Raw genomic sequence first — 42,696 nt, forward strand, 5'->3', positions numbered from 1 at the left:
GCCTGAGGCCCAGGGCGACGCCTTCCTGGATGCGCTGCAGCTCGCGGGCGGCTTCTTCCGGAGTATGGGCGTCGGCATAGCGGCCGGTATGCAGTTCGATGGCCGGAGCCCCCACACGATGCGAGGCCTCGATCTGTCGCGGGTCGGCGTCGATGAACAGCGAAACCTCGCTGCCCACCTTGGCCAGGCGCTCCACCGCGGCCTTGATGCGTGCTTCCTGGCCGGCGACGTCGAGGCCACCTTCGGTGGTCAGCTCCTGACGGGTTTCGGGTACCAGGCAGACATGCTCGGGGCGGATTTCCTCGGCGAAGGCCATCATTTCCTCGGTCACGCCCATCTCGAAGTTCATGCGGGTCTGCAGCACTTCCCTGAGCACGCGTACGTCACGCTCCTGGATGTGCCGGCGGTCCTCGCGCAGGTGCACGGTGATGCCATCGGCACCGGCTTCCTCGGCGTCCAGGGCCGCCTTGACCGGGTCCGGGTAACGGGTGCCGCGGGCCTGGCGGAGGGTGGCGACGTGGTCGATGTTCACGCCGAGAAGTACGCGGTTGGCTTCAGTCACGGGGAGGTTCCTTGATCGTCATGAATAGCTCGCGGCTGACCAGTGGCCGGCCGCCCAGGTGAGGTGCCAGAGCCTGGCGCATCAGGCGCTTGGCCGCGCCGAGTGCGCCCGGGGCGCTCCAGTCGGCTTCGGCCAGGGCGAGGAGTTCGCGGCCCTGGAACAGGCCGGGCTGCAACTGCGCCACCGGCTCCAGTCCGGCATCCGGCTGCAGGCGGTAGATGCCGTCAGGGGCGATGGGCTGCCCGGCCAGGTCCGTATCCAGGGCGAAACCATAGCCCAGCTCGTCCAGCAGACGCCATTCGAATGCGCGCAGCAGCGGTTCCAGCGGACGGTTGGCGGCAAGGGCCTGGAGGGTTGCGGCGTAATGCTCGAAGAGCGCGGGCTGCGGGTCTTCGGCCGGCAGCAGGCGAATCAGCAGTTCATTGAGGTAGAGGCCGCTGAACAGCGCCTCGCCGGCAAGCAGGTTGGGGATGCCAGCACTCTCCAGCCGGCCAACGTTCTTCAGCTCGCCACGGCCGCGAAACTCCGCTTCCAGCGGCAGGAACGGCCGCGCCAGGGTACCGGCCTTGCCACGGGCACCACGCAGCACCGCACGCAGGCGCCCTTCGGGGGTGAAGAAGTCGACCAGCGCGCTGCTTTCCCGATAGGCCCTGCTGTGCAGGACGAACGTCGGCAGCGCCGCGCTGATCATCGAGAGGCTCAGAGGTCGTTGTAGCCCAGGGAACGCAGGGCACGCTCGTCGTCGGACCAGCCGCCCTTCACTTTCACCCAGAGGTTGAGCATGACCTTGGAGTCGAACATGGTTTCCATGTCCTTGCGGGCGTCCTGGCCGATGCGTTTGATGCGCTCGCCGCCGTCGCCGATGATGATCTTCTTCTGACCATCGCGCTCAACCAGGATCAGGGCGTGGATGTGCAGGACATGGCCTTCCTGCTTGAACTCTTCGATTTCGACGGTGATCTGGTAGGGCAGCTCGGCGCCCAGCTGGCGCATGATCTTCTCGCGCACCAGTTCGGCGGCGAGGAAACGGCTGCTACGGTCGGTGATCTGGTCTTCCGGGAAGAAGTGATCGCCTTCCGGCAGGCGCTCGGCCACCAGGCGCTCCAGGGTGTCGAGATTGTGACCCTGGAGGGCGGAAATCGGGACCAGCTCGGCGTTCGGCAGCTGTTCCTGGAGCCAGGACAGGTGCGGGATCAGGTCGCCCTTCTCGTCCATGCGATCGGTCTTGTTCACCGCGAGCAGCACCGGGCCCTGCACGTACTGCACGCGCTCCAGAACCAGTTGGTCCTCTTCGGTCCAGCGGTCACGGTCGACCACGAAGACGACCACGTCCACGTCCTTCAACGCCGCCGAGGCGCTGCGGTTCATGTAGCGGTTGAGTGCCTTGTCGCTCTTCTTGTGCAGACCGGGGGTGTCGACGTAGATCGCCTGGACATTGCCCTCGGTCTTGATGCCGAGCATGTTGTGGCGGGTGGTCTGCGGCTTGCGCGAGGTGATTGCCAGCTTCTGCCCGAGGATGTGGTTGAGCAGCGTGGACTTGCCCACATTGGGGCGGCCGACGATGGCAACGTAGCCGCAGCGGGGGGTATCGATATCAGTCATTGCCATTCTCCACACCAAGGGCGACCAGGGCGGCGGCGGCGGCCACCTGTTCAGCGATCCGGCGGCTGGCGCCCTGACCCTGGGTCTTGTCATTCAGCAGGGTGACCTGGCACTCGACGAAGAACGTCCGGCAGTGCGGTTCACCCTGGATATCCACCACTTCATAGCGTGGCAGTTCACAGGCCCGGGATTGCAGGAACTCCTGCAGGCGGGTCTTGGGGTCCTTGTTGGTATCCACCAGGGTCAGGCCTTCGAGCTCGTTGGCCAGCCAGGCGAGGACGCGCTCGCGCGCGGCCTCCATGCCGGAATCCAGGTAGATCGCGCCGATCAGCGCTTCCAGTGCGTCGGCGAGGATCGACTCGCGGCGGAAACCGCCGCTCTTCAGCTCGCCCGATCCCAGGCGCAAGTATTCGCCCAGTTCGAAGCCACGGGCCAGCAAGGCCAGGGTTTCGCCCTTCACCAGCCGCGCACGCAGCCGCGACAACTGCCCCTCGCGCGCCTGCGGGAAGCGTGCGAACAGGGCCTCGCCGGCGACGAAGTTCAGAATGGCATCGCCGAGGAACTCGAGGCGCTCGTTGTTGCGCCCCGCATAGCTGCGGTGGGTCAGGGCCAGAGTCATCAGACTCTGGTCCTTGAAGGTATAGCCGAGCTTACGCTCGAGACGGCTGAGGGATACGCTCACTGGACTCGCACACGGAATTCTTTGTCGAAGCGCACCACCAGATCGAGGTTCTCGACCAGGGGCTCGCGTTTTTCATACTTGAGGTGGGCCTGGAACTCGTTGTTTTCCAGGGTCACCTTCAGCGCCTTGTCCAGGTCCAGGTCACGGATGCCGTTGACCTGCATGCCCTTGGATACATGGCTGTAGAAGTCGGGAATGGTCCTGATTTCCAGGGCCTTTTCGGTTTCCACCGAACTGATGATCTTCTCCATGGAGAAGAAATCGAGGTAATGCGGGATCACCTTGAAGGCGGTGCTGGCCAGGAAAGCCACTACGGCCAGGACCAGCAGCCAGCCCAGAACCGACATACCCTTCTGCTTACGCGCGAACGTCATGATCGACCTCAATGTCTGTGTTTTTATGGAGGCCGGTTGGCCCGCAAGCAAGACTATATAGCGACTGCGGCGCTGTCATGAACAACGCCGCAAAACCGCGATGGCGAGGGGGCTGTTAGTGAATCAGGCCCACTCGGGAGAAGTTCGGCACGTTGCGCAGCTTGGGATCGGGCCAGCTCATCCACACGGCGAACGCCTTGCCGACGATGTTGCGATCCGGAACCATGCCCAGCAGATCTTTCGGGATACGGGGATCGTTCCAGTAGCGGCTGTCGTTGGAGTTGTCGCGGTTGTCGCCCATCATGAAGTAATGCCCCTGGGGCACCACCCACTCGCGGCCCGGCTCCATGCGGTAGCGCTTCATTTCCTTGCGGATCAGGTGCTCGGCTTCGCCCAGCTTTTCCTGGTAGAGCATGGCGCTGCCCAGGGTACCCGGCTCTTCACCCAGCATCTTTTCAGCCACTGGCTGACCATTGATGGTCAGGTGCTTGTCGCTGCTGTAGGCGATGCGATCGCCCGGCAGGCCGATCACCCGCTTGATGTAGTTGATGTTCGGGTCGCTGGGGTAGCGGAACACCATGACATCGCCACGCTGCGGGTCACCCACCTCGATCACCTTGTTGTCCAGCACCGGCAGGCGGATGCCATAGGCGAACTTGTTGACCAGGATGAAATCGCCCACTTCCAGGGTCGGCTTCATGGAGCCGGACGGGATCTGGAAAGGTTCGACCAGGAACGAACGCAGTATCAGCACGATGGCCAGCACGGGGAAGAAGGACTTCCCGTACTCCACCAGCAGCGGTTCCTTGTTCAGCCTGTCGAGCACGTCCGGGTCGGGCTCGCTGACTTGCCCCTCGTAGGTGGCAATCGCGGAGCGCCGGCGCGGCGCCAGCAGAACCAGGTCGATAAGCGCGAGTACGCCGCAGACTGCCACGGCGATAACCAACAACAGCGGGAAATTGATCGACATAGACCCTAGCTATCCACTTTGAGCACAGCGAGGAAGGCTTCCTGCGGGATTTCCACGCTGCCGACCTGCTTCATCCGTTTCTTACCGGCCTTCTGCTTCTCCAGCAGTTTCTTCTTACGGCTGACGTCACCGCCGTAGCACTTGGCCAGAACGTTCTTCCTGAGCGCTTTTACAGTAGTACGTGCAACGATCTGTCCACCGATCGCCGCCTGGATCGCCACGTCGAACATCTGACGCGGAATCAGTTCTTTCATCTTCTCGGTCAACGCGCGGCCTTTGTAGTGGGCCTGGTCGCGGTGCACGATAAGTGCCAGGGCATCGACCTTCTCGCCGTTGATCAGTACGTCCAGCTTCACCAGATTAGCCGGTTCGAAGCGATCGAAGCTGTAGTCCAGCGACGCATAGCCGCGACTTACCGACTTCAGACGGTCGAAGAAGTCCAGCACCACCTCGTTCATCGGCAGGTCGTAGCAAACCTGAACCTGCGAGCTGAGGAATTGCATGTCGCGCTGGACGCCACGCTTCTCGATGCACAGGGTGATGACGTTGCCGAGGTGCTCCTGGGGAACCAGGATGTTGGCGCGCACGATGGGCTCGCGCATTTCGTCGATGGACGAGAGGTCGGGCAGTTTGGACGGGTTGTCGACGTAGATGGTCTCGCCGTTCTTCTGCACGATTTCGAAGACTACGGTCGGCGCGGTGGTGATCAGGTCCAGGTCGTATTCGCGCTCCAGGCGCTCCTGGATGATCTCCATGTGCAGCATGCCGAGGAAGCCGATACGGAAACCGAAGCCCAGGGCCTCGGAGCTTTCCGGCTCGTATTGCAGCGCAGCGTCGTTCAGGGTCAGTTTCTGCAGGGCTTCGCGGAAGTCCTCGAAATCGTCGGAGCTGACCGGGAACAGGCCGGCGTAAACCTGCGGCTTGATGCGCTGGAAGCCCGGCAGTACGTCCACATCGGGCGTATTGGACAGGGTCAGGGTATCGCCCACCGGGGCGCCGTGAATGTCCTTGATACCGGCAATGATGAAACCCACTTCGCCGGCCTTGAGGTCGGGCATATCGGTGTGTTTCGGGGTGAATACGCCGACGCTGTCCACCTGGTGGACCTTGCCGGTGGACTTCACCAGAATCTTGTCGCCCTTCTTCACCCGGCCGTGCTTGACCCGCACCAGCGAGACCACGCCCAGGTAGTTGTCGAACCAGGAGTCGATGATCAGGGCCTGCAGCGGTGCGTCGATCTCGCCTTCCGGAGCCGGGATGACTTCCACCAGGCGCTCCAGCACGTCGATCACGCCCATGCCGCTCTTGGCGCTGCAGGGAACGGCGTCGGTGGCATCGATGCCGATGATGTGCTCGATCTCTTCCTTCACCCGCTCCGGTTCGGCCTGGGGCAGGTCCATCTTGTTCAGCACCGGCATGACCTCGAGGCCTTGCTCGATGGCGGTGTAGCAGTTGGCCACGGACTGGGCTTCCACGCCCTGACCGGCGTCCACCACCAGCAGCGCGCCTTCACAGGCCGCCAGGGAACGGCTGACCTCGTAGGTGAAGTCCACGTGGCCGGGGGTGTCGATGAAATTCAGCTGGTAGGTCTTACCGCTCTGCGACTTGTAGTGCAGGGTAACGCTGTGGGCCTTGATGGTGATGCCGCGCTCGCGTTCAAGATCCATGGAGTCCAGTACCTGGGCCTCCATCTCGCGGTCGGACAGGCCGCCGCACATCTGAATGAAGCGGTCTGCCAGGGTCGACTTGCCATGGTCGATGTGGGCGATGATGGAGAAATTGCGGATATGACTCAGGTCACTCACGGATGGACACTCGAAAAAGCCGCGAGCAGGCTGCTCGCCGAAAAATAGCGGGGGAGTTTACCTGATCGGCGACCAACCCGTCACGCCCATGCGGCGGAAGGCAGAAACGAAAAAGGGCGGCCATTGGCCGCCCTTTCGCACCGCAACCGCTTTATTCGGCCAGCTTGAAGGTAATGAAGCTGGCGCGCCCCTGACGCAGCACGCGCATGGATACCGAACGGTTCTTCGGCAGGTCCTTGGCGATTTGCGTGAAGGCCTTGGCGGACGGAATCGCCTGGTTGTTCAGGTGAGTGATCACATCACCCGGACGCAGGCCCATCATGGCAGCCGGGCCGTCCTGGACGTCCTTGATCACCACGCCACCCTGGATGTCCAGGGCCTTCTTCTGCTCGTCGGTCAGCTCGACCACGCTCACGCCCAGGCGATTGCTGCTGCGCTCGACGCCATCGCCGGTCGCGGCGGCCATTTCGTCGCCGTCTTCCGGCAGCGCGCCGATAGCCATGTCGAGGGTCTTGCGGCTGCCGCCACGCACGACTTCCAGCTTGATCTTGCTACCCGGTTTGAGGTTGCCCACCAGGTGCGGCAGGTCAGCGGACACCACGATCGGCTGGCCGTTCATGCTGAGGATGACGTCACCCACCTGCAGACCGCCCTTGGCAGCGGGACCACCTTCCTGGACCTGAGCCACCAGCGCACCAGCCGGCTTGTCCAGACCGAAGGATTCAGCAAGGTCCTTGTTCACTTCCTGGATGACCACGCCCAGCCAGCCGCGGCTGACCTTGCCTTCGGACTTGAGCTGGTCGGCCACGCTCATGGCGACGTCGATCGGGATGGCGAAGGACAGGCCCATGAAGCCGCCGGAGCGAGTGAAGATCTGCGAGTTGATGCCCACTACTTCGCCGTCCAGGTTGAACAGCGGGCCACCGGAGTTACCCGGGTTGATGGCCACGTCGGTCTGGATGAACGGTACGTAGTTCTCGTTGGGCAGGCTGCGACCCTTGGCGCTGACGATACCGGCGGTCACCGAATGGTCGAAACCGAAGGGCGAACCGATGGCCAGCACCCAGCTACCCACCTTGAGTTCGTCGGACTTGCCGATTTTCACAATCGGCAGGTCCTTGCCCTGGACCTTCAGCAGCGCCACGTCGGTACGCGGGTCGGCGCCGATCAACTTGGCTTCCAGCTCGCTGCGGTCGGACAGGCGCACGATGATCTCGTCGGCGTCGGCCACCACGTGGTTGTTGGTCAGGACGTAGCCGTCCTGGGAAATGATGAAGCCGGAACCGAGGGACTGCGCCTCGCGCTGGCGGCCGCCCTGCGGGTTGCGCGGCGCTTGCGGCATGTTGCGCTCGAAGAATTCGCGCAGCATAGGTGGCAGGCCTTCCAGGTCAGGCATCGCCTGGGCACCGGCAGCACCGCGCTGGGGCAGCTTCTGCCGGGTACTGATGTTGACCACCGCCGGGGACGCCTCTTCGACCAGGGGCGTGAAGTCCGGCAGCTCGGCACGAGCCACGAGGGTTTGACCGAGCAGCAGCAAGGCTGCCACGGCGGTCATGCAGGATTTGAGGTTAAGCATCGACATACAGCTCCCGTCGCATAACGAGTGGTATGAACTCGCTGGACCGCCCGGCCCTGCGAGCAAAACACAACACAAAAGCAAAAAGAGCCCGGGGCGTCAGCCCAAGGCTCGGTGGAACATCGTGAAAAAGACAGGCCGGGAGCAGAGGCTCCCGCGCCATGAACAGAATACGGGTCCTGTAGCAAGGATCATTGTGTCGCGGAGGCCTCCGCTGCCGCTGCCCGCATGGACAGTGCAACCCGTTCGGCCGTTCCCAGCGGGATTTCCCCGACCACGGTCACCATCACGTCGCCATCGGCCGTGCTGACCCGCTTGGACACCATCACAGTCGGCCCCAGCTGACTGCGCGCGTCTTCGACTACGGCGCCATGCAGTGGCTCGAGGAACACCGAGAAGCGCGCCAGTCCGTCGCTATAAAGCAGGCTGGATACCGGATCGGACGACACCGGGCTACGGCGTTCCTGGGCGCTGGTCAGGCTGAAGCCCGGCGGCAGCCAGTCGGAGCGCCAGTGGGACGCTTTCTCGGACTGCGCCTCAGCGGTACGCACCGCCTTGCACGCCGAACCGGGCTGAAGGTCGGCATCCGCCGGAGCAGTTGCCGTATCAATGCGGGTGAACTGGAAGCGTTCCAGCAGCTGCCCCTTGTCGCTCAGCAACAAGGACTTGAGCGGCAGGCCGGTGTCCCGATCCAGATGCAGCTCGAAGCCATAGCGGTGCTGGTCACGCGGGGTCAGGGTCAGGACCACCGCGGCGTGCCCGGCGACCCGGGACTCGCCAGCGAGGCGCAGGTCATACCATTCGGACAGCTGCTTGGCGTCGAGCGCCCGGGCTGGCCAGACCTGGCCGTCGGCCATCTGATCGGAGAGGGAGCCACTCACGCACTGGGTGCGCCCGTTGACGCGCACCACTTCCTGAGCCGGCCCATCGAGCTGCAGCAGACGCTCGCGCACCTCCCCACCCTGCTGGACCTGATGCCAGACTTCATGGGTGGAGAAACTCCCATTTCGTTCGTAGACGAAAGTTCCCTGGAAACTCTGGCGCTGCTCCGCATCAGCGAGGCGCTGCAGCCAGTCCTGAGCGTCGGCGGCATGGGCTGATTGAGTCAGCCAGCCGCCAAGCAAGATGAATACCGGAAGTGCGCGCATGTTCCTCCTCAGCGGCTCTCCAGACTGGCAGCGCGGGCGTATGGCAGAGCACTGTCGCTACCGCTCATCGCAGCCTGCTGCGCATGTTGCCGCAGGTACGCTGGCAGACGCTTCTCGTGCCAACCGGAAGACGACTGGGTCGCACCGATGGGCTGTTGCGCCTGTTGACCATCCTCACTATAGCCAGCCAGCACGGCACCTTGCTGGGCCTGCGGCATGACCATGGCGGGCTGGCTGGCCTGCTGCTGGGCGAGCTGCTGGGTGCCCACGACTTCGTCCTGGTTGTACATGCGTACACCGGCCAGTACGGCGAGGGTCACCGAAGCGGCTACAGCCAGACGCCCCAGGTTGCGCCACGGAGCACGAACCACCTGGGCAGGCGGTGCGGCTTCCTCGGCCAGCGCGGCCGAGACTGCGGCAGCGATGTCCAGGCGCGGCTCCAGCAGCTCCTTGTGCATCACGGCCCGGGCGATCTGGTAACGCGACCAGGTAGCCCGGAGTTCTTGATCTTCGCTGGCGGCGAGAACTCGACGCAGCTCCAGTTCGTCCGCCTCGTTATCCATTACCGCGGACAGCGATTCTTGCAAAGCTTCACGACTCATGGCGGTTCCCCTCTTGGCTGTCGCCGCTGTCTCAGGTCCCATGCAACAAAGGTTGCAGGGCTTTATCGATGGCTTCCCGCGCCCTGAAGATGCGGGATCGCACAGTACCGACCGGACACTGCATGACACTGGCAATGTCTTCGTAACTAAGGCCGTCGAACTCGCGCAGGGTCAACGCCGTGCGCAAATCTTCCGGCAACTGCTGGATGCTCCGGTGCACTGTGGCCTCGATCTCATCGCGGAGCAGGGCTCGCTCCGGCGACTCGATATCCTTGAGGGCGTGGTCGCCGTCATAAAACTCGGCGTCCTCAGCACTTACATCACTATCTGGCGGGCGTCTTCCACGCGCCACCAGATGGTTCTTCGCCGTGTTGATGGCGATGCGGTACAGCCACGTATAAAACGCACTGTCGCCGCGAAAGTTTCCGAGCGCGCGGTAAGCCTTGATGAAGGCTTCCTGAGCTACGTCCTGGGCTTCCTGGGCGTCGTGCACGAAACGCACGATCAACCCGAGAATCTTGTGCTGGTACTTCAACACCAGCAGATCGAAAGCCCGCTTGTCGCCCCGCTGCACCCGTTCGACCAGTTGCTGATCCTGTTCCTGGGTTAGCATGAACACTCCTCGTCGATCGCGAAGGGGTGTTGCGCCAGCCAGTGGATCGGCTTGCCAAAATAGACTCGGGCGTTGCGCAAAAGTTCTCCCCTCCAAGCAAGCTTCCTGCAGATTGTTTTTTCGCCTGCACGGAATGACGCAGCAGGGCCCGCGGCCATGCTGCGCCGAATATAAGTCGCTTGATCTACAGGCATCCGGGCTGCACATTTCATGTGCATTCGTTGCGTGAATGTAAGCAAGCACCGTCTCTTCAAAATGGTGACCCTGAATGGAACCTGAACGACTAAAAAAGTTCCCTGGCACCATGCACGGTCATAAGCGAGCTATTGTGCAGCCCACCCCGGCTATATACTAGCCGCCGCTTTTTTCGCGGGAACCGACATGAGCCAACATTTCCAGCATGACGTACTGGTCATCGGCAGCGGCGCCGCTGGCCTGACCCTTGCCCTCACCCTGCCCTCGCACCTGAACATCGTTGTACTGAGCAAGGCCGATCTCAGCAATGGCTCGACCTATTGGGCTCAGGGCGGTGTCGCTGCGGTGCTGGACGATACCGACACGGTCGATTCCCACGTCGAGGACACCCTGGTCGCCGGCGCCGGCCTGTGCCGCGAGGACGCCGTGCGCTTCACGGTAGAACACAGCCGCGCAGCGATCCAATGGCTGATCGACCAGGGCGTGCCCTTCACCCGCGACGATGAAAGCGCTCGCGAGGATGGCGGCTTCGAATTCCACCTGACCCGTGAAGGCGGCCACAGCCACCGGCGCATCATCCATGCCGCCGACGCCACTGGCGCCGCCATCTTCAACACCTTGCTGGAACAGGCCAAGAAGCGGCCGAACATTCAGCTGCTGGAGCAGCGCGTCGCCGTCGACCTGATCACCGAGCGCAAGCTCGGCCGCAAGGGCCAGCGCTGCCTGGGCGCCTACGTGCTGAATCGCACCAGCGGCGAAGTGGACACCTTCCATGCCCGCTTCACTGTGCTCGCTTCCGGCGGCGCGGCCAAGGTCTACCTCTATACCAGCAACCCCGACGGCGCTTGTGGCGATGGTATCGCCATGGCCTGGCGCGCCGGCTGCCGGGTGGGCAACCTGGAGTTCAACCAGTTCCATCCCACTTGCCTCTATCACCCGCAGGCCAAGAGTTTCCTCATTACCGAAGCCGTGCGGGGAGAAGGCGGCCTGCTAAAGCTGCCGAACGGCGAGCGCTTCATGCAGCGTTTCCACCCGCGCGCCGAACTGGCCCCGCGGGACGTGGTAGCCCGCGCCATCGACCATGAGATGAAGCGCCTCGGCGTGGACTGCGTCTATCTGGACATCAGCCACAAGCCTGCCGAGTTCGTGAAGAGCCACTTCCCCACCGTTTACGAGCGCTGCCTGGACTTCGGGATCGACATCACCCGCCAGGCCATCCCGGTGGTGCCGGCGGCGCATTACACCTGCGGCGGCGTGGTGGTTGACCAGCACGGGCGTACTGACATTCCCGGCCTCTACGCCATCGGCGAGACCAGCTTTACCGGCCTGCACGGCGCCAACCGCATGGCCAGCAACTCCCTGCTCGAATGCTTCGTCTATGGCCGCTCAGCGGCGGAAGACATGCTTGGGCAACTGGACAAGGTCCCGATGCCCACCCACCTGCCGACCTGGGACGCCAGCCAGGTGACCGATTCGGACGAGGACGTGATCATCGCCCACAACTGGGACGAGTTGCGGCGCTTCATGTGGGACTACGTCGGCATCGTGCGCACCAACAAGCGCCTGCAGCGCGCCCAGCACCGGGTACGCCTGCTGCTCAGCGAGATCGACGAGTTCTACAGCAACTACAAGGTTAGCCGCGACCTGATCGAACTGCGCAACCTGGCACTGGTGGCGGAGCTGATGATCCGTTCGGCCATGCAGCGCCACGAGAGCCGCGGCCTGCATTACACCCTGGACTACCCGGACCTGCTCCCGGAAGCCCGGGACACTATCCTGGTTCCGACCATCTTCGGCGACTGAACCCCAGCCTCACCCGCAACCGGCGGTGCTGCTCATGGTCGAGGGCATCCGCCGGAATGCACAATCCCCTCCCCCACCAGGCTCCCGACAGCCGGAAGCGCAGGATCACCGCCAGCGGCAGCGCCAGGCTGTCCGGCCGCAACTGCACCGGGCGCCAGCCGTCGGCCGCGCACCAGAGCTGCCAGCCGTCGCCATCCAGGCGCAAGCCGGTAAAGGCCTTGGGGGAACTCAGGAGAATCTGCCTGGGCAAGCACCACGCGGCATGCGCCACGCAGGCGAAGTAGCCGGCAAGCCGAGCCCAGAAAGGAACGTCGGCAACCGACAGGGCCAGAATGGCCAGGAATGACAGGATCAGGTAGAGGGCCAGCAGGCGCCGCGACGGGCGCCAGTGGCATTCGAAGGCGTTACTTGGGCTGGACACGGTCCAGGATCATGCGAACCATGCGGCGCAGGTCCGCGTCTTCCGGCTCGCCGCGCTGCATGAACCAGCCGAACATGTCCTGGTCTTCGCACTCGAGCAGCTTGCGGTAGCGGGCCTGGTCTTCGGCGTCGAGGCTCGGATAGACCTCCTGCACGAAGGGGACGAGGAGCACGTCCAGCTCAAGCATGCCGCGACGGCTGTGCCAGAAGAGTCGGTTCAGTTCAATTGAGTCGGCCATCACAGCGCCTCCAGGAATGAGGCGCGCATTATAACCACAGCCGCCGCCCCGGACACCCGCTGACAAGCCCCCGGCGGAACTCTATGATGGCGCCCCAGACTTTTTTCCAGCGATCCGCAATGGCCGACTCAGCATTCTTCTGTCCGCTCACCCATGAAGGCCTGCTCGCCGTCCGCGGCGTGGATGCCTCAAAGTTCCTCCAGGGCCAGGTGACCTGCAACCTCAATTACCTGGACCAGGCCACCAGCAGCCTGGGTTCCCGCTGCACCCCCAAGGGCCGGATGATTTCCAGCTTCCGCATCATCCAGGAAGGCGAGGGTTTCCTCCTGGCCATGGCCAGCGACCTGCTCGAAGCCCAGTTGGCCGACCTGAAGAAATATGCCGTCTTCTCCAAATCCACCCTGAGCGATGAAAGCGCCGAGTGGGTGCGCTTCGGCCTCAGCCAGGGCGACGGCGCGCTGCTTGCCCTGGGGCTGGACCTGCCACACACCGCCGACAGCGTCGCCCGTGACGGCAAGCTGATCGCCGTGCGTATGGCCGACGGCCGCGCCGAACTCTGGGTGCCCCAGGCAGAGGCTGCCACCGTTGAAGCCCGCCTGGCCGCCCAACTGCCGCAAGCGCCGCTGGATGCCTGGCTGCTGGCCCAGGTACGCGCCGGCATCGGCCAGGTCTTCGGCAGCACCCGCGAGCTGTTCATTCCGCAGATGATCAACCTCCAGGCCCTCGGCGGCGTCAGCTTCAAGAAAGGCTGCTACACCGGCCAGGAGATCGTCGCCCGCATGCAGTACCTGGGCAAACTCAAGCGCCGCCTCTACCGCCTGGCGCTGGCCGATGGCGAGCTGCCACAGCCCGGCGCCGGGCTGTTCTCCCCGGTTCACCAGAGCTCGGTCGGTGAAGTGGTGCTGGCGGCCCCGGCTGCGAGCGGCTGCGAACTGCTTGCCGTGCTTCAGGAAGATGCCGTGAACGATGGCCGCATCCACCTGGGCGCCGCCGATGGCCCCGCGCTGAACCTGCTGAGCCTGCCCTACACCCTGGACGCCGACCGCGAAATCCAACGCTAGCCCGCCCCTGCCGGCCACTGACGAGAAACTCAATGAGCAAGCTTGCCGACAAAGTCCAACAGGAACTCATCCAGGCCATCGAAAGTGATGAGCTGGTTCTGCCGACCCTGCCGGAAGTCGCGCTGAAGGTGCGCGAAACCGCCGAAGACCCGAACGCGAGCATCCAGGACCTGGCCAAGGTGATCGGCAACGACGCCGCGCTGACAGCCCGCATCATCAAGGTGGTGAACAGCCCGCTGCTGCGCACCAACAAGGAAATCACCGACCTGCAGATGGCCATCAGCCGTCTCGGCATCAACTACACCAGCAACCTCGCCACGGGCCTGGCCATGGAGCAGATGTTCCAGGCCACTTCCGACGTGGTTGACCGCAAGATGCGCGAAGTCTGGAACAAGAGCACCGAAATCGCCGGCATCTGCCACGTACTCTGCCGCCACTACACCCGTCTGATGCCCGACCAGGCCACCCTGGCCGGCCTGGTGCACCAGATCGGCGTGCTGCCCATCCTCACCTATGCCGAAGAGCACAACGAGCTGCTGGCCGATTCCATCAGCCTCAACCACGTGATCGAACGCATCCATCCGCTGATCGGCGACCGCATCCTGCGCGCCTGGGAATTCCCCGAGCCGATCGCCGCCGTGCCCAGCCAGTACCTGGACTTCAGCCGCAACTCGACGCGCGTCGACTACATCGATATCGTCCAGGTCGCGACCCTGCAGAGCTACCTCGGCAGCGAGCACCCCTATACCCAGCTGGACTGGAGCCAGGTGTCCGCCTTCGCCAAGCTTGGCCTCGACCCGAACGTCGATATGCAGGCTGACGAAGACCTCTCTGCCGCCATGGAAGCGGCCATGGGCATGCTCCAATAAAGCCTTGCGCGCATTCGTCCGTCCGGCGCTAGACTCAGGTTCCCCTACGTCGCTGGATGGAACCGGATGCGCGTATTCCTTCTCGCCTTCTGCCTGTTGTTCCACGGCCTTGCCGCCGCGGCAGAAGTGCGCCTGACCAATGGCGAGTGGGCGCCCTACCTGGGCGCCAGCCTGCCGCACCAGGGCGTGGCATCACGCATCGTCGAAGAGGCCTTCGCCCTGGAAGGCGTCAAGGTGCAGTGGGAGTTCTACCCCTGGGCCCGCTCGATGCACCTGGCCGAGCGTGGCGAACGTGCCGGCACCGCCGTCTGGCTGCGTAGCCCGGATCGGGAACGGCAGTTCTTCATCAGCGACCCGGTGGTGGAAAGCGCCTACTACTTCTTCCACCGCAAGGATCATCCCCTGGACTGGCAACAGATCTCCGACCTCAAGGACGTGCGCCTGGGCGGCGCGCTTGGCTACGACTACGGCACGGCCTTCCAGCAGGCAGAGCGCGACGGCCAGATCAAGGTCAAGCGCCTGAGCGGTGAGGAACAGGGCCTGCGCATGGTCCTGGCTGGGAGGCTGGATGCCTTTCCCATGGACAAGGTCGTCGCCTTCGCCCTGCTTAACGACAAGTTCACCGCCGCCGATCGCGCCCGGTTGAGCTTCCATCCGCTTCCCGTGCGCAGTGACAGCCTGCACCTGATGCTGTCCCGCGAGGTGCCCGGCAATGCCGAGCTGATCAAGCGCTTCAACCAGGGCCTGACCCTGTTGCGGGACAGCGGCAAGGTGGCCCAGTACCTGATGGAAGTGCAGGAGCCGCTGAGCCTCGCGCCGTAGGCCGAATTCACATGGCATCACGCCGGCGGGAAACTCACCCGCACCTTCAGCCCGCCAGCCCCGCCAGCCCCGCCATCATGAAGGCTGATCTCTGCCTGGTGGGCGCGGCAGATCTCGCCGACGATCGCCAGCCCCAATCCCGCTCCACGACTCTGCACATTGCGCCGATAGAAGCGCTGGAACACCTTGTCGCGTTCCTCGGGCGGAATGCCGCTGCCGTCGTCCTCCACCTCCAGCACCGCCGGCGAGCACACCCGCAGGATCACGTTGCCGCCCTTGGGCGTATGGGCCAGGGCGTTGTCCACCAGGTTGCAAAGCAGCTCGTTGAGCAGCGTCGGCTCCCCCATCACCCAGGCCTGATCCTCCGCTTCCAGCGCCAACGCGATGCCACGCGCATGGGCCAGAGGAGCCAGTGCCATACCCAGCTCGCGCGCCAGTTGGCCCAGCTCGATGCGCTCGGCGCCGCCTTCGGCGATGGCCCGCGCGCCGCTTTCAATGCGTGCCAGAGACAGCAACTGGTTGGCCAGGTGGGTCAGGCGATCGGTGTTCTGTGCCGCTTCTTCCAGGGTCGAGCGCCAGATCGCCGGGTCCTGCTCGCGCAGCCCCAGCTCCACGCGCGCCTTGAGGGCGGCCAGTGGCGTACGCAGCTCATGGGAAGCGTCCGCGATGAAATCCGCCTGACGCTGAAACAGGCCGCGCAGACGTTCGGTGAACTGGTTGAGGGCATCCACCAGGGGGCGCAATTCACGCTGCACCGCCACTTCCGGTAGAGGCCGCAGATCGTCGGCCTCACGCTCCTCCACCGCCAGGCGCAGCTTGTTCAACGGTTGCAGCGAGGCGCTGACCGCCAGCCACACCAGCACCAGCGCCGCCACCACCAGCAGCACCAGGCGCCACAGGCTGTCCACCAGCAGCCCCCTGGCCAGGCGCTCACGGGCGCTTTCGGTTTCGGCGACACGTATCTCGGCGATCCCGTTCAGGCGCGGCTCGCTCACCGGCTGCAACAGGCTTACCACCCGCACCCCAACCCCTTCGTATTCGGCGTCATAGAAGCGCGCCAGCGCAGGGTAGTCGTCAGTACGCTGGGTGCCCGGTGGTGGCGGCGGCAGGTGTTCGTAGCCCGAGACGAGTTTCCCGTCCGGGTCGTTCACCTGGTAGAAGATGCGCCCGGCGCTGTCATAGGCGAAGACATCCAGCGCCACGTAGGGGACGTCCGCCTTCAGGCGACCGTCGTTTTCATAGAGGCCATCGGCAATGGCCCTCGCCGACGCCAGGAGTGTTCGGTCATAGGCAGTGTCTGCGGCCTCGCGGGCGTTCCAGTAGGAACTCAGGCTGGCGATCAGCAGCGGGCCACCCAGCATCAGCGCCAGGCGGCGCAGCAGCCGCCCGCGCAGGCTGCCGGCCTCACGCATCCTGGCTCTCCAGCAGGTAGCCCAGGCCACGGAAGGTGACGATGCGCACGGCGCTGCCTTCCAGCTTCTTGCGCAGGCGGTGGATGTAGATCTCGATGGCATCGGGACTGGCTTCCTCATCGAGCCCGAACACCTGGGAAGCCAGCTGCTCCTTGCTCATCACCCGCCCCGGCCGCGCGATCAGGGCCTGCAGCACGGATTGCTCGCGCGAGGTCAGGCTGAGGACTTCATCTGCGAGGCTGAAGCGCCGGGTTCCCAGGTCATAGACCAGCGCCCCGCAGCGCTGTTGCTGCTCGCCACCGAGCACGCTGCGGCGCAGCAGTGCCTTGACCCGTGCCTCCAGCTCGGTCAGTTCGAAGGGTTTAGCCAGGTAGTCGTCGGCCCCGAGATTGAGGCCGTGGACCCGGTCCTTCACCTCGCCGCGCGCGGTAAGCATCAGCACCGGCAGTGTCTTGCCGCGCCCGCGCAGGCGCGCCAGCACCTCGAAGCCATCCATGCGCGGCAGTCCCACGTCCAGTACCGCCAGGGCGTAGTCCTCACTGGCCAGGGCCAGGTCGGCGGCGACGCCATCGTGCAGTACGTCCACCGTCCAACCTGCGCTCTTGAGCACTTGGGCAACGCTTGCAGCCAACTGGGGATGGTCTTCGACCAGCAGGATTCGCACGACAAAGTCTCCGAAATGGCAGCGATCGCTCAGCAGTTTAACGGGCCGCCGGGCGCTGTGAATGCCATGCAAGGTTTCTTTCACACTGAAAGGCTGGCGAAAGTTTCACTGCATAGCATCGCGACAGGGTGGCAAGGACCACCCGTAAAAAAGCCGGCCCGTGGTTGCGCCGGCTGACAAGAACAACAATGGAGACCACTCGATGCCAACTGCCGCACGGCAGGCGCTTCCGCCTGTTTGCACCCTCAGTCTCGCCATCGCAAGCTGCACCCTGGCCACGCACGCCAATGCCGAGTTCTTCAAGGACAGCTCGGCGACCCTCGAAGCCCGCAACATCTACCTGAACCGCGACTTCCGCGACGGCTCCGGCCAGTCCAAGCGCGAGGAATGGGCGCAGGGTTTCATCCTCAACGTCGAATCCGGCTACACCGAAGGCACCGTCGGCCTGGGCCTCGACGCCCTCGGCATGCTCGGCATCAAGCTCGATTCCGGCCCAGGCCGCAGCGGTACCGACTTGCTGCCGGTGCAGGACGACGGCGGCACACCGGACGAGTACAGCAAGCTCGGCCTGACCGCCAAGGTCCGCGCCTCGAAGAGCGAGCTACGCCTGGGCACCCACATTCCCGAACTGCCGGTGGTGAAGGCCAGCGACAGCCGCATCCTGCCCCAAGTATTCGAAGGTGGCCTGCTCACCTCGAAGGAAATCAGCAACCTGACCTTCACTGGTGGCCGCCTCAACGAGGTCAAGGACCGCGCTTCGACCAACTCCGAAGACCTGGCCATCAACAACAAGAACAAGCGCTTCGCCACCGCCGCCACGGGCGATCACTTCGACCTTGGCGGCCTGGACTACGCCTTCACCGAGCGCGTCACCGGCCGCTACTTCTTCGCCGAGCTGGACGATGTCTACCGCCAGAATTTCTTCGGCCTGCTGGCCAGCCAGCCGCTGGGCGCCGGCACCATGAGCGCCGACCTGCGCTATGCCATCAGCGACGACACCGGCCGCGCCGAGGCCGGCAAGGTGGATAACCGCGCCCTCAACGGCATGGTCAGCTACGGCCAGGGCAGCCACAAGGTCGGCCTGGGCTACCAGCGCATGAGCGGCGACACCGGTTACGCCTACATCGATGGCAGCGATCCCTTCCTGGTCAACTTCGTGCAGATCAACGACTTCGCCAACGCCGACCAGCGCTCCTGGCAGGCCCGCTACGACCTCGACTTCGCCGCCATGGGCGTGCCCGGCCTGAGCTTCATGACCCGTTACGTCACCAGCGACAACGCCCAGGTCACCGGCAGCAGCGAGGAAGGCCGTGAATGGGAACGCGATGTCGAATTCAAGTACGTGGTCCCCAACGGCAGCCTGAAGAACCTGACCTTCCGCGCCCGCCATGCCGGATTCCGCTCCAACTTCGCCCGCGATGCGGATGAACTTCGCCTGATCGTCAGTTATGCACTGCCGATCTGGTGAGGCCTGAACCACAATAAAACTCCACAGGAGACTCCCGATGAAGACTGCCCTCTCCCGCATCGCCCTGATCACCTCGGGCCTGCTGCTGTCCACCCAGCTGCTGGCCGAGCCCAAGCGCCCCGAGTGCATCGCCCCGGCCAAGCCCGGCGGCGGCTTCGACCTCACCTGCAAGCTGGCCCAGAGCGGCCTGAAGGATGGCGGCCTGCTCAAGGCGCCGATGCGCGTCACCTACATGCCCGGCGGCGTCGGCGCCGTGGCCTACAACGCCGTGGTCGCCCAGCGCCCGAAGGATGCCGGCACCATCACCGCCTTCTCCTCCGGCTCCCTGCTGAACCTCGCCCAGGGCAAGTTCGGTCGCTACGACGAGAACGCCGTGCGCTGGCTGGCAGGCATCGGTACCGATTACGGCGCCATCTCCGTGCGTGCCGATTCCCCCTACCAGACCCTGAGCGACCTGGTCGAAGCCGTGAAGAAGGACCCCGCCGCCATCGTCTTCGGCGCCGGCGCCACCATCGGCGGCCAGGACTGGATGCAGACCGCGCTGATCGCCCGCGCCGCCGGCATCGACCCGCAGAAGCTGCGCTACGTAGCCTTCGAGGGCGGCGGTGAGACCCTCACCGCCATGCTGGGGGGCCACGTGCAGGTAACCAGCAGCGGCCTGGGTGAAATCACCCCGCAACTGGCCGCCGGCAAGATTCGCATCCTCGCCGTGCTCTCCGACCAGCGTCTGCCCGGCAAGCTGGCGGAAATCCCCACTGCCAAGGAGCAGGGCTTCGACATCGTCTGGCCGGTGATCCGCGGCTTCTATATGGGCCCGGAAGTCAGCGACGAGGATTTCAACTGGTGGAAGCAGCAGTTCGACACCCTGCTGGCCAGCGAGGAGTTCGCCAAGCTGCGTGAACAGCGCGACCTGTTCCCCCTGAGCCTCACCGGCGACCAGTTGAAAGCCTACGTATTCGAACAGGTGAAGCAGTACAAGCAGCTCGCCGGCGAATTCGGCCTGGCGCAGTAATCGCCACAATCCGGTCCCCTCTCCCCCTGGGAGAGGGGCGACTCCGCATTCCTAGGTAAACCGCCATGTACGTACGAATCTTCGCTGCGGTCTGGCTGCTCGTCTGTGCCCTGCTCGCCGTGGTCGCCTGGGGCTTCCAGGCGCCGTTCAGCTACGACCCGGTCGGCCCGCGCGCCTACCCCCTGCTGCTGCTGTTCCTGATGGCCACCGCCGCCATCTGGCTGATCTACAAGCCGGGTGACGTCGAGGACCTGCCGATTTCCTGGTCCCTGGCGCGCAAGGTCGCGATCTTCGTTATCGCCCTGTTCGCCTACGGGCTGCTCTTCGAGCCCCTGGGCTTCGTCCTCAGCACCACCCTCGTGGGCTTCGGCCTCGGCATGCTGTTCAACGGCCGCCTGCTGCCGAGCCTGGCCAGCGGCCTGCTGATGGGCGCACTGCTCTACGGCCTGTTCGACTACCTGCTGGACGTTCCGCTGCCCCTGGGGCTGCTGGCCTTCCTGGAGAACTGACATGGAAACCCTGAACTTCCTGGCCCAGGGCTTCGACGTCGCCCTGCGTCCAATCAACCTCCTGGTGGCACTGTTCGGCGCCTTCATCGGCACCGTGGTCGGCCTGCTGCCGGGCCTGGGGCCGATCAACGGGGTGGCGATCCTGCTGCCGCTGGCGTTCGCTCTCGGCCTGCCGCCTGAAACCGCCCTGATCCTGCTGGCCGCCGTGTACCTGGGCTGCGAGTACGGCGGGCGCATCTCGGCCATCCTGCTCAACGTACCGGGCGACGCCGCGGCCATCATGACCACCCTCGACGGCTACCCTCTGGCGCGCCAGGGCAAGGCCGGCATCGCCCTCTCGTTGTCGGCCATGAGCTCCTTCATCGGCAGCACCATCGCCACCATAGGCGTGGTGCTCTTCGCACCGATTCTCGCCAACTGGGCGGTGGCCTTCGGGCCGGCGGAGTACTTCATGCTGATGGTCTTCGCCATTGCCTGTCTGGGCGGCATGGTCGGCGACAAGCCGGTCAAGACCCTGCTCTCGGCGCTGATCGGCCTGGGCCTGGCCACGGTGGGCGTAGACGCCACCACCGGCGTCTACCGTTTCACCTTCGACAGCGTCGGCCTGTCCGACGGCATCCAGTTCGTGATCGTCGTCATCGGCCTGTTCAGCGTCAGCGAAATGCTACTGATGCTGGAGCACACCGCCACCGGCCAGCAGGCCGTGAAGACCAGCGGACGCATGCTGTTCAACCTGAAGGAATTCACCTTCACCTGGTGGAGCAGCGTGCGCAGCTCCCTGGCCGGCTTCGTCATCGGCGTGCTGCCGGGTGCCGGCGCCACCATCGCCAGCGCCATCACCTACATGAGCGAGAAGCGCATGGCCGGCAGCAGCAGCCGCTTCGGCGAAGGTGACCTGCGTGGCGTGGCGGCACCGGAAGCGGCCAACAACGCTTCGGCCTGCGGTTCGCTGATTCCCATGCTGACCCTCGGCGTGCCGGGCTCGGGCACCACCGCGGTGATGATCGGCGCCCTGACTCTGTACAACATCACTCCCGGCCCGCTGCTGTTCGAGCAGCAGCCCGATGTGGTCTGGGGCCTGATCGCCTCGCTGTTCATCGGCAACGTTATCCTGCTGGTGATGAACATCCCGCTGGTTGGGTTGTTCGCCCGTATGCTCAGTGTGCCGAACTGGATCCTCGTCCCGGCCGTCACCGTGATCAGCGTGGTGGGGGTGTACGCCGTGCACAGCACCACCTTCGACCTGGTGCTGATGGCGGCTCTCGGGGTGTTCGGCTACCTGCTGCGCAAGATGGACTTCCCACTGTCGTCGCTGATCCTCGGTTTCGTCCTTGGTGAGCTGATGGAATCCAACCTGCGCCGCGCCCTGTCCATCACCAACGGCGACCTCGGCATCCTCTGGAGCAGCCCGATCACCATCGCCCTCTGGGTGCTCACCGCCGTGATGCTGGCCCTGCCGGGCCTCCGCTGGATGCGTGCACGCCGCGCCAAGGCGAAGCTCGCTCATGCCTAAGTGGCTGCTCACGCCGCTGGTGGGCGCCGCCGGCGGCTGGCTGGCCAGCTTGATCGGCTGGCCGCTGCCGTGGATGGTGGGCTCGCTGCTGGCGGTGATCGCCGTGCGCTGCATCGGCAACCTGCCGCTGGTGGAAGTGCCGGGCGCACGCAAGTGCGGCCAGTGGGTGGTGGGTGTGGGCATTGGCCTGCACTTCACCCCCGCGGTGATCGAGCAGGTACTGGCCAACAGCGCGATCATCCTGGTCGGTGCCGTGGCCACCACGCTTTCCAGCGTCATCGGCATCAGCCTCATGCTGCGCAGCGGCGAGGACCGCGCCACCGCGTTCTTCGCCAGCATGCCGGGGGGCGCCAGCGAAATGGTCAACCTCGGCAAGCGCAACGGCGCGATGCTCAGCCGCGTCGCCGCCGGGCAAAGCCTGCGCCTGCTGCTGGTGGTCCTCAGCGTACCAGCCTTGTTCCAGCTGTTCGTCGGCGTTCCCGCCGTACAGCATCAGGCGGCATCGGTGGACTGGGGCTGGCTCGCCCTGCTGCTCGCTGGCGGCGCACTGCTGGCCTTGTTGATGCAGCGTTTCCACCAACCCAACCCCTGGCTGATCGGCCCACTGCTGGTCAGTGCCGGGATGAGCATCGGCTTCGACCTGCAACTGGGCCTGCCGCAAGGCGCCAGCCAGCTCGGCCAATGGCTGATCGGCAGCGCCCTGGGCTGCCACTTCGACCGCGCCTTCTTCAAGCGCGCGCCCTCATTCATCGCTCGCACCCTGCTGGCCACCTCCCTGGGCATGGCCTTCGCCGCCCTTGCCGCCGAACTACTGGGCTGGCTGGATGGGCTCGACCATCGCTCGCTGATGCTGGGCATGATGCCGGGCGGCATCGCCGAACTCAGCCTCACCGCCGAAGCCCTGCAGCTCTCGGTACCCCTGGTCACCGCCTTGCAGGTGTTGCGACTGCTCCTGGTGCTGTTTCTCGCCGAGCCGGTGTTCCGACGCTGGCAGAAGCACAAGACCCACGTTTAGCCCGCCTTGTGCGGGCTTTTTTTATCCCGCGCCCCGTCCGCCCCGCATCGACGCGACCAACTTCATACCCCATTCGCAACATCCGGTTGCGTGCACACCGTCAACCGCAATGCGGCACGCCTATGCTCTCCCCATCTACTAATTGCCATGGCCGACTTCCATGTCCGGACGCGTTACCCCGCTTCGTGCTGTGCTGCTCGCCACGACATTCCTGCTGGTGGCGGCCTGTAGTCGTCTGGACCTGGCCTATCGCAACCTGGATCTGGTCATTCCTTGGTGGATCAGCACCTACGTCAGCCTCGACGACTCACAGAAAGCCTGGCTGGAGCCGCGCTTGCAAAAGCACCTCGCCTGGCATTGCAGAACCCAGCTGCCCGAATACGTCGCCTGGCTGGAGCAATTGGTCCAGCTCAGCCAGCGGCCAAAGCTGACGGCCACCGATGTGCAGGGCCAGTTCGTGCAGGTTCGCGAGGCCGCGCGGGACATCGCTGTCGAAATCACTCCCACGGCGATAGGCGTGGCGAAGAATCTTTACCCGCAGCAGATGGGCGAGCTCTATGTCTCCATGGACGAGCGCAATGTCGAGTTGCGCGAAGAGCACGTCACACCGCCGCTCAAGGAACAGGTGGTCGCGCGATCAGAGCGCATGCGCGAACGCGTCGAGGAATGGTTGGGACCGTTGCGGCCGAGCCAGCAGGCGCGCATCGACACCTGGGCCAAGGAACAAGGCGACTACAACCGGATCTGGTCCGACAACCGCGAAAACTGGCAGAAGGAGCTGCGCAGTGCGCTTTATAGCCGTCATAACGCGGACTTCCCGGTGCGCCTCACCGCCCTGCTGCAGGACCCGGAAACCTTCTGGACAGCGAAGTACCGCAAGGCCTATCCAGCGGCGGAGGACGCCCTGGCCCGGCTGCTCACCGATCTTTTCAACAGTGCCGACGAGGGCCAGCGCAATGCGTTGCGCCAGCACATCGGCGAGATGGTCGCGGACCTCAAGGGATTGGAGTGCTACCCGCGCTGAGTGCCCGGCTTCAGAGCGCGGGCAGGCTCCAGTCGATCGGTGCCAGTTCGTGCTGGACGAGGAACTTGTTGCAGCGGCTGAAGTGGCCGTTGCCGAGGAAGCCCCGGTAGGCCGACAGCGGCGACGGATGCGCCGACTTCAGGATCAGGTGCTTGGTGGGGTCGATCAGCCGTTCCTTGCTCTGCGCGTGGGAGCCCCAGAGCAGGAAGACCAGGTGCGGACGGTTCTGGCTGACGGCCTCGATCACCTTGTCGGTGAAGGGCTGCCAGCCGGCACCGGCATGGGAACCGGCGCGAGCCTGTTCGACGGTCAGGGAGGTGTTGAGCAGCAGCACGCCCTGCTCCGCCCAGGATTGCAGGTAACCGTGGGACGGAATGTCGATGTTCAGGTCGCGCTTGAGTTCCTTGTAGATGTTCTGCAGCGACGGCGGCGCCGGTACGCCCGGCTGTACCGAGAAGCACAGGCCGTGGGCCTGGCCCGGACCGTGGTAGGGATCCTGGCCGATGATGACCACCTTCACCCGCTCCAGCGGCGTGGAGTTCAGCGCATTGAAGATCAGCGGTCCCGGCGGGAAGATCACCTTGCCGGCGGCCTTCTCCTGGCGCAGGAAATCGCCCAGGGCCTTCATATAGGGCTTTTCGAACTCGTCCCGCAGGGCTTCTTTCCAGCTCTCTTCGAGCCTGATCCGGTCGTCGCTTTCAGTCATCACTCAATCTGTTCCGTGGCGGTTGCCAGGGCGCTTCCCGCCCGATGGTCGGGCACCCTATGAAATGCCCACTACCCTTGTCAATCAAGGACGCCCGGAGTGAGCCCGCATGGATAATCGCCACGACACCGTGAAACTCGCGCTCTACGAACGCTTTCTCAAGGATGCCAGTGCGCTGCCGCCGATGCCGGAGACGTCCCTGCACCTGCGCCAGTTGCAGGCGGGCGACAAGCCCTCCCATGAGCAGGTCAGCGAACTGCTGGAAACCAACGCGACCCTGACCGGGCGCCTGATGGAGTTCGCCAGCCTGCCGCTACTCGGCCATGTCCGTCCCTGTCCCCGCCTGCTGGACCTGGTCAGGCAGCTGGATGGCAGGCGCCTGGCCAACCTGGTGCTGGCCTTCGAGCTGCAGCAGTTGTTCGACGGTGACGAAACCAGCCTGCGCAAGGTCTTCAACAAGCGCTGGAACCTCAGCCTGCAACGGGCCGCCCTGAGCGCCGGCCTGGCCCAGCACCTGCCCCACCTGCAAGAGGAGGACGCCCTGCTGGCCGGCCTGCTGCAGGACGTCGGCAGCCTGCCGTTGCTCCAGGAGTTGCATCGCTGGCCGCAGGTGTCACGCCTGGAGGTCGATGTGCAACGGCTGTGCGAACAGCTCTCCGCCGAACTGGGCGTACTGCTGCTGAGCGCCTGGAAATTGCCCAGCAACCTGCAGGACTGCGCACGCCTGCGTCGCGACTGGTGCCGCCAGCACAAGGGCGCGGTGGATTTGGCGGACGTGGTGCAGGTCGCCAGCCAGTTGCTGGACGAACCCCGTGACGACGACCGCCTCGCGCGGTTGCCCGCCTACCAGCGCATGGAGCTGCCGACACCGCGCCTCCTGCGCGCGGAACTCGCGGAAGTGGTGGCGCTCTGGCTGAAACTGCTGGGCGGCCGGCCGCTCGAAGCCGATTGACCGGCAAGAAGCCCGCTGCAACTCACCCCTGATGCAATGCCCGGTAATGACTGGGCGCCATCCCCACCACCTTCCTGAACAGGCGCGAGAAGTAATAGACGTCGTCGTAACCGAGTTGCTCGGCAATCTGCTTCACCCCCTGGTCGCCCTCGTCGAGCAAGCGGCAGGCGTGGGCCATCTTCAGCTGGATGAAATCCTGGATCGGCGCGTGCCCCGTCAGGGCCCGATAGGTCTTGGCGAAGTGGAAGCGCGACAGTTTGAACTGGGCCGCCAGTTGGTCGAGGTTGAGACTGTCGTGCAGATGGGCACGCATCACCGCCTGCACCGCATCCACGTCCAGCACCCGGCCTGACTTGAGATACCCCCGCACGGGCAGCACCGCCAGGGAGGTCAGCAAGGTCTGCAACTGGTGGGCGGCATGGACGAAGTGCGGCAGGTTCAGGCCCTGCTTGCGCAGCCCCAGCAGCGCATCGAAATCGGCCAGCAGGCGCGGCTGCACACCGATCCGATGTAGGACCGACTGCCCCAGGGGCCGCAGGTAGTCCTCCACCAGTTCACCTTCGAAGTGCACCCAATAGATGCTCCAGGGCCGCTGCGCATCAGCGCCATATGCATGGGCGCGGCCTTTGGGCAGCAGCAGCAGGTCGCCACCGCCCACATCGAATCGTCCATCCCCGGTTTCCAGCCAGCCCTGTCCGGAGCGGCAGTAGATCAGCAGGTTGTCTTCCGGTTCATGGCGATCCATGAGGTGCCCGAGGGCCTCCGGGTAGTAGCCCAGTGCCAGTGGATAACAGGCGGAAGTCAATGGGTGACGGGCCAGCAGGCGGCGCAGGCGGGGTGGCGTGGTGAAGCGCACGCCATTGGCCGGCAGCGGCCAGTTGGATGTTTCGACGGAGCGGCTCATGGACATTCTTGTAGTGGCCCGCAATCCCAAGATCGTCCATCCCGCAACCAAGATCGTCAATCCACATCTGAATCGGCGGCCGTTATAAGAGCAAGAAACAACAAGGTCCCGTCTCACGGGTGGAGGACCAGATGTCTCGGACAATTCCGCAATTGATCGACGGCGAGTGGCGCGACAGCCGCGCCCGCGAGCTGATCGAGGTCACCGACCCAACGACCCAGGAGGTTCTGGCCCTGGCGCCAAAGGCCACGGCTGAGGAGATCGAGGCCGCCGTCGCCAGCGCCAAGGTCGCCTTCCAGACCTGGCGAGAAGTGCCGGTCCCGGAACGCGCCCGCCTCATGCTGCGCTACCAGCAGCTGCTCAAGGATCACCACGACGAACTGGCGGAATTGCTGGCCAGCGAGACCGGCAAGACCTTCGCTGACGCCAAGGGCGATGTCTGGCGTGGTATCGAGGTGGCCGAACACGCCGCCAACGTGGCCAGCCTGATGATGGGCGAGACGGTGGAGAACGTCGCTCGCGAGATCGACACCGCGAGCTGGGTTCAGCCCTTGGGCGTCTGCGTCGGCATCACCCCCTTCAACTTCCCGGCGATGATTCCGCTGTGGATGTTTCCGCTGGCCATCGCCTGCGGCAACACCTTCGTCCTCAAGCCCTCCGAGCAGGACCCGCTGACCCCCAACCGCCTCGCCGAACTCTTCATCGAAGCCGGTGCGCCCAAGGGCGTGCTGCAGGTGATCCACGGTGGCCGCGAACAGGTGGATGCGCTGCTGACCCACCCGGACGTGCGCGCCATCTCCTTCGTCGGCTCGGTGCCGGTGGGCCAGCATATCTACCGCACCGGCACTGCCCACCTGAAGCGAGTGCAGGCGTTCGCCGGCGCCAAGAACCACATGGTGGTGCTGCCCGATGCCCACAAGGACCAGGTGCTGAGCAACCTGATAGGCGCCAGCTGCGGTGCCGCCGGCCAGCGATGCATGGCCATCAGCGTGGCGATCTTCGTCGGTGAGGCACGCCAGTGGATTCCCGAGCTGGCCGCACAGATGGCGGAGTTGCGCCCCGGTCACTGGAAGGACGCCCATTCGGCGTTCGGCCCACTGATCAGCCAGCAGGCCCGCCAACGCGTGTTGCGACTGATTGCCGAAGGCAAGGCGGAAGGCGCCGAATGTCTGCTCGATGGCTCCCAGTGCACGGTGCCGGGTTACCCGAACGGCAACTGGCTGGGCCCGACCCTGTTCCGAGGTGTGTCGCCGAAGATGGGCCTGTACCGCGAAGAAATCTTCGGCCCGGTGCTGGTCTGCATGGAAGTGGACAGCCTCGAAGAAGCCATCGCCTTGGTCAACGCCAACCCTTACGGCAACGGCACCAGCCTGTTCACCCGCTCCGGCGGCGCCGCGCGGCACTTCCAGCATGCGGTGGAAGTGGGCCAGGTGGGGATCAACGTCCCTATCCCGGTGCCCCTGCCCTTCTTCTCCTTCACGGGCTGGAAGGGTTCCTTCTATGGCGATCTGCACGCTTACGGCAAGCAGGCGGTGCGCTTCTATACCGAGACCAAGACGGTCACCAGCCGCTGGTTCGATGACACACCGGTCACCGGCCCGAACATGACCATCCACCTGAAATAGGGCAGACCGCTCCTACACCTGACCAAGGCAGAGAGTATGGATTTCGACCTCACCGAGGAACAACGCCTGCTGGTGGACAGCGCCCGCGCCTTCGCCAGCCACGAACTGGCGCCCGGCGCCGCGGACTGGGACCGTGACCACCACTTCCCGCTGGAGGTGATCCGCCGCGCCGCCGAACAGGGTTACCTGGGCCTGTACATCGCCGAAGAGGATGGCGGCCTGGGGCTGTCCCGGCTGTCGTCCTCCCTGATCTTCGAGCAACTGGCCGCTGGCTGCGTGGCCACCACCGCCTACCTGACCATCCACAACATGGCCACCTGGATGCTGGCGTCCTTCGGCGATGCCGAACTCAAGTCGCGCTGGCTGCCCGGCCTGATCGGCGGCGAACTGCTTGCCTCCTACTGCCTGACCGAACCCGACGCCGGTTCCGATGCCGCCCGCCTGCGTACCCGCGCCCGCCGTGATGGCGACCACTATGTGCTGGACGGCAGCAAATGCTTCATTTCCGGCGCCGGCAGCACCCAGGTATTGATCGTCATGGCCCGCACGGGAGAGGACGGTGCCAAGGGCATATCCTGCTTCCTGGTACCGGCCGACGCCGACGGCATCCGCTACGGCCGCAATGAAGACAAGATGGGCTGGCGTGCCCAACCCACCCGCACCATCACCTTCGAAGGCGTGCGCATTCCCGCCGGCAATCGCATCGGCCCGGAAGGCCAGGGCTTCGTCTACGCCATGAAAGGCCTGGATGGCGGCCGCCTGAACATCGCCAGCTGTTCCCTCGGCGCCGCCCAGGCGGCCCTGGAGCAGAGCCTGCGCTATGTGGAAGAGCGCAAGCAGTTCGGCAAGGCGCTGGCCGAATTCCAGGCCCTGCAATTCAAACTCGCCGACATGCTCACCGCCCTCACCGCCAGCCGGCAGATGGTGCGCCTGGCCGCCCACCGCCTGGACCAGGGCCACGCTGAGGCCAGCCTCTATTGCGCCATGGCCAAGCGCTTCGCCACCGACCAGTGCTTCGAACTGTGCAATGAGGCGCTGCAACTGCACGGCGGCTATGGCTACCTGAACGACTATCCTCTGGAACGCTGGGTACGCGACACCCGGGTACACCAGATCCTCGAAGGCACCAACGAAATCATGCGCGTCATCGTGGCGCGCCGTTTACTGGAACAGGGCGGCGCCCTCGACCGACTTCTGTAAGGAGCTGCACATGTCCACAGCCTTGGAACCCTATCAGCCCGGCATCTTCGACCTCACCCACAAGCTGACGGTGGAGAAGCACGGCCACACCGCGCTCCTCACCATCAACCATCCGCCGGCAAACACCTGGGACCGCGAGTCGCTGATCGGGCTCAAGCAGCTCATCGAGCACCTCAACCACGACGACAACATCTACGCCCTGGTGGTGACTGGCCAGGGACCGAAGTTCTTCAGCGCCGGCGCCGACCTCAACCTCTTCGCCGATGGCGACAAGGCCCGCGCCCGCGAAATGGCCCGACGCTTCGGCGAGGCCTTCGAGGCGCTGCGGGATTTCCGTGGTGTGTCCATTGCCGCGATCAACGGCTACGCCATGGGCGGCGGACTGGAATGCGCCCTGGCCTGCGACATCCGCATCGCCGAACGCCAGGCACAGATGGCTCTGCCGGAAGCCGCCGTGGGCCTGCTGCCCTGCGCCGGCGGCACCCAGGCGCTGCCGTGGCTGGTGGGCGAAGGCTGGGCCAAGCGCATGATTCTCTGCGGTGAGCGCGTGGATGCTGAAACCGCGCTGCGCATCGGCCTGGTGGAACAGGTGGTGGACAGCGGCGAAGCCCGTGGCACCGCCCTGCTGCTGGCGGCCAAGGTGGCGCGGCAGAGCCCGGTGGCGGTGCGCACCATCAAGCCGCTGATCCAGGGGGCGCGGGAGCGCGGGCCGAACGGCTGGCTGCCGGAAGAACGCGAGCGTTTCGTCGACCTGTTCGACGCCGACGACACCCGCGAAGGCGTCAACGCCTTCCTGGAAAAGCGCAATCCGAACTGGCGCAACAAATGACCGAAAGCCGGACGAACACGACCATGAATGTGAGTTTCGAAGAACGTAATGGCCTGCACGGCGCCCGCATCGGCATCGCCAGCCTGGATGCCGAAGCCAGCCTCAACGCCCTGTCCCTGCCGATGATCGAGGCGCTGGATGCCCGGCTGCGTGCCTGGGCCGAAGACCCGGAGATCGTCTGCGTGTTGCTGCGCGGCAACGGCCCCAAGGCCTTCTGCGCTGGCGGCGACGTGCGCAAACTGGTGGATGCCTGCCGCGAACACCCCGGCGTGGTACCGCCGCTGGCGGGCCGATTCTTCGCCGATGAATATCGCCTCGACCACCGCATCCACACCTTTCCCAAACCGCTGATCTGCTGGGCCCACGGCCACGTGCTGGGTGGCGGCATGGGCCTGATGCAGGGCGCGTCGATCCGCATCGTCACGCCCTCCAGCCGCCTGGGAATGCCGGAAATCAACATCGGCCTTTACCCTGATGTCGGCGGCAGCTGGTTCCTCGCCCGCCTGCCCGGCAAGCTCGGCCTGTTCCTCGGCCTGGGTGCCGGCACCATCAACGCCCACGATGCCCTTGACCTCGACCTGGCCGACCGCTTCCTGCTGGAAGACCAGCAAGACGCCCTGGTCGCCGGGCTGGTCCAGCTCAACTGGCAGGACAAACCCGAGACCCAGCTCAACAGCCTGTTCAAGGCCCTGGAGCACGAGGCCCGTGGCCAACTGCCGGAAGCCCAGTGGCTACCACGGCGCAAGCGCATCGACGAACTGCTCGACGTGGCCGACCTGCCCGCCGCCTGGAAGGCCATGACCGCTTTGCAGCACGACAGCGATGTGCCGCTGGCCCGCGCCGCCAAGACCCTGGCCGCCGGCTGCCCGCTCACCGCGCACCTGGTGTGGGAGCAGATCCGCCGGGCGAAGCATCTCTCCCTGGCTGAAGTGTTCCGCATGGAATACGCCATGAGCCTGAACTGCTGCCGTCATCCGGAATTCCCCGAAGGCGTGCGCGCCCGCCTGATCGACAAGGACAACGCCCCACGCTGGCACTGGCCGGATGTAGCGGCCATTCCCCGTGCGGTGATCGAGGCCCATTTCGAGCCGGTGTGGGACGGCCGGCACCCGCTGGACGATCTCTGACAATCCGCCCGCCGCCACCCCGGCCGGGCCAAGGAGTAGCACGATGAGCAAGATCGCCTTTATCGGACTTGGCCACATGGGCCTGCCCATGGCCCGCAACCTGCTCAAGGCCGGCCACGACCTCAAGGTCTACGACCTGGTGCAGGCCGCCGTCGACGAGCTCGCGGCCGAGGGTGCCAAGCCCGCAAGGGATGCGCGGGAAGCGGTCAATGGCGCCCAGGTGGTGATCACCATGCTGCCGGCCAGCCGGCACGTGGAAGGCCTGTTGCTGGGCGACGGCGGGCTGCTGGAGTCCATCGCCGCCGGCAGCCTGCTGCTGGAATGCTCCACCATCGCCCCGGAGTCCGCGCGCAAGGTTCACGCGGCGGCGAAGGCCCGTGGCATCGAGTTGCTGGATGCACCGGTTTCCGGCGGCACCGCCGGAGCTGCGGCCGGCACCCTGACCTTCATGGTCGGGGGCGAAGCCGCAGCGCTGGAAAAGGCGCGGCCGGTCTTCCAGGCCATGGGCAAGAACATCTTCCACGCCGGCCCAGACGGCGCCGGCCAGGTGGCCAAGGTGTGCAACAACCAGTTGCTGGCGGTGCAGATGATCGGCACCGCCGAGTCCATGGCGCTGGGCGTGGCCAATGGCCTGGACCCGGCCATCCTCGCCGAGATCATGCGCCAGAGTTCGGGCGGCAACTGGGTGCTGGAACGCTACAACCCCTGGCCGGGGGTGATGCCCAACGCACCGGCGAGCAAGGAATACGATGGGGGCTTCATGGCCGAGCTGATGGCCAAGGACCTGGGGCTCGCCCAGGAAACCGCGCAGAGCAGCCTATCCAGCACGCCCATGGGCGCCCTGGCGCTGCAGATCTATCGGCTGCTGCTCAAGCAGGGCAAGGGCAAGAAAGACTTCTCGGTGGTGCAGAAGCTGTTTACCGAGTGAGGGCCGCTTTCCTGTGGGAGCGAGCTTGCTCGCGAAGGATCGTGCTCGGGCTGTTCGCGAGCAAGCTCGCTCCTACAAGTTCGGCGGTGCTCAGCGCTCGCGCAGTGCCTCGGCGCGGGCCTTGATGATGGGCTTGAGCAGGTAGCTCAGGATGCTCTTCTTGCCGGTCATGATGTCCACCGAGGCGACCATGCCTGGGATGATCAGCAGCGGATTCTGCTCCGTCCCCAGATGGCTCTTCTTGGTGCGCAGCTTGATCAGGTAGAAGCTGTTGCCTTCCTCATCCGTGATGGTGTCCGCGCCGATCTGTTCCAGGTCGGCGCTCAGCCCGCCGTAGATGGTGTAGTCGTAGGCGGTGAACTTGACCATGGCGCTCTGCCCGGGGTGCAGGAAGGCGATGTCCTGCGGACGGATACGCGCTTCCACCAGCAGGGTGTCGTCCAGCGGCACAATCTCCACCAGGTCGCTGCCCGGCTGGATCACGCCACCGATTGTGTTGACCAGTAGCTGCTTGACGATGCCCCGCACCGGCGAGGTGACGAGGGTGCGCTTGACGCGGTCTTCCAGCGCCTTGCCGGTGGCATTGGCCTTGTTCAGTTCGGTGCGCGCCTCGTTGAGCTGGGCCAGCGCTTCGCTGCGGAAGCGCGAACGGGTCTCGGCGATCTTGCGTTCGGCTTCCTTGATCGCCGATTCGGCGCGGGGAATGGCCAGGCTGGTGGCTTCCAGCTCGCCACGGTTCTCCACTTCGGCGCGGCGCAGGCGCAGGACTTCCACCTTGGAAATCGCTCCCTGGGACACCAGCGGTTCGGAGATGGAAATCTCCTGACGCAGCAACTGCAGGCTGTTGCGGTATTGGCCCTGCTTGGAGATGAACTCCTGCAATTCCTGGCGGCGCTGCACCAGTTGTTCTTCCAGGCCTGCCACCTCTTCCTGCAATTGCTGCTGGCGGCTGCGATACAGCGCTTCTTCGCTATTGGCCTGCTCCGGCGCAAGCTTGCGCAGTTCGTCGGATATCTGCAGCGGGCGGTCATCCACCTCGGCACTCAGGCGTTCGACCTGCAACTGCATGGCGGTGCGGTCCGCCTCGGTTTCACCGACGTTGGACTCGAAACGGGTCGGGTCCAGGCGCAGCAGCGGATCACCGACTTCAACCACCTGGCCCTCGTGGACGAACAGCTCGGAGATGATGCCGCCTTCCAGGTTCTGCACCTTCTGCAGCTTGGATGAGGGAATCGCCTTGCCTTCGCCGCGGGTGACCTCGTCCACCTGGGCGAAGTTGGCCCAGAGCAGCATGAACAGGGTGAAGCCGATGAGGGTCCAGATGGTCAGGCGCACCACGCGGGGCGCGTCTTCCACCAGGGCCTTGTTGACCTCCGGCAGCGGCTGGTCGGACAGCGAATCGCCGCCCTTGAAGTACTGGCGCAGCGCGCCCATGCCCTTATGCGACACTGATCTGCCCCTTCTTCAGTGCTTCCATGACCGCTTCCTTCGGACCGTCGGCGATGACCCGGCCACGGTCGACGATCAGCAGGCGGTCCACCAGCGAAAGCATCGAGGCACGGTGGGTGACCAGCAGCAGGGTCTTGTTGGCGATCATCCCGGTGAGACGTTCCTTGAGGCGCTCCTCGCCGGGGTTGTCCATGGAGCTGGTGGGCTCGTCGAGCAGCAGGATCGGCGGATCGAGCAGCAGCGCGCGCGCCAGGGCGACGTTCTGCCGCTGGCCGCCGGACAGGTTCTGGCCCCGCTCACCCACCTGCAGTTCATAGCCCTGCGGGTGCAACCGGGCGAACTCGTGCACGCCGGACAGCTCGGCCGCCTGCAGCACCAGTTCATCTTCCACGTAGCGGGCACCGGACATGAGGTTGTCACGCAGGGTGCCGCTGAACAGCTGGATGTCCTGGGGCACGTAGCCGACGTTGTGGCGCAGCTCGCTGACGTCCAGTTGGCGGATGTCGGTGCCGTCCACCAGCAGGCTGCCGGAATCGGCCTGGTAGAGGCCGACGATCAGCTTGGCCAGTGAGCTCTTGCCGGAACCGCTGCGGCCGATGATGCCGATCTTCTCGCCCGGACGAACGATCAGGTTCACTTCGCTCAGGGCCGGGGTCTGCTGGTGCGGGTAGGTGAAGTTGATCTGGCGCATTTCCAAGCTGCCCTGCAGCTTGTCCCGGACCAGAGGCTGCTCGCCCTCCTGGCGCTCCTGCGGCAGGTCCATCATGTGGTCGACAGACTTCATGGTCAGGCGCGCCTGCTGGTAGCGGGTGAGCAGGCCGGAAAGCTGGGTCAGCGGGCCAAGGGCACGGCCATTGAGCATGTAGCAGGCTATCAGGCCGCCCATGCTGAGGTCACCGGCCATGATCAGGTAGACGCCGGAGACGATCATCACCACGCCCGCCAACTGCTGGATCATCAGGGTCAGGTTCATCGCCAGGCTGGAAAGCATCTTCACCCGCAGTTCGAGGCGACCCAGGGTGCCGATGGTCTGCTCCCAGAGGTATTGGCGATCGCTCTCGGCGTTGTTGACCTTCACCGCGTCGAGGCCGGCTAGGGTCTCGATCAGACTCGACTGGCGTTCCGCCGCCAGCGCCATGGTGCGGTCCATGGTCGCCACCAGCGGTTTCTGCAACAGCCAGCTGATCCCCATGGCCAGCGGGAACGCCAGGACCGGCACCCAGACCAGGTGCCCACCGAGCAATCCGATCACCAGCAGGATCAACAAGGTGAACGGCAGGTCGATGACGCTGGTGAGGGTCAGCGAGGCGAGGAAGTCCCGCAGCGTCTGGAACTCATGGATGTTCTGGGCAAAGCTGCCGACCCGCATCGGGCGGTACTTCATCGCCATGCCGACGATGCGCTCGAACAGAGTGGCGGAGATGATCAGGTCGGTTTTCTTGCCCGCGAGGTCCAGGCAAAGGCCGCGCATGGTCTTGAGCAACAGATCGAAGATGTAGGCCCCGGAGATGCCGACGGCCAGCACCCAGAGGGTGGCGATCGCCTGGTTGGGCACGACACGGTCATACACGTTCATCACGAACAAGGGAGCGCCGAGGCCGATCAGGTTGATCAGCAGACTGGCGGCAACCGCATCGGTATAGAGCCAGCGGGAGCGCTTCAGCGTATCGCGGAACCAGGACTCGGTGCGCGGGATCAGGCTGTCGGTGTTCAGGTCGTACTTGTGCTGCGGCTGGGCGAAGAACACCTGGCCGCTGTAGTCCTCCTGCAGCAGCTCGCGGGTGACCTTCACTTCACCGCCGTCGCTCTCGCTGAGCAGCAGGCGCGCCTTGCCGTCGTCGCCCCAGCCGAGCATTACCGCGCAGCGGCCTTCCTTGAGCAGCAGCAGCGCCGGCATGGCGATCTTCGGAATCTGATCCAGGCGCCGCTGCATCAGGCGGCCCTGCAGGCCCGCACGGGCAGCGGCGCGGGGTAGCAGATCGGCGGTCAGGCGCTGCTTGGGCAGCGGCAGGCCGCTGGTGAGCATGGCCCGGTTGGCGGGTTTGTGGTGCAGGACGCACAGGGACAGCAGCGAATCGAGCAAGGGGTCGTCGTGCTGCCCACGTGGATCGGTATTGACACTTGAACGACTGACTTCTGGATCCACGCCTGGATTCTCTGCTCTGGGGTCTACGGGAGGCAGGGCCTAGGCCGGACCCCGACGACGCAAGAGGGAGGGGACGCCCCCTTGCGCCGCGTGGATCCGAAACAGGTACCTAGTTCAGGCCGGGAAGAGTTGCCTCGGGCTTGAGCTCGGTCTGTACGACCGTCGCCATCGGCGCCACCACTCCCTGGCTCTTCAGCAACTCGCCCATGGTCGCTTTGATGCGGTACTGAGTAAACAGCTCGGTGTAGCGCAGGTCCACAAGGCGACGCGAGGCGGTGAACAGTTCATTTTCGCTGTCCAGCAGGTCGAGCAGCGTACGTTCGCCGATGCTGAACTGCTGCTGGTACGACTCGCGCACACGGGTGCTGTAGTCGACGTATTGCTGGGCGATCGGAATCTGCTCGCGGGCGTTGTCCAGGGCGTTCCACGACAGACCGAGCTCTTCGTTCAGCACACGCAGGGCGTTGTTGCGAATGTCCAGCGCTTCGTTGATCTGGTAGGCCTTGGACTCCAGGTCGGCCTTGTGGCTGCCGCCGGCGAACAGGTTGTAACGCATGCGCAACATTGCCTGCCAATCGTTCACGTGGCCGTCTTCGCCATCTAGGTCATTGTCCGCCCCACGGGACAATTCGGCGTCGAAGCGCGGGTAGAAGAAGGACTTCGCGGCGTCGTACTGCTTCTCCGCCGCCGCCACGTCGGACTCGGCCGAACGCAGGACCGGGCTGTTGGCCAGCAGGGTGCCGCGAGCGGCCTCGAGGGATTCGGGCAGCTGTCCACGCAAGCCGGCCGGCTCGCTCAGGTCCACCGGGTCGATGCCCACCACGCTGTAGAAGTTGGTGCGTGCATCGCGCAGGTTGGTCTGCTCGGTGATCAGGTTGTTGCGGGCCTGGGCCAGGCGCGCTTCGGCCTGGTCCTGGTCGGCCAGGCGCCCTACCCCGCGCTCACTGCGCAGGCTGATCTGGTCGAAGATGCGTTCGTGGCTGCGCAAGTTGGTCTCGGCCAGACGCACCATCTCCTGGCGACGCAGCACATCGATATAGACCTGGGCCACATCCAGCGCGGTGCGCTCGGAAGTACCGAGCAGGGAATAGGCGCGGGAGTTCACAGTGGCCTGCTGGCGGCCCACTTCGTTCTGGGTGGCGAAGCCGTCGAACACCATCTGTTGCAGACGCAGGCTGGATTCGCCACGGGTCATGGTCTTCCAGTGGTCGTCGCCTTCGGCGCGGGTGGTGGTGTTGTCGCTGCCCTCACGGCCATAACCGCCCAGCAGGTCGACGGACGGTAGGTAACCGCCCTTGGCCGCCCTCAATTGTTTGTCGGCCGACAGACGGCTGTTAACCCCCGCCTGGATTTCCGGGTGGACATCCATGGCGTGCTGCATGGCTTCGGACAGGCTCTGGGCCTGCGTGGGAAGGCTCACAGCGAGGGCAAAAGGGAGAACGGCGGAGAATCTCAGACGCATATTCTTGGCATCCTTTTCGTTGAATTGGAGGTCCGGAAACTTCACCGGAGATTGCTTTCCGTCAGCACCGCGCTTTGTGGACGAGATCACATTGCCAAGCACTGGACGGCGACGCAAATATCAAAGTGACAGCATGAAATCGATTGTTTAGGATGGGAATCAATTGGTCAATACTTTGGCATATTCTCAATAGCCAATTGTCATAAGCCAATTAATTGGCGCCACCTTTACGCCATGCATTAACTATAGAAAGGGAATGTCAGTCCTGCGCTTGGTCATCGAAATTCGACCCCAGCGACGACAAGCCAGCTGAGAGCCATTTTCAGGAGAGTCACTCCATGAGCAGTGTTATTGCGGTCGTCAAAAGCATTGTTGGTCAGGTCTTCGCGATGTCTCCGGAAGGGTTCCAGCGGCTCCTCGTCGAGGGGGACAGACTCTTCAAAGGCGATCAGTTGCAAACCGGGCTTGAGGGGATGGTGACTCTCGAACTCACCGATGGCAGCACGGTCGACCTCGGCCGCGACAGCCAGTGGAGCGAATCCGACGTCGTGGCCAGCGTCGAAACCCAGGCTGCCCAGCCGGCCCCCCAGACGCCCGCCGATGACGTCGCGCAACTGCAGAAGGCAATCGAGGCCGGCGTCGACCCGACCCAGGCACTCGAAGCCACCGCAGCCGGCCCGAGCGCCGGTGGCGCAGGCGGTGGTGCCGCCGGTGGCGGCCACAGTTTCGTGATGCTGGATGCCACAGCGGGCCAGGTCGATCCGACCATCGGTTTCGCCACCAGCAATGCCCCCCTGGCCACTGAGGCGCTGGTGGAGGACGACAACACCCCGGATGCGGATGCCACCCTGCCCCCCGATACCGTTCTGCCGGATGTGCCCAACAGTTCCCCGCAGGGCCAGGACAGCAGCATCACCACCGACGAAGACACTCCGGTGACAGGGCAGCTCGGCGCCACCGACCCCGATGGCGACCCGCTCACCTATACCCCGGGCGATGCTCCTCGCAACGGCACCGTGGTGATCAACCCGGATGGCTCCTACACCTACACGCCCAATCCGAACTACAACGGCAATGACAGCTTCACGGTCATCGTCGGAGACGGTAAGGGCGGCAGCGACACCATCACCGTCACCATTGGTGTGAATCCGGTGAACGACGCCCCGGTTGCCGCCAACGATGGCCCGGCCGCAGTCACCGAGGACACCCCGGCCACCGGCAACGTCCTTACCAACGACAGCGACACCGACGGCGATGCCCTGACCGTCACCCAGTTCACCGTGGCCGGCAGCACCTACACCGCCGGCCAGACCGCTACCCTCGGCGGCGTCGGCACCCTGGTCATCAATGCCGACGGCTCCTACACCTTTACCCCAGCGCCGAACTACACCGGCCCCGTGCCCACCGCTACCTACACCGTTACCGATGGCACGGCCACCGATACCGGCGAACTGAGCTTCGCTGATGTAACGCCGGTGGATGACGCGTCCGCCCTGGCCGCCGACAGCGACACCGTGGCCGAGGACACTCCGGCCACCGGCAACGTCCTGAGCAACGACTCCGACGTCGACAACAGCCTCAGCGTGTCCAGCTTCACCATCGCTGGTGTCACTGGCAGCTTTACCGCCGGCCAGACCGCCACCATTGCCGGCGTCGGCACCCTGACCATCGCCAGCAATGGCGACTACAGCTTCACCCCCGACGCCAACTGGAACGGCACGGTCCCCCAGGTCAGCTACACCACCAGCACCGGCAGCAGCTCCACGCTGAGCATCAGCGTCACCCCGGTGAATGACGCCCCCGTCGCAGCAAACGATGGCCCGGTCCCGGTAACCGAGGACACCCCGGCCACCGGCAACGTCCTGACCAACGACAGCGACGTGGAAGGCGATGCCCTCACCGTCACCCAGTTCACCGTGGACGGCAGCACCTTCACCGCCGGCCAGACCGCCACCCTCGGCGGTGTCGGTACCCTGGTGATCAACAGCGACGGCAGCTTCACCTTCACCCCGGCACCGAACTACAACGGTCCGGTGCCGACCGCCACCTATACCGTTACCGACGGCACCGCCACCGATACCGGTGAGCTGAGCTTCGGCGCCGTCAGCCCGGTCAACGATGCGCCGGTCGCCAGCAATGACGGACCGACCGCCGTGACCGAAGACACTCAGGCCAGCGGTAATGTGCTGACCAATGACAACGATGCCGACGGCGATGTCCTGTCCGTCACCGGCTTCAGCTTCGGCGGGAACAATTACCTGGCTGGCCAGACCGCAACCATCAATGGTGTCGGCTCCCTGGTCATCAACGCCAACGGCAGCTTCACCTTCACCCCGGCACCGAACTACAACGGCCCAGTGCCCACCGCGACCTACACCGTCAGCGATGGCAGCGCTACCGACACTGCCGAACTGAGCTTCGCCGATGTCACCCCGGTGGATGACGCGTCGGTCCTGGCTGCCGACAGCAACACTGTCGCCGAGGACACCCCGGCCACCGGCAACGTGCTCACCAACGACAGCGATGTGGACAACACCTTGTCGGTCGCCAGCTTCAGCGTGGCCGGCATCAATGGCAGCTTCGCCGCAGGCGCGACGGCGACCATTACCGGCGTCGGCACCCTGACCCTCGCCGCCGACGGCAATTACACCTTTACCCCGGCCGCCAACTGGAACGGCGCAGTGCCGCAGGTAACCTACGTCACCACTACCGGCAGCAGCTCCACGCTGGACATCACCGTCACCCCGGCGAACGACGCTCCGCTGGCGGCCAATGACGGTCCGGTCCCGGTGATCGAGGACATCCAGGCGGTCGGCAATGTCCTGACCAACGACAGCGACGTCGATGGCGACGCCCTGACCGTCACCCAGTTCGAAGTGGGCGGGAGCACCTACACCGCTGGCCAGACTGCCACCCTCAGTGGCGTCGGCACCCTGGTGATCAACAGCGACGGCAGCTTCACCTTCACCCCGGCGCCGAACTACAACGGTCCGGTACCCACCGCGATCTATACCGTCAGCGACGGCACCACCACCGACACCGCCGAGCTGAATTTCGCCGACGTCACTCCGGTGAACGATGCCTCAGTCCTGAGCCCCGACAGCAACACCGTGACCGAAGACAACCCGGCCACCGGCAACGTCCTGGGCAACGACAGCGACGTGGACGACACCCTCACTGTCGCGACCTTCAGCATCAATGGCGTGCCCGGTACCTTCACCGCCGGTACCGCAGCCACCATCAATGGCATCGGAAGCCTGGTGATCAATGCCAACGGCACCTACACCTTTACCCCGGTGCCGAACTGGAACGGTACGGTCCCGGAAGTCAGCTACACCACCAACACCGGCAGCAGCTCCACACTGACCATCACCGTCACCCCGGAGAACGATGCGCCGGAAACTAATGCGGCCGTGGGTTCGGGTAACGAAGACGCGGAAGGCATTCCAGTCAGCCTCAGCGGTTCGGATGTCGATGGCACTGTCGCCAGCTTCGTGATCAAGTCCCTGCCCGCCAACGGCACCCTGCTGCTGAACGGCGTCGCCCTGAACATTGGCGACAGCGTGCCGGCCAGTGGCAACGGCGCCAGTGTCACCTTCGTGCCGAATGCCAACTGGAACGGCACCACCACCTTCGACTATGCCGCCGTGGATAACGATGGTCTGGAGGACACCACTCCGGCCACCGGCACCATCACCGTTGCCTCGGTCAACGACGCGCCGGATACCCTCGCGGCCAGCGGTTCGGGTAGCGAAGATTCGGCGGGTATCCCGGTCAGCCTCAGCGGCTCGGATGTCGATGGCACTGTCGCCAGCTTCGTGATCAAGTCGCTGCCGGCCAATGGCACCCTGCTGCTGAACGGTGTCGCACTGGCCATCGGCGACAGCGTGCCGGCCAGTGGCAATGGCGCCAGCGTCACCTTCGTGCCGAACGCCAACTGGAACGGCACCACCACCTTCGACTACGCCGCAGTGGATAACCAGGGTCTGGAAGACGGTTCCCCGGCCACCGGCACCATCACCGTCACCTCGGTCAACGACGCGCCGGACACTCTCGCGGCCAGCGGTTCGGGTGATGAAGACGCGCAAGGCATTCCGGTCAGCCTCAGCGGCTCGGACCTCGACGGCACCGTTGCTCAGTTCATCATCAAATCCCTGCCGGCAAATGGCACCCTGCTGCTGAACGGCGTGGCGCTGAATATCGGCGACAGCGTGCCGGCCACCGGCAACGGCGCCAGCGTCACCTTCGTGCCCAACGCCAACTGGAATGGCACCACCACCTTCGAGTACGCCTCGGTGGACAACGATGGTCTGGAGGACACCACGCCAGCCACCGGCACCATCACCGTCACCTCGGTCAACGACGCACCGGAGACCCATGCGGCCAGCGGCTCCGGCAACGAAGACTCCGCCGGTATCCCGGTCAGCCTCAGCGGTTCCGATACGGACGGCACCGTCGCCAGCTTCGTGATCAAGTCCCTGCCCGCCAACGGCACCCTGCTGCTGAACGGTGTTGCCCTGGCCATCGGCGACAGCGTCCCGGCCTCGGGCAACGGCGCCAGCGTCACCTTCGTCCCGAATGCCGGTTGGAATGGCACCGCGACCTTCGACTACGCCGCGGTGGATAACGATGGTCTGGAGGACGCCACTCCGGCCATTGGCACCATCACCGTCACCTCGGTCAATGATGCGCCGGACACCCTCGCGGCCAGCGGTTCCGGTAACGAAGATTCCGCCGGTATCCCGGTTGCGCTCAGTGGTTCCGATGCGGACGGCACCGTCGCCAGCTTCGTGATCAAGTCCCTGCCGGCTAACGGTACCCTGCTGCTGAACGGCGTGGCGCTAACCATCGGTGATAGCGTTCCGGCCAGCAGTAATGGCGCCAGCGTCACCTTCGTGCCTAACGCCAACTGGAATGGCACCACCACCTTCGAGTATGCCTCGGTGGATAACGATGGCCTGGAAGATGGTTCCCCGGCCACCGGCACCATCACCGTTGCCTCGGTCAACGACGCACCGGACACCCACGCGGCCAGTGGCACGGGCAACGAAGACTCGGCGGGCATTCCGGTCGGCCTCAGCGGCTCGGACCTCGACGGCACCGTTGCTCAGTTCATCATCAAATCCCTGCCGGCCAATGGCACCCTGCTGCTGAACGGCGTTGCACTGGCCATCGGCGACAGCGTGCCCGCCAGCGGCAACGGCGCCAGCGTCACCTTCGTGCCCAACGCCAACTGGAATGGCACCACCACCTTCCAATACGCCGCGGTGGATAACGATGGCCTGGAAGACGCCACGCCAGCCAACGGCACCATCACCGTCACCTCGGTTAACGACGCGCCAGAAACCCACGCGGCCAGCGGTTCCGGCAGCGAAGATTCGGCGGGTATCCCGGTCAGCCTCAGCGGC

37 protein-coding genes (1 of these 37 running past the window's edge) are annotated in these 42,696 nt (G+C 64.9%); 17 read left to right on the top strand and 20 right to left on the bottom strand.

The features are described 5' to 3' along the window. From pdxJ to rpoE, 11 genes are all read right to left on the bottom strand, one after another. A protein-coding gene (pdxJ, locus tag E8F06_RS28010; protein ID WP_280372420.1) for a pyridoxine 5'-phosphate synthase crosses the window boundary here: on the bottom strand, window positions 1–562 show its 5' portion. It extends 185 nt beyond the left edge of the window; only the first 562 of its 747 coding nucleotides appear in the window; its start codon is at window positions 560–562; its stop codon lies beyond the left edge, outside the window. Continuing rightward, window positions 555–1,253, bottom strand: coding sequence for a DNA repair protein RecO (gene recO / locus E8F06_RS28015; protein ID WP_280372421.1), 699 nt, complete (start codon window positions 1,251–1,253; stop codon window positions 555–557). Before recO ends, pdxJ begins: the two co-directional genes overlap by 8 nt. 8 nt (window positions 1,254–1,261) lie before the next feature. Beyond that, a complete protein-coding gene (gene era / locus E8F06_RS28020) occupies window positions 1,262–2,164 on the bottom strand; it encodes a GTPase Era (protein WP_179060976.1) in 903 nt (300 codons plus the stop codon). Then, window positions 2,157–2,846, bottom strand: coding sequence for a ribonuclease III (gene rnc / locus E8F06_RS28025; RefSeq protein WP_190832929.1), 690 nt, complete (start codon window positions 2,844–2,846; stop codon window positions 2,157–2,159). The genes era and rnc overlap by 8 nt, the downstream gene beginning before the upstream one ends. Continuing rightward, window positions 2,843–3,220, bottom strand: coding sequence for a DUF4845 domain-containing protein (locus E8F06_RS28030; protein ID WP_280372422.1), 378 nt, complete (start codon window positions 3,218–3,220; stop codon window positions 2,843–2,845). Before E8F06_RS28030 ends, rnc begins: the two co-directional genes overlap by 4 nt. 115 nt (window positions 3,221–3,335) lie before the next feature. Next, the gene (gene lepB / locus E8F06_RS28035; protein ID WP_280372423.1) at window positions 3,336–4,190 is read right to left on the bottom strand and encodes a signal peptidase I; all 855 of its coding nucleotides are present in this window, start codon (window positions 4,188–4,190) and stop codon (window positions 3,336–3,338) included. Window positions 4,191–4,195: 5 nt separating this feature from the next. Continuing rightward, window positions 4,196–5,995: a translation elongation factor 4 gene (gene lepA, locus E8F06_RS28040; protein ID WP_280372424.1), complete on the bottom strand. Its 1,800-nt coding sequence runs from the start codon at window positions 5,993–5,995 to the stop codon at window positions 4,196–4,198. A 151-nt stretch (window positions 5,996–6,146) separates the two neighbouring features. Beyond that, window positions 6,147–7,571, bottom strand: a complete 1,425-nt coding sequence (locus tag E8F06_RS28045; protein WP_280372452.1) for a DegQ family serine endoprotease — start codon at window positions 7,569–7,571, stop codon at window positions 6,147–6,149. Between the two features lie 191 nt (window positions 7,572–7,762). Continuing rightward, window positions 7,763–8,719 (bottom strand): MucB/RseB C-terminal domain-containing protein, encoded by a 957-nt coding sequence (locus E8F06_RS28050; protein WP_280372425.1) that lies wholly within the window; start codon window positions 8,717–8,719, stop codon window positions 7,763–7,765. 8 nt (window positions 8,720–8,727) lie between these two features. Continuing rightward, window positions 8,728–9,321: an RseA family anti-sigma factor gene (locus E8F06_RS28055; RefSeq protein ID WP_190832940.1), complete on the bottom strand. Its 594-nt coding sequence runs from the start codon at window positions 9,319–9,321 to the stop codon at window positions 8,728–8,730. 31 nt (window positions 9,322–9,352) lie between these two features. After that, window positions 9,353–9,934, bottom strand: a complete 582-nt coding sequence (rpoE, locus tag E8F06_RS28060) for an RNA polymerase sigma factor RpoE (RefSeq protein WP_044870604.1) — start codon at window positions 9,932–9,934, stop codon at window positions 9,353–9,355. A 381-nt stretch (window positions 9,935–10,315) separates the two neighbouring features. Between rpoE and nadB the strand changes: the two genes are divergently transcribed. Then, on the top strand, window positions 10,316–11,932 hold the full coding sequence (nadB, locus tag E8F06_RS28065) for an L-aspartate oxidase (RefSeq protein ID WP_280372426.1): 1,617 nt from the start codon (window positions 10,316–10,318) through the stop codon (window positions 11,930–11,932). Here nadB and E8F06_RS28070 read toward each other — a convergent pair. Continuing rightward, window positions 11,901–12,353, bottom strand: coding sequence for a protein YgfX (locus tag E8F06_RS28070; protein WP_280372427.1), 453 nt, complete (start codon window positions 12,351–12,353; stop codon window positions 11,901–11,903). The genes nadB and E8F06_RS28070 overlap by 32 nt on opposite strands. After that, window positions 12,337–12,591: a succinate dehydrogenase assembly factor 2 gene (locus tag E8F06_RS28075; protein WP_151132420.1), complete on the bottom strand. Its 255-nt coding sequence runs from the start codon at window positions 12,589–12,591 to the stop codon at window positions 12,337–12,339. Before E8F06_RS28075 ends, E8F06_RS28070 begins: the two co-directional genes overlap by 17 nt. A 119-nt stretch (window positions 12,592–12,710) precedes the next feature. Between E8F06_RS28075 and E8F06_RS28080 the strand changes: the two genes are divergently transcribed. From E8F06_RS28080 to E8F06_RS28090, 3 genes are all read left to right on the top strand, one after another. Next, window positions 12,711–13,652, top strand: a complete 942-nt coding sequence (locus E8F06_RS28080; RefSeq protein ID WP_280372428.1) for a folate-binding protein YgfZ — start codon at window positions 12,711–12,713, stop codon at window positions 13,650–13,652. Window positions 13,653–13,684: 32 nt separating this feature from the next. Beyond that, window positions 13,685–14,521, top strand: coding sequence for an HDOD domain-containing protein (locus E8F06_RS28085; protein WP_280372429.1), 837 nt, complete (start codon window positions 13,685–13,687; stop codon window positions 14,519–14,521). A gap of 66 nt (window positions 14,522–14,587) precedes the next feature. Then, a complete protein-coding gene (locus tag E8F06_RS28090; RefSeq protein WP_280372430.1) occupies window positions 14,588–15,343 on the top strand; it encodes a transporter substrate-binding domain-containing protein in 756 nt (251 codons plus the stop codon). Between the two features lie 17 nt (window positions 15,344–15,360). Here E8F06_RS28090 and E8F06_RS28095 read toward each other — a convergent pair whose 3' ends face one another. Continuing rightward, window positions 15,361–16,755, bottom strand: coding sequence for a sensor histidine kinase (locus tag E8F06_RS28095; RefSeq protein WP_280372431.1), 1,395 nt, complete (start codon window positions 16,753–16,755; stop codon window positions 15,361–15,363). Further along, complete coding sequence (locus E8F06_RS28100) at window positions 16,748–17,419, bottom strand: response regulator (RefSeq protein ID WP_280372432.1); 672 nt, start codon at window positions 17,417–17,419, stop codon at window positions 16,748–16,750. Before E8F06_RS28100 ends, E8F06_RS28095 begins: the two co-directional genes overlap by 8 nt. 202 nt (window positions 17,420–17,621) lie before the next feature. Here E8F06_RS28100 and E8F06_RS28105 point away from each other — a divergent pair, with 202 nt between their 5' ends. The 6 genes from E8F06_RS28105 to E8F06_RS28130 all read left to right on the top strand — a co-directional run bounded on the left by E8F06_RS28105 (window position 17,622) and on the right by E8F06_RS28130 (window position 23,960). Continuing rightward, on the top strand, window positions 17,622–18,887 hold the full coding sequence (locus E8F06_RS28105) for an OprD family porin (protein WP_280372433.1): 1,266 nt from the start codon (window positions 17,622–17,624) through the stop codon (window positions 18,885–18,887). A 37-nt stretch (window positions 18,888–18,924) separates the two neighbouring features. Further along, window positions 18,925–19,899: a tripartite tricarboxylate transporter substrate binding protein gene (locus E8F06_RS28110; protein ID WP_280372434.1), complete on the top strand. Its 975-nt coding sequence runs from the start codon at window positions 18,925–18,927 to the stop codon at window positions 19,897–19,899. Between the two features lie 65 nt (window positions 19,900–19,964). Continuing rightward, window positions 19,965–20,408 carry a tripartite tricarboxylate transporter TctB family protein gene (locus E8F06_RS28115; RefSeq protein WP_280372435.1) on the top strand — a complete coding sequence of 148 codons (444 nt, stop codon included), beginning with the start codon at window positions 19,965–19,967 and terminating at the stop codon, window positions 20,406–20,408. Between the two features lies 1 nt (window position 20,409). Further along, on the top strand, window positions 20,410–21,921 hold the full coding sequence (locus E8F06_RS28120; RefSeq protein WP_280372436.1) for a tripartite tricarboxylate transporter permease: 1,512 nt from the start codon (window positions 20,410–20,412) through the stop codon (window positions 21,919–21,921). Further along, window positions 21,914–22,936 (top strand): AbrB family transcriptional regulator, encoded by a 1,023-nt coding sequence (locus E8F06_RS28125; protein ID WP_280372437.1) that lies wholly within the window; start codon window positions 21,914–21,916, stop codon window positions 22,934–22,936. The genes E8F06_RS28120 and E8F06_RS28125 overlap by 8 nt, the downstream gene beginning before the upstream one ends. Before the next feature lie 160 nt (window positions 22,937–23,096). After that, window positions 23,097–23,960, top strand: coding sequence for a DUF6279 family lipoprotein (locus E8F06_RS28130; protein WP_280372438.1), 864 nt, complete (start codon window positions 23,097–23,099; stop codon window positions 23,958–23,960). 10 nt (window positions 23,961–23,970) lie between these two features. Here the strand turns inward: E8F06_RS28130 and ung are convergent, their stop codons facing one another. After that, complete coding sequence (ung, locus tag E8F06_RS28135; RefSeq protein WP_280372439.1) at window positions 23,971–24,666, bottom strand: uracil-DNA glycosylase; 696 nt, start codon at window positions 24,664–24,666, stop codon at window positions 23,971–23,973. A gap of 109 nt (window positions 24,667–24,775) precedes the next feature. On the opposite strand from ung, the gene E8F06_RS28140 reads away from it, so the two are divergent. Next, the gene (locus E8F06_RS28140; protein WP_280372440.1) at window positions 24,776–25,618 is read left to right on the top strand and encodes an HDOD domain-containing protein; all 843 of its coding nucleotides are present in this window, start codon (window positions 24,776–24,778) and stop codon (window positions 25,616–25,618) included. A 22-nt stretch (window positions 25,619–25,640) separates the two neighbouring features. Here E8F06_RS28140 and E8F06_RS28145 read toward each other — a convergent pair whose 3' ends face one another. Further along, window positions 25,641–26,522, bottom strand: a complete 882-nt coding sequence (locus E8F06_RS28145) for an AraC family transcriptional regulator (protein ID WP_280372441.1) — start codon at window positions 26,520–26,522, stop codon at window positions 25,641–25,643. 131 nt (window positions 26,523–26,653) lie between these two features. Between E8F06_RS28145 and E8F06_RS28150 the strand changes: the two genes are divergently transcribed. From E8F06_RS28150 to mmsB, 5 genes are read left to right on the top strand one after another with little or no spacing between them, the layout of a single operon-like run. Then, window positions 26,654–28,147 (top strand): CoA-acylating methylmalonate-semialdehyde dehydrogenase, encoded by a 1,494-nt coding sequence (locus E8F06_RS28150; RefSeq protein WP_280372442.1) that lies wholly within the window; start codon window positions 26,654–26,656, stop codon window positions 28,145–28,147. A gap of 36 nt (window positions 28,148–28,183) precedes the next feature. Then, window positions 28,184–29,347, top strand: a complete 1,164-nt coding sequence (locus E8F06_RS28155; protein ID WP_280372443.1) for an acyl-CoA dehydrogenase family protein — start codon at window positions 28,184–28,186, stop codon at window positions 29,345–29,347. A 10-nt stretch (window positions 29,348–29,357) separates the two neighbouring features. After that, a complete protein-coding gene (locus E8F06_RS28160) occupies window positions 29,358–30,176 on the top strand; it encodes an enoyl-CoA hydratase (RefSeq protein WP_280372444.1) in 819 nt (272 codons plus the stop codon). A gap of 23 nt (window positions 30,177–30,199) precedes the next feature. Continuing rightward, a complete protein-coding gene (locus E8F06_RS28165; RefSeq protein WP_280372445.1) occupies window positions 30,200–31,303 on the top strand; it encodes an enoyl-CoA hydratase/isomerase family protein in 1,104 nt (367 codons plus the stop codon). 43 nt (window positions 31,304–31,346) lie between these two features. Continuing rightward, the gene (gene mmsB, locus E8F06_RS28170) at window positions 31,347–32,231 is read left to right on the top strand and encodes a 3-hydroxyisobutyrate dehydrogenase (protein ID WP_280372446.1); all 885 of its coding nucleotides are present in this window, start codon (window positions 31,347–31,349) and stop codon (window positions 32,229–32,231) included. A gap of 90 nt (window positions 32,232–32,321) precedes the next feature. Here the strand turns inward: mmsB and E8F06_RS28175 are convergent, their stop codons facing one another. The 3 genes from E8F06_RS28175 to E8F06_RS28185 all read right to left on the bottom strand — a co-directional run bounded on the left by E8F06_RS28175 (window position 32,322) and on the right by E8F06_RS28185 (window position 37,288). Then, window positions 32,322–33,665 carry an HlyD family type I secretion periplasmic adaptor subunit gene (locus E8F06_RS28175; RefSeq protein ID WP_190834434.1) on the bottom strand — a complete coding sequence of 448 codons (1,344 nt, stop codon included), beginning with the start codon at window positions 33,663–33,665 and terminating at the stop codon, window positions 32,322–32,324. Window positions 33,666–33,669: 4 nt separating this feature from the next. Beyond that, complete coding sequence (locus E8F06_RS28180; protein ID WP_280372447.1) at window positions 33,670–35,826, bottom strand: type I secretion system permease/ATPase; 2,157 nt, start codon at window positions 35,824–35,826, stop codon at window positions 33,670–33,672. Between the two features lie 109 nt (window positions 35,827–35,935). Then, window positions 35,936–37,288 (bottom strand): TolC family outer membrane protein, encoded by a 1,353-nt coding sequence (locus E8F06_RS28185; protein WP_280372448.1) that lies wholly within the window; start codon window positions 37,286–37,288, stop codon window positions 35,936–35,938. A 338-nt stretch (window positions 37,289–37,626) separates the two neighbouring features. Between E8F06_RS28185 and E8F06_RS28190 the strand changes: the two genes are divergently transcribed. Beyond that, window positions 37,627–42,696 (top strand): retention module-containing protein (locus E8F06_RS28190; protein ID WP_280372449.1); only part of this gene is annotated, 5,070 nt, incomplete at its 3' end.

Origin of the sequence: Pseudomonas sp. BN411 (genome assembly GCF_029871235.1) — a bacterium.
Taxonomy (GTDB): Bacteria; Pseudomonadota; Gammaproteobacteria; order Pseudomonadales; family Pseudomonadaceae; genus Metapseudomonas.

What these genes read in the sequence shown, in the direction of transcription:
- recO (WP_280372421.1), bottom strand. Translation starts at nt 1,253, where the DNA reads ATGATCAGCGCGGCGCTGCCGACGTTCGTCCTGCACAGCAGGGCCTAT.
- era (WP_179060976.1), bottom strand. Translation starts at nt 2,164, where the DNA reads ATGACTGATATCGATACCCCCCGCTGCGGCTACGTTGCCATCGTCGGC.
- E8F06_RS28030 (WP_280372422.1), bottom strand. Translation starts at nt 3,220, where the DNA reads ATGACGTTCGCGCGTAAGCAGAAGGGTATGTCGGTTCTGGGCTGGCTG.
- lepB (WP_280372423.1), bottom strand. Translation starts at nt 4,190, where the DNA reads ATGTCGATCAATTTCCCGCTGTTGTTGGTTATCGCCGTGGCAGTCTGC.
- E8F06_RS28045 (WP_280372452.1), bottom strand. Translation starts at nt 7,571, where the DNA reads ATGCTTAACCTCAAATCCTGCATGACCGCCGTGGCAGCCTTGCTGCTG.
- E8F06_RS28050 (WP_280372425.1), bottom strand. Translation starts at nt 8,719, where the DNA reads ATGCGCGCACTTCCGGTATTCATCTTGCTTGGCGGCTGGCTGACTCAA.
- E8F06_RS28055 (WP_190832940.1), bottom strand. Translation starts at nt 9,321, where the DNA reads ATGAGTCGTGAAGCTTTGCAAGAATCGCTGTCCGCGGTAATGGATAAC.
- rpoE (WP_044870604.1), bottom strand. Translation starts at nt 9,934, where the DNA reads ATGCTAACCCAGGAACAGGATCAGCAACTGGTCGAACGGGTGCAGCGG.
- nadB (WP_280372426.1), top strand. Translation starts at nt 10,316, where the DNA reads ATGAGCCAACATTTCCAGCATGACGTACTGGTCATCGGCAGCGGCGCC.
- E8F06_RS28075 (WP_151132420.1), bottom strand. Translation starts at nt 12,591, where the DNA reads ATGGCCGACTCAATTGAACTGAACCGACTCTTCTGGCACAGCCGTCGC.
- E8F06_RS28080 (WP_280372428.1), top strand. Translation starts at nt 12,711, where the DNA reads ATGGCCGACTCAGCATTCTTCTGTCCGCTCACCCATGAAGGCCTGCTC.
- E8F06_RS28085 (WP_280372429.1), top strand. Translation starts at nt 13,685, where the DNA reads ATGAGCAAGCTTGCCGACAAAGTCCAACAGGAACTCATCCAGGCCATC.
- E8F06_RS28090 (WP_280372430.1), top strand. Translation starts at nt 14,588, where the DNA reads ATGCGCGTATTCCTTCTCGCCTTCTGCCTGTTGTTCCACGGCCTTGCC.
- E8F06_RS28095 (WP_280372431.1), bottom strand. Translation starts at nt 16,755, where the DNA reads ATGCGTGAGGCCGGCAGCCTGCGCGGGCGGCTGCTGCGCCGCCTGGCG.
- E8F06_RS28105 (WP_280372433.1), top strand. Translation starts at nt 17,622, where the DNA reads ATGCCAACTGCCGCACGGCAGGCGCTTCCGCCTGTTTGCACCCTCAGT.
- E8F06_RS28110 (WP_280372434.1), top strand. Translation starts at nt 18,925, where the DNA reads ATGAAGACTGCCCTCTCCCGCATCGCCCTGATCACCTCGGGCCTGCTG.
- E8F06_RS28115 (WP_280372435.1), top strand. Translation starts at nt 19,965, where the DNA reads ATGTACGTACGAATCTTCGCTGCGGTCTGGCTGCTCGTCTGTGCCCTG.
- E8F06_RS28120 (WP_280372436.1), top strand. Translation starts at nt 20,410, where the DNA reads ATGGAAACCCTGAACTTCCTGGCCCAGGGCTTCGACGTCGCCCTGCGT.
- E8F06_RS28125 (WP_280372437.1), top strand. Translation starts at nt 21,914, where the DNA reads ATGCCTAAGTGGCTGCTCACGCCGCTGGTGGGCGCCGCCGGCGGCTGG.
- E8F06_RS28130 (WP_280372438.1), top strand. Translation starts at nt 23,097, where the DNA reads ATGTCCGGACGCGTTACCCCGCTTCGTGCTGTGCTGCTCGCCACGACA.
- ung (WP_280372439.1), bottom strand. Translation starts at nt 24,666, where the DNA reads ATGACTGAAAGCGACGACCGGATCAGGCTCGAAGAGAGCTGGAAAGAA.
- E8F06_RS28140 (WP_280372440.1), top strand. Translation starts at nt 24,776, where the DNA reads ATGGATAATCGCCACGACACCGTGAAACTCGCGCTCTACGAACGCTTT.
- E8F06_RS28145 (WP_280372441.1), bottom strand. Translation starts at nt 26,522, where the DNA reads ATGAGCCGCTCCGTCGAAACATCCAACTGGCCGCTGCCGGCCAATGGC.
- E8F06_RS28150 (WP_280372442.1), top strand. Translation starts at nt 26,654, where the DNA reads ATGTCTCGGACAATTCCGCAATTGATCGACGGCGAGTGGCGCGACAGC.
- E8F06_RS28155 (WP_280372443.1), top strand. Translation starts at nt 28,184, where the DNA reads ATGGATTTCGACCTCACCGAGGAACAACGCCTGCTGGTGGACAGCGCC.
- E8F06_RS28160 (WP_280372444.1), top strand. Translation starts at nt 29,358, where the DNA reads ATGTCCACAGCCTTGGAACCCTATCAGCCCGGCATCTTCGACCTCACC.
- E8F06_RS28165 (WP_280372445.1), top strand. Translation starts at nt 30,200, where the DNA reads ATGAATGTGAGTTTCGAAGAACGTAATGGCCTGCACGGCGCCCGCATC.
- mmsB (WP_280372446.1), top strand. Translation starts at nt 31,347, where the DNA reads ATGAGCAAGATCGCCTTTATCGGACTTGGCCACATGGGCCTGCCCATG.
- E8F06_RS28175 (WP_190834434.1), bottom strand. Translation starts at nt 33,665, where the DNA reads ATGGGCGCGCTGCGCCAGTACTTCAAGGGCGGCGATTCGCTGTCCGAC.
- E8F06_RS28185 (WP_280372448.1), bottom strand. Translation starts at nt 37,288, where the DNA reads ATGCGTCTGAGATTCTCCGCCGTTCTCCCTTTTGCCCTCGCTGTGAGC.